General features: G+C 69.6%; 48 protein-coding genes, 1 tRNA gene and 3 pseudogenes (2 of these 52 only partly in view). 20 read left to right on the top strand and 32 right to left on the bottom strand.

Annotated features, from left to right (window positions below; all coding sequences use genetic code 11):
• Window positions 1-846 carry the 3' portion of a PA14 domain-containing protein gene (locus tag ACFZDJ_RS09430; protein ID WP_391057372.1) on the top strand. 879 nt of this gene lie to the left of the window's left edge, so 846 of the gene's 1,725 nt are visible here — the last part of the coding sequence; the start codon falls outside the window, past its left edge; the stop codon is at window positions 844-846.
• 57 nt (window positions 847-903) lie between these two features.
• Here the strand turns inward: ACFZDJ_RS09430 and ACFZDJ_RS09425 are convergent, their stop codons facing one another.
• The 5 genes from ACFZDJ_RS09425 to ACFZDJ_RS09405 all read right to left on the bottom strand — a co-directional run bounded on the left by ACFZDJ_RS09425 (window position 904) and on the right by ACFZDJ_RS09405 (window position 6,257).
• Window positions 904-1,356, bottom strand: a complete 453-nt coding sequence (locus ACFZDJ_RS09425) for a heat shock protein transcriptional repressor HspR (RefSeq protein ID WP_030617286.1) — start codon at window positions 1,354-1,356, stop codon at window positions 904-906.
• A 4-nt stretch (window positions 1,357-1,360) separates the two neighbouring features.
• Window positions 1,361-2,545, bottom strand: a complete 1,185-nt coding sequence (gene dnaJ, locus ACFZDJ_RS09420) for a molecular chaperone DnaJ (protein WP_054231330.1) — start codon at window positions 2,543-2,545, stop codon at window positions 1,361-1,363.
• Window positions 2,546-2,578: 33 nt separating this feature from the next.
• Window positions 2,579-3,247 (bottom strand): nucleotide exchange factor GrpE, encoded by a 669-nt coding sequence (gene grpE, locus ACFZDJ_RS09415; RefSeq protein ID WP_168509825.1) that lies wholly within the window; start codon window positions 3,245-3,247, stop codon window positions 2,579-2,581.
• Window positions 3,244-5,094 (bottom strand): molecular chaperone DnaK, encoded by a 1,851-nt coding sequence (gene dnaK / locus ACFZDJ_RS09410; RefSeq protein ID WP_384908731.1) that lies wholly within the window; start codon window positions 5,092-5,094, stop codon window positions 3,244-3,246. Before dnaK ends, grpE begins: the two co-directional genes overlap by 4 nt.
• A 95-nt stretch (window positions 5,095-5,189) precedes the next feature.
• The gene (locus tag ACFZDJ_RS09405) at window positions 5,190-6,257 is read right to left on the bottom strand and encodes an MraY family glycosyltransferase (protein WP_390933020.1); all 1,068 of its coding nucleotides are present in this window, start codon (window positions 6,255-6,257) and stop codon (window positions 5,190-5,192) included.
• A gap of 279 nt (window positions 6,258-6,536) precedes the next feature.
• Between ACFZDJ_RS09405 and ACFZDJ_RS09400 the strand changes: the two genes are divergently transcribed.
• Window positions 6,537-8,804 (top strand): (Fe-S)-binding protein, encoded by a 2,268-nt coding sequence (locus ACFZDJ_RS09400; RefSeq protein ID WP_168493942.1) that lies wholly within the window; start codon window positions 6,537-6,539, stop codon window positions 8,802-8,804.
• Window positions 8,805-9,543: 739 nt separating this feature from the next.
• On the opposite strand, the gene ACFZDJ_RS09395 is transcribed toward ACFZDJ_RS09400, so the two are convergent.
• A complete protein-coding gene (locus ACFZDJ_RS09395) occupies window positions 9,544-11,163 on the bottom strand; it encodes a subtype B tannase (RefSeq protein WP_391057855.1) in 1,620 nt (539 codons plus the stop codon).
• A 340-nt stretch (window positions 11,164-11,503) separates the two neighbouring features.
• Here ACFZDJ_RS09395 and ACFZDJ_RS09390 point away from each other — a divergent pair, with 340 nt between their 5' ends.
• Window positions 11,504-12,775: an FG-GAP-like repeat-containing protein gene (locus tag ACFZDJ_RS09390; RefSeq protein ID WP_391057853.1), complete on the top strand. Its 1,272-nt coding sequence runs from the start codon at window positions 11,504-11,506 to the stop codon at window positions 12,773-12,775.
• On the opposite strand, the pseudogene ACFZDJ_RS09385 reads toward ACFZDJ_RS09390, so the two are convergent.
• A pseudogene (locus ACFZDJ_RS09385) lies at window positions 12,772-14,041 on the bottom strand (RNA-guided endonuclease InsQ/TnpB family protein). The gene ACFZDJ_RS09390 and the pseudogene ACFZDJ_RS09385 sit on opposite strands and share 4 nt — an antisense overlap.
• A gap of 367 nt (window positions 14,042-14,408) precedes the next feature.
• On the opposite strand from ACFZDJ_RS09385, the gene ACFZDJ_RS09380 reads away from it, so the two are divergent.
• Both ACFZDJ_RS09380 and ACFZDJ_RS09375 read left to right on the top strand, forming a co-directional pair.
• Complete coding sequence (locus ACFZDJ_RS09380) at window positions 14,409-15,911, top strand: FG-GAP-like repeat-containing protein (protein ID WP_391057368.1); 1,503 nt, start codon at window positions 14,409-14,411, stop codon at window positions 15,909-15,911.
• Between the two features lie 103 nt (window positions 15,912-16,014).
• Entirely contained in the window at window positions 16,015-17,025 is a 1,011-nt protein-coding gene (locus ACFZDJ_RS09375) for a Yip1 family protein (RefSeq protein WP_384908724.1), read from the top strand.
• 100 nt (window positions 17,026-17,125) lie between these two features.
• Here ACFZDJ_RS09375 and ACFZDJ_RS09370 read toward each other — a convergent pair whose 3' ends face one another.
• Together ACFZDJ_RS09370 and dcd are read right to left on the bottom strand one after the other, a co-directional pair.
• Window positions 17,126-17,641 (bottom strand): phosphoribosyltransferase family protein, encoded by a 516-nt coding sequence (locus ACFZDJ_RS09370; RefSeq protein WP_390933018.1) that lies wholly within the window; start codon window positions 17,639-17,641, stop codon window positions 17,126-17,128.
• A 23-nt stretch (window positions 17,642-17,664) separates the two neighbouring features.
• Window positions 17,665-18,240 (bottom strand): dCTP deaminase, encoded by a 576-nt coding sequence (gene dcd / locus ACFZDJ_RS09365; RefSeq protein ID WP_261688281.1) that lies wholly within the window; start codon window positions 18,238-18,240, stop codon window positions 17,665-17,667.
• A 488-nt stretch (window positions 18,241-18,728) separates the two neighbouring features.
• Between dcd and ACFZDJ_RS09360 the strand changes: the two genes are divergently transcribed.
• Window positions 18,729-18,802 (top strand) — tRNA-Gly (locus tag ACFZDJ_RS09360).
• A 52-nt stretch (window positions 18,803-18,854) separates the two neighbouring features.
• Here the strand turns inward: ACFZDJ_RS09360 and ACFZDJ_RS09355 are convergent.
• Window positions 18,855-19,052, bottom strand: a pseudogene (locus ACFZDJ_RS09355) (site-specific integrase); the annotation flags it as partial.
• A gap of 205 nt (window positions 19,053-19,257) precedes the next feature.
• Between ACFZDJ_RS09355 and ACFZDJ_RS09350 the strand changes: the two are divergent.
• Window positions 19,258-20,229 carry a TolB family protein gene (locus ACFZDJ_RS09350; protein ID WP_391057365.1) on the top strand — a complete coding sequence of 324 codons (972 nt, stop codon included), beginning with the start codon at window positions 19,258-19,260 and terminating at the stop codon, window positions 20,227-20,229.
• Here ACFZDJ_RS09350 and ACFZDJ_RS09345 read toward each other — a convergent pair.
• The 3 genes from ACFZDJ_RS09345 to ACFZDJ_RS09335 form a co-directional block, all read right to left on the bottom strand.
• Window positions 20,217-20,804: a hypothetical protein gene (locus ACFZDJ_RS09345; protein ID WP_168509811.1), complete on the bottom strand. Its 588-nt coding sequence runs from the start codon at window positions 20,802-20,804 to the stop codon at window positions 20,217-20,219. The genes ACFZDJ_RS09350 and ACFZDJ_RS09345 overlap by 13 nt on opposite strands.
• Before the next feature lie 134 nt (window positions 20,805-20,938).
• Window positions 20,939-21,706 carry a GtrA family protein gene (locus ACFZDJ_RS09340; RefSeq protein ID WP_391057362.1) on the bottom strand — a complete coding sequence of 256 codons (768 nt, stop codon included), beginning with the start codon at window positions 21,704-21,706 and terminating at the stop codon, window positions 20,939-20,941.
• Between the two features lie 223 nt (window positions 21,707-21,929).
• Window positions 21,930-22,565 carry a hypothetical protein gene (locus tag ACFZDJ_RS09335; protein ID WP_391057358.1) on the bottom strand — a complete coding sequence of 212 codons (636 nt, stop codon included), beginning with the start codon at window positions 22,563-22,565 and terminating at the stop codon, window positions 21,930-21,932.
• 136 nt (window positions 22,566-22,701) lie between these two features.
• Here ACFZDJ_RS09335 and ACFZDJ_RS09330 point away from each other — a divergent pair, with 136 nt between their 5' ends.
• The 3 genes and pseudogenes from ACFZDJ_RS09330 to ACFZDJ_RS09320 all read left to right on the top strand — a co-directional run.
• Entirely contained in the window at window positions 22,702-23,379 is a 678-nt protein-coding gene (locus ACFZDJ_RS09330) for a response regulator transcription factor (protein ID WP_168493900.1), read from the top strand.
• A 61-nt stretch (window positions 23,380-23,440) separates the two neighbouring features.
• Window positions 23,441-24,811 carry an ATP-binding protein gene (locus tag ACFZDJ_RS09325; RefSeq protein ID WP_390933102.1) on the top strand — a complete coding sequence of 457 codons (1,371 nt, stop codon included), beginning with the start codon at window positions 23,441-23,443 and terminating at the stop codon, window positions 24,809-24,811.
• 263 nt (window positions 24,812-25,074) lie between these two features.
• Window positions 25,075-25,404, top strand: a pseudogene (locus ACFZDJ_RS09320) (carboxymuconolactone decarboxylase family protein); the annotation flags it as partial.
• 407 nt (window positions 25,405-25,811) lie between these two features.
• Here ACFZDJ_RS09320 and crcB (ACFZDJ_RS09315) read toward each other — a convergent pair.
• The 4 genes from crcB (ACFZDJ_RS09315) to ACFZDJ_RS09300 form a co-directional block, all read right to left on the bottom strand.
• On the bottom strand, window positions 25,812-26,180 hold the full coding sequence (crcB, locus tag ACFZDJ_RS09315; RefSeq protein ID WP_099921533.1) for a fluoride efflux transporter CrcB: 369 nt from the start codon (window positions 26,178-26,180) through the stop codon (window positions 25,812-25,814).
• On the bottom strand, window positions 26,180-26,518 hold the full coding sequence (locus ACFZDJ_RS09310) for a DUF190 domain-containing protein (protein ID WP_390933002.1): 339 nt from the start codon (window positions 26,516-26,518) through the stop codon (window positions 26,180-26,182). Before ACFZDJ_RS09310 ends, crcB (ACFZDJ_RS09315) begins: the two co-directional genes overlap by 1 nt.
• Before the next feature lie 86 nt (window positions 26,519-26,604).
• On the bottom strand, window positions 26,605-27,237 hold the full coding sequence (gene crcB / locus ACFZDJ_RS09305; protein ID WP_390933001.1) for a fluoride efflux transporter CrcB: 633 nt from the start codon (window positions 27,235-27,237) through the stop codon (window positions 26,605-26,607).
• 502 nt (window positions 27,238-27,739) lie between these two features.
• Complete coding sequence (locus ACFZDJ_RS09300; RefSeq protein WP_390933000.1) at window positions 27,740-27,988, bottom strand: hypothetical protein; 249 nt, start codon at window positions 27,986-27,988, stop codon at window positions 27,740-27,742.
• A gap of 289 nt (window positions 27,989-28,277) precedes the next feature.
• On the opposite strand from ACFZDJ_RS09300, the gene ACFZDJ_RS09295 reads away from it, so the two are divergent.
• The gene (locus ACFZDJ_RS09295; protein WP_390932999.1) at window positions 28,278-28,691 is read left to right on the top strand and encodes a hypothetical protein; all 414 of its coding nucleotides are present in this window, start codon (window positions 28,278-28,280) and stop codon (window positions 28,689-28,691) included.
• Between the two features lie 505 nt (window positions 28,692-29,196).
• Here ACFZDJ_RS09295 and ACFZDJ_RS09290 read toward each other — a convergent pair.
• The 5 genes from ACFZDJ_RS09290 to ACFZDJ_RS09270 all read right to left on the bottom strand — a co-directional run bounded on the left by ACFZDJ_RS09290 (window position 29,197) and on the right by ACFZDJ_RS09270 (window position 36,158).
• On the bottom strand, window positions 29,197-29,406 hold the full coding sequence (locus tag ACFZDJ_RS09290; protein ID WP_384908799.1) for a hypothetical protein: 210 nt from the start codon (window positions 29,404-29,406) through the stop codon (window positions 29,197-29,199).
• Window positions 29,407-29,965: 559 nt separating this feature from the next.
• Window positions 29,966-32,287, bottom strand: a complete 2,322-nt coding sequence (locus tag ACFZDJ_RS09285; protein ID WP_391057355.1) for an N-acetylmuramoyl-L-alanine amidase — start codon at window positions 32,285-32,287, stop codon at window positions 29,966-29,968.
• 177 nt (window positions 32,288-32,464) lie between these two features.
• Window positions 32,465-34,672: a transglycosylase domain-containing protein gene (locus ACFZDJ_RS09280; protein ID WP_390932997.1), complete on the bottom strand. Its 2,208-nt coding sequence runs from the start codon at window positions 34,670-34,672 to the stop codon at window positions 32,465-32,467.
• 301 nt (window positions 34,673-34,973) lie between these two features.
• A complete protein-coding gene (locus ACFZDJ_RS09275; RefSeq protein WP_391057353.1) occupies window positions 34,974-35,435 on the bottom strand; it encodes a hypothetical protein in 462 nt (153 codons plus the stop codon).
• A 228-nt stretch (window positions 35,436-35,663) separates the two neighbouring features.
• The gene (locus ACFZDJ_RS09270) at window positions 35,664-36,158 is read right to left on the bottom strand and encodes a DUF1877 family protein (protein WP_384908688.1); all 495 of its coding nucleotides are present in this window, start codon (window positions 36,156-36,158) and stop codon (window positions 35,664-35,666) included.
• 89 nt (window positions 36,159-36,247) lie between these two features.
• Between ACFZDJ_RS09270 and ACFZDJ_RS09265 the strand changes: the two genes are divergently transcribed.
• From ACFZDJ_RS09265 to ACFZDJ_RS09255, 3 genes are all read left to right on the top strand, one after another.
• A complete protein-coding gene (locus tag ACFZDJ_RS09265) occupies window positions 36,248-36,661 on the top strand; it encodes a hypothetical protein (RefSeq protein WP_391057350.1) in 414 nt (137 codons plus the stop codon).
• A gap of 291 nt (window positions 36,662-36,952) precedes the next feature.
• Entirely contained in the window at window positions 36,953-37,585 is a 633-nt protein-coding gene (locus ACFZDJ_RS09260) for a sigma-70 family RNA polymerase sigma factor (RefSeq protein WP_390932995.1), read from the top strand.
• A gap of 87 nt (window positions 37,586-37,672) precedes the next feature.
• On the top strand, window positions 37,673-38,434 hold the full coding sequence (locus ACFZDJ_RS09255) for a hypothetical protein (RefSeq protein WP_391057347.1): 762 nt from the start codon (window positions 37,673-37,675) through the stop codon (window positions 38,432-38,434).
• 58 nt (window positions 38,435-38,492) lie between these two features.
• Here ACFZDJ_RS09255 and ACFZDJ_RS09250 read toward each other — a convergent pair whose 3' ends face one another.
• On the bottom strand, window positions 38,493-39,923 hold the full coding sequence (locus tag ACFZDJ_RS09250) for a helix-turn-helix domain-containing protein (RefSeq protein WP_391057345.1): 1,431 nt from the start codon (window positions 39,921-39,923) through the stop codon (window positions 38,493-38,495).
• Between the two features lie 186 nt (window positions 39,924-40,109).
• Between ACFZDJ_RS09250 and ACFZDJ_RS09245 the strand changes: the two genes are divergently transcribed.
• Complete coding sequence (locus ACFZDJ_RS09245) at window positions 40,110-40,778, top strand: DUF4232 domain-containing protein (protein ID WP_391057343.1); 669 nt, start codon at window positions 40,110-40,112, stop codon at window positions 40,776-40,778.
• 114 nt (window positions 40,779-40,892) lie between these two features.
• Complete coding sequence (locus tag ACFZDJ_RS09240; protein ID WP_390933101.1) at window positions 40,893-41,612, top strand: alpha/beta fold hydrolase; 720 nt, start codon at window positions 40,893-40,895, stop codon at window positions 41,610-41,612.
• Window positions 41,613-41,629: 17 nt separating this feature from the next.
• On the opposite strand, the gene ACFZDJ_RS09235 is transcribed toward ACFZDJ_RS09240, so the two are convergent.
• Together ACFZDJ_RS09235 and ACFZDJ_RS09230 are read right to left on the bottom strand one after the other, a co-directional pair.
• Complete coding sequence (locus ACFZDJ_RS09235; protein ID WP_391057340.1) at window positions 41,630-42,997, bottom strand: MFS transporter; 1,368 nt, start codon at window positions 42,995-42,997, stop codon at window positions 41,630-41,632.
• Between the two features lie 37 nt (window positions 42,998-43,034).
• Window positions 43,035-44,960, bottom strand: a complete 1,926-nt coding sequence (locus ACFZDJ_RS09230) for a glycoside hydrolase family 15 protein (protein ID WP_391057337.1) — start codon at window positions 44,958-44,960, stop codon at window positions 43,035-43,037.
• Window positions 44,961-45,257: 297 nt separating this feature from the next.
• Here ACFZDJ_RS09230 and ACFZDJ_RS09225 point away from each other — a divergent pair, with 297 nt between their 5' ends.
• From ACFZDJ_RS09225 to ACFZDJ_RS09215, 3 genes are all read left to right on the top strand, one after another.
• Entirely contained in the window at window positions 45,258-46,262 is a 1,005-nt protein-coding gene (locus tag ACFZDJ_RS09225; protein ID WP_390932989.1) for a PPK2 family polyphosphate kinase, read from the top strand.
• Between the two features lie 65 nt (window positions 46,263-46,327).
• Window positions 46,328-49,048, top strand: a complete 2,721-nt coding sequence (locus tag ACFZDJ_RS09220) for an HAD-IC family P-type ATPase (RefSeq protein WP_391057335.1) — start codon at window positions 46,328-46,330, stop codon at window positions 49,046-49,048.
• Between the two features lie 131 nt (window positions 49,049-49,179).
• Window positions 49,180-49,866, top strand: coding sequence for an HAD-IA family hydrolase (locus tag ACFZDJ_RS09215; protein ID WP_391057332.1), 687 nt, complete (start codon window positions 49,180-49,182; stop codon window positions 49,864-49,866).
• Between the two features lie 187 nt (window positions 49,867-50,053).
• On the opposite strand, the gene ACFZDJ_RS09210 is transcribed toward ACFZDJ_RS09215, so the two are convergent.
• From ACFZDJ_RS09210 to ACFZDJ_RS09180, 7 genes are all read right to left on the bottom strand, one after another.
• Window positions 50,054-51,070, bottom strand: a complete 1,017-nt coding sequence (locus ACFZDJ_RS09210) for an MASE1 domain-containing protein (RefSeq protein WP_391057329.1) — start codon at window positions 51,068-51,070, stop codon at window positions 50,054-50,056.
• A gap of 70 nt (window positions 51,071-51,140) precedes the next feature.
• Complete coding sequence (locus ACFZDJ_RS09205; protein WP_391057327.1) at window positions 51,141-51,983, bottom strand: SpoIIE family protein phosphatase; 843 nt, start codon at window positions 51,981-51,983, stop codon at window positions 51,141-51,143.
• Window positions 51,984-52,219: 236 nt separating this feature from the next.
• Window positions 52,220-53,482, bottom strand: coding sequence for a serine hydrolase (locus tag ACFZDJ_RS09200; RefSeq protein WP_391057325.1), 1,263 nt, complete (start codon window positions 53,480-53,482; stop codon window positions 52,220-52,222).
• 302 nt (window positions 53,483-53,784) lie between these two features.
• Window positions 53,785-54,534, bottom strand: coding sequence for an SDR family oxidoreductase (locus ACFZDJ_RS09195; protein WP_168493852.1), 750 nt, complete (start codon window positions 54,532-54,534; stop codon window positions 53,785-53,787).
• A gap of 48 nt (window positions 54,535-54,582) precedes the next feature.
• Complete coding sequence (locus ACFZDJ_RS09190; protein ID WP_391057322.1) at window positions 54,583-55,056, bottom strand: VOC family protein; 474 nt, start codon at window positions 55,054-55,056, stop codon at window positions 54,583-54,585.
• A gap of 59 nt (window positions 55,057-55,115) precedes the next feature.
• A complete protein-coding gene (locus ACFZDJ_RS09185; protein WP_390932982.1) occupies window positions 55,116-55,277 on the bottom strand; it encodes a hypothetical protein in 162 nt (53 codons plus the stop codon).
• Between the two features lie 111 nt (window positions 55,278-55,388).
• Window positions 55,389-55,985, bottom strand: a complete 597-nt coding sequence (locus tag ACFZDJ_RS09180; RefSeq protein ID WP_391057319.1) for a TetR/AcrR family transcriptional regulator — start codon at window positions 55,983-55,985, stop codon at window positions 55,389-55,391.
• Between the two features lie 240 nt (window positions 55,986-56,225).
• On the opposite strand from ACFZDJ_RS09180, the gene ACFZDJ_RS09175 reads away from it, so the two are divergent.
• A protein-coding gene (locus ACFZDJ_RS09175; protein WP_391057316.1) for an ATP-binding protein crosses the window boundary here: on the top strand, window positions 56,226-56,741 show its 5' portion. Its footprint extends 78 nt past the window's final position; 516 of the gene's 594 nt are visible here — the first part of the coding sequence; the start codon lies at window positions 56,226-56,228; its stop codon lies off the right edge, out of view.

Below are 56,741 nucleotides of genomic sequence, written 5' to 3'. Positions count from 1 at the left end.
GCGGTGTCCTACCGCGTCTACCGGGCGACGAGCGAGAACGGCGTGTACACCCGGGTGGGCAGTACGGACAAGCTCTCGTACCTGGACACCTCGGCCGTCGAGAGCGTCACCTACTACTACCGGGTGACCGTTCTCGACGCGGCGGGCAACGAGTCCGCGCGTTCCGTGGCCGCCGCCGGGGAGCGCGAGGACCTCACCCCGCCGCCCGCCGTCACCGGGCTGACGGTCACCCCGACCGAGTACGGCTTCGAGCTGGAGTGGGACAAGAACCCGGCCGCCGACCTCGGGAGGTACACCGTCTACCGGGGTGAACTCTGGGGCGACGAGGGCGACGAGCAGGTGTGCGCCGGAACGCTGACGGAGTACCTGTCGGCCGACACCACCTCGTACTCGTACACCACCCGACCGGACGGCGACCGCGTCTGCTTCTTCGTCGACGCCATCGACACGTCCTGGAACTCCTCCTTCAAGTGGACCCGGACGGCCGAGGCCGTGGTCGCGACCGAACTCGACACGACGCCGAGCGTGGCGACGCCCGAGGGCTCGCCGCTCCGTCTGGAGGCGTCCGCGGCGGAGGGCGACGAGGGCAACCAGCTGATCTGGTCCGGGCTCGGAGCGGGCGAAGAGGAGTCCCCCGAGCCCGCGCAGGGCTTTCGCATCTACCGGTGGAACCCCGCCACCGCCACGTACGAGAAGATCCACGAGGCCTCGGCCGGAGCGTTCGTGTACTTCGACACCGGCGCGAAGCGCGGCACCACGTCCTACTACTGGGTGACCGGTGTGAAGGCCGACGGCACCGAGACCCTGCCCGCCGGCGACTGGACGGTCACCGCGCCCGCCAAGTGACGCGCGGGGGCCCGGAGGCTCAGCCTCCGGGCCCCTGCGACAGATGGGCGTCGGACGTCAGTCCGAGGACTGCTGCCGCTTCGGACGCCAGACCACCAGCGCGCTCGTCTGCTGGACCTCCTGGTACGGGACCAGGTCACGGCGGTACGAGGCGTGCACCGCGGCCTCGCGCTGCTGCATCGCGGCAGCGGCGCCGTCCAGGGCCGATTCCAGTTCCGCGACTCGGGACTGGAGGGCGGCGACCTGGTTCTCCAGCTCGATGATGCGCTTGATGCCGGCCAGGTTGATGCCCTCGTCCTGGGACAGCGCCTGCACCGTGCGGAGCAGTTCGATGTCGCGGGCCGAGTAGCGCCGGCCGCGCCCGGCGGTGCGGTCCGGGGAGACCAGGCCGAGGCGGTCGTACTGGCGCAGAGTCTGCGGGTGCAGGCCGGAGAGCTGGGCCGCCACCGAGATGACGTAGACCGGGGTCTCCTCGGTCAGTTCATAGGGGTTCCGACGACGGCCGTCCATCTGCTCATGCTCCCTTCGCGGCCTGGAACAGCTCCGCCCGTGGGTCCTCGCCCGCGGTTGCCTCGCGATACGCCTCCAGGGCGTCGCGAGCCTTGCCCGACACGTCTGTGGGAACCGCGACCTCGACGGTGACGAGGAGGTCGCCGCGCGTACCGTCCTTGCGGACGGCACCCTTGCCGCGGGCCCGCATCGTACGGCCGTTGGGCGTGCCCGGGGGCAGTTTCAGGGTGACCGGAGGGCCGCCCAGCGTCGGTACACGCACCTCGCCGCCGAGCGCCGCCTCCGCGAAGGTGACGGGCACGGTGACCGTGAGGTTGTCGCCCTTGCGGCCGAAGACCGGGTGGGCGTCCACGTGGACCGTGACGTACAGATCGCCCGCCGGGCCGCCCCGTTCGCCGGGTGCGCCCTTGCCGCGCAGGCGGATGCGCTGGCTGTCGCTCACTCCCGCCGGGATGCGGACCTGCATCGTGCGCGAGGACTTGGCGCGGCCGCTGCCGTGGCAGATCTCGCAGGGGTTCTCCGCGATCAGACCGCGGCCCTTGCAGTCCGGGCAGGGGTCCGTGAGCGAGAAGCCGCCGCCGGAGCCGCGCGCGACCTGGCCGGTGCCCACGCACGTCGGGCACACGCGCGGTGTGCCGTTCGCGTCGCCGGTGCCCGAACAGGCCTTGCAGGGCGCCTGGGACGTCATCCGCAGCGGGACCGTCGCGCCGTCCACCGCCTCGGTGAAGCTGAGCGTCACCTCGGTGTCGATGTCCTGGCCGCGCCGGGGCTGGGTCCGCGTACCGGTTCCCGCGCCGCCTCGGTTGAACAGGCCCCCGAAGACGTCTCCGATGCCGCCGCCGAAGCCGCCGGCACCGCCCGCTCCGCCCTGGGCGCCGCCTCCGAAGAGGTCGCCCAGGTCGAAGTTGAAGTTGCCGCCGCCCGCGCCGGGACCCGGACGGAAGCCACCGTTGCCGAAGAGGGCGCGTGCCTCGTCGTACTCCTTGCGCTTCTTGGGGTCTCCGAGCACGTCGTTCGCCTCGGAGATCTCCTTGAAGCGCTCCTCGGCCTTGGCGTTGCCCTTGTTGGCGTCCGGGTGGAACTCGCGGGCGAGCTTCCGGTACGCCTTCTTGATCTCTGCCTCGGTGGCGTCCTTGGGGACGCCGAGGACCTTGTAGAAGTCCTTCTCGATGAAGTCCTTGGTGCTCATCCTCGACGCCCCTCCTCTCTCATGCGTTCAACGTCAGCCCTCGTCCGGGCCACCGCTCTCCTTGTCGTCGGCCGCCTCGGCGGAATCCTGGGAGTCCGCCTTGCCGGTCTGCGCCCCCGGCTGGGGTTCGGCGACCGCCACCCGCGCGGGGCGGATGGTGCGCTCGCCGATGCGATACCCCGGCTGCAGAATCGCCACGCACGTCGTCTCCGTGACGTCCGGCGCGTACGAGTGCATCAGGGCCTCGTGGATCATCGGGTCGAAGGGCTCGCCCTCCTTGCCGAACTGCTGGAGGCCCATCTTCGCCGCGACGGTCTCCAGCGACTCGGCCACCGACTTGAAGCCGCCGACCAGTTCGCCGTGGTCCCGCGCGCGGGCGATGTTGTCGAGCACGGGCAGGAGTTCGGTCAGGAGGTTCGCGATGGCGATCTCCTTGACCGCGATCCGGTCGCGCTCGACCCGGCGGCGGTAGTTCTGGTACTCGGCCTGGAGCCGCTGGAGGTCCATCGTGCGCTCGCCGAGCGCCGTACGGACCTGGTCCAGCTGTGCCGTCAGACCGGCCGTCTGTGCTGCTGATGCGTCCCCGGCCGGGGCCGCCGCCTCCTCGGTGGAGGGGGTGGCGGCCTTCGGCTCGGCGTCGTCAGGGGTGGCGCCGGAGGGGACGTCAGGCTTCTCTTCGAAGCCCGGGGTCTCCTCCGTCACGCGGCACCGTCCTTACGGTCCTCGTCGACGATCTCGGCGTCGACGACGTCGTCATCGGCCTTGGCCTGCTCGGCGCCGGGGGCACCCTCGGCGCCACCGGCGGCCTGCGCGGCCTGCGCGTCGGCGTACATGGCCTGGCCGAGCTTCTGCGAGACCGCGGCGACCTTCTCCGTGGCGGTGCGGATCTCGGCGGTGTCCTCGCCCTTGAGCTTCTCCTTCAGCTCGGCGATGGAGACCTCGACCTCGGTCTTGACGTCAGCCGGGACCTTGTCCTCGTTGTCCTTGAGGAACTTCTCGGTCTGGTAGACGAGCTGCTCGCCCTGGTTGCGGGTCTCGGCGGCCTCGCGGCGCTTGTGGTCCTCGTCCGCGTACTGCTCGGCCTCCTGGCGCATCCGGTCGACCTCGTCCTTCGGCAGCGAGGAGCCGCCGGTGACGGTCATCTTCTGCTCCTTGCCCGTGCCCAGGTCCTTCGCGGTCACGTGCATGATGCCGTTGGCGTCGATGTCGAAGGCGACCTCGATCTGCGGGACACCGCGCGGGGCCGGCGGCAGACCGGTCAGCTCGAACATCCCGAGCTTCTTGTTGTACGCCGCGATCTCGCGCTCGCCCTGGTAGACCTGGATCTGGACGGACGGCTGGTTGTCCTCGGCGGTGGTGAAGATCTCGGACCGCTTGGTCGGGATCGTCGTGTTCCGCTCGATGAGCTTCGTCATGATGCCGCCCTTGGTCTCGATGCCGAGGGACAGCGGGGTGACGTCGAGGAGCAGGACGTCCTTGACCTCACCCTTGAGGACACCGGCCTGCAGGGCGGCGCCGATGGCGACGACCTCGTCCGGGTTGACGCCCTTGTTGGCGTCCTGGCCGCCGGTCAGCTCCTTGACGAGCTCGGCGACGGCGGGCATGCGGGTGGAGCCACCGACGAGAACGACGTGGTCGATCTCGGAGAGGTTGATGCCCGCGTCCTTGATGACGTTGTGGAACGGCGTCTTGCAGCGCTCCAGAAGGTCGGCGGTGAGCTGCTGGAACTGGGCGCGCGTGAGCTTCTCGTCCAGGTGCAGCGGGCCCTCGGCGGAGGCCGTGATGTAGGGCAGGTTGATCGAGGTCTCGGTGGACGAGGACAGCTCGATCTTCGCCTTCTCGGCGGCTTCGCGCAGACGCTGGAGCGCCATCTTGTCCTTGGCGAGGTCCACACCGTGGCCGGAGCGGAACTGCTGCACCAGGTAGTCGACGACACGCTGGTCCCAGTCGTCACCACCGAGGTGGTTGTCGCCGTTGGTGGCCTTCACCTCGACGACGCCGTCACCGATCTCCAGGAGGGACACGTCGAAGGTGCCGCCACCGAGGTCGAAGACGAGGATCGTCTGGTCGTCCTTGTCCAGGCCGTACGCGAGGGCGGCGGCCGTGGGCTCGTTCACGATGCGCAGGACGTTCAGGCCCGCGATCTCGCCGGCCTCCTTCGTCGCCTGGCGCTCGGAGTCGTTGAAGTACGCCGGGACGGTGATGACCGCGTCCGTGACCTTCTCGCCCAGGTAGGCCTCGGCGTCGCGCTTCAGCTTCTGCAGGATGAAGGCGCTCATCTGCTGCGGGTTGAAGTTCTTCCCGTCGAGCTCGATCTTCCAGTCCGTGCCCATGTGACGCTTCACGGAGCGGATGGTCCGGTCCACGTTCGTGACCGCCTGGCGCTTGGCGACCTCGCCGACGAGCACCTCACCGTTCTTGGCGAAGGCGACGACGGACGGCGTGGTCCTGGCGCCCTCGGCGTTGGTGATGACGGTGGGCTCGCCGCCCTCCAGAACGCTGACGACGGAGTTAGTCGTGCCCAGGTCGATGCCGACCGCACGTGCCATTTCAATTCCTCCAGCAATGACTTGAGTGGAACGGACTCAAGTGTGCACGACACTCACTGCTGGGTCAACAGACATGAGTCGCGGGGGCTCAAGTCTTATCTCTTGCTTACACGCAGGTGTGCTTGCAGACGTGGTCCGACCTGCGGCTTCTCGGCCAACTGACTTCCGGACGCGGGGACATGCCGTCCCCCGTAGGTGGGGATCCGAAGCAGCGCGAGTACGCCGACACAGGCGCCGCCCGCCACCCACAACGCCGCCGTCGCGCTCACCCATCCCATGTCGATCAGCATCCCGACGAGTGCACCCGCGAAGCCGGTGACCCCCACGACGATCGCGGCACCCCGAGGCGTGACACCGAGGCGCCGCAGCCGGTGGACCAGATGATCGGGGGCGCCGCGCAGCAGCGGACGCCCGGCCCGCCGCCGCGACACCAGCACCAGTACGGCGTCGGCGGTCGCCACGGCCGTCAGCGCGAACGCGGCGCCCACGCTCGACCCGGCCGCCCGCCCGGCGTGGACCAGTACCGCCGCCGAGGTCAGCACGAACCCGACGAACAGCGCGCCGCAGCGCCCCGGCACGATCCGGGCGGGGGGCCAGTTGTGCATCAGGAACCCGGTCAGCGCGGCGGACAGCACGCTCAGCAGCGCCGCGAGCCCGTCCATGACCTCGGCGGCCGCGCAGCCGCTCAGCGCGAAGGCGGTCACCACCGCGACCGTCCCCATCACTCCGTCGGCGTGATCGAGCGAGGTGAAGGCATGGGTGGCGAGGGCGATCCAGCCGACGGCCACCGCCCCGGCCACCGGGCCGAGCTCGTCGTAGGGCACGGTCAGCGCGGCGGCGCCGGTCACGACGGCCGCCTGGAGCGGAACCCGCAGAAGAGCCGGCGGGGGCCACAGGTCGGCGACGAGCCCGAGGGCACCGACCCCGATCCCGGCGGCCAGCAGCCTCGCGGCCGTCGGCCCCAGCGGGGCCACGTCCGTCCAGTCCCCGACCCCGGCGACGAACGCCGTGACCGCCACCACCGCCACCCCGCCGAGCAGCGGCACCGCGCGCGCCCGCCGCCGTTCGACCACGCCGAGGCGCAGAGCGAGGAGCCGCAGCAGGGCGGCGAGCACGGCGGCGAGGAGCAGGGCGGAGGTGGCGGCGACGATTCCGTACAGCACGCCGCCAATTTAGTGTTAAATGTCGGAAATACACCGCAGATAACACGATCGGGTTTACGTGTCGGCCGGTGACCCCGCGACTGCGGGTCGGTGACTTCCGCGACTGCCGGTCGGTGACTTCGGCGACTCAGGTGGACCTCAGCGACGCAGATCACCGCACCGCTGGCTACAGTGCGGCGGAAGATATGGGTAGTCTCAGACGGACTGCATAAGTTACCGCTTAGTAATCAGCTGAAGGTCGGCCTTCAGCTCCCCCCTCGCAGGCCCGAGGAGCCCCCAATGCAACTCGCCGCGATCATTGTGTCGCTGACGCTGACCGTGGTCGGCGTTGCGCTCATCGCACGAGCCGTCGCACAGATCTACCGGTTCATCAAGCTGGGCCAGCCGGTCCCGGCCGGTTCCCGAACCGACGACTGGAAGGCCCGCAGTATCACGCTGGCCAAGGAGTTCGTCGGCCACACCCGGATGAACCGGTGGGGGATCATCGGCGTCGCGCACTGGTTCGTCGCCGTCGGCTTCCTGACTCTCGGCCTGACGATCGTCACGGCGTACGGTCAGCTGTTCAAGGCCGACTGGACGCTGCCGATCCTGGGCGGCTGGCTGCCCTACGAGCTGTACACCGAGTTCATCGCGCTGTTCACGACGCTCGGCATCCTCGTACTGATCGCGATCCGGCAGCTGAACCGGCCTTCGAAGCCGGGCCGCAAGTCGCGCTTCGCGGGCTCCAAGACGGGCCAGGCGTACTTCGTCGAGGCCGTGATCCTCGTCATCGGCCTCGCGATCATGACCCTGCGCGGCCTTGAGGGCGCGATCCACGGCGTGCACCACTACGAGGCCGCGTACTGGGCCTCGTACCCCCTGGTCGCCGCCTTCAAGGGCCTGAGCCTCGGCACACTGCAGAACCTGGTCTACCTGACCGCCATGATCAAGCTCGGCGTCACCATGGGCTGGGCGATCACGGTCGGTCTCAACACCAACATGGGTGTCGCCTGGCACCGCTTCCTCGCCTTCCCGAACATCTGGTTCAAGCGGAACGCGAAGGGTGAGACCGCTCTCGGCGGGCTGCTCCCGATGACCAGCGGCGGCAAGGCCATCGACTTCACCGACCCCGGCGAGGACGACGTCTTCGGTGTCTCCCAGGTCGAGCAGTTCTCCTGGAAGGGCCTGCTGGACTTCTCCACGTGCACCGAGTGCGGCCGCTGCCAGTCGCAGTGCCCCGCCTGGAACACGGGCAAGCCGCTCTCCCCCAAGCTCCTCATCATGTCGCTGCGCGACCACGCGCACGCCAAGGCGCCCTACCTGCTCGCGGGCGGCGGCAAGAACATGGAGGGCGAGGAGAAGGCGTCGGCGGAGCAGCTGGCCGACGTGCCCGCCGCCGCGCTCGCCGAGGCCGAGCGCCCCCTCATCGGCACGTTCGAGGAGAACGGCGTCATCGACCCCGACGTGCTGTGGTCCTGCACCACGTGCGGCGCGTGCGTCGAGCAGTGCCCGGTCGACATCGAGCACATCGACCACATCGTCGACATGCGCCGCTACCAGGTGATGATCGAGAGCGCGTTCCCGTCCGAGGCGGGCACGATGCTCAAGAACCTGGAGAAGAAGGGCAACCCCTGGGGTCTGGCCAAGAAGCAGCGCCTCGAGTGGACGAAGGAAGTCGACTTCGAGATCCCGGTCGTCGGACGCGACATCGAGGACCTGTCCGAGGTCGAGTACCTGTACTGGGTCGGCTGCGCAGGCGCCCTGGAGGACCGCGCCAAGAAGACCACGAAGGCCTTCGCGGAGCTCCTGCACATGGCGGGCGTCAAGTTCGCCATCATGGGCGGCGACGAGAAGTGCACCGGTGACTCCGCGCGCCGTCTCGGCAACGAGCCCCTGTTCCAGGAGCTCGGCATGGAGAACGTCGCGGCGCTGAACATGGCATTCGGTGAGGATGACGAGGACGAGTCGACGAAGAAGCCGAAGTCGGCGAAGAAGATCGTCGCGACCTGCCCGCACTGCCTCAACACGATCGGCAACGAGTACCCGCAGCTCGGCGGCGACTACGAGGTCATCCACCACACCCAGCTGCTCCAGCACCTCATCGACGAGGGCAAGCTGCTGCCGGTCACCCCGGTGGACGGCCTCATCACCTACCACGACCCTTGCTACCTGGGCCGCCACAACAAGATCTACACGCCGCCGCGCGAGATCATGTCGGCCGTCCCGGGCCTGCGTCAGCAGGAGATGCACCGTCACAAGGAGCGTGGCTTCTGCTGCGGTGCCGGTGGTGCGCGGATGTGGATGGAGGAGCGGATCGGCAAGCGCATCAACAACGAGCGCGTCGACGAGGCTCTTTCTCTGAACCCGGACATCGTGTCCACGGCCTGCCCGTTCTGCCTCGTGATGCTGACCGACTCGGTCAACGGCAAGAAGAACGACGGCCAGGCCAAGGAGTCCGTCCAGGTCGTGGACGTGGCCCAGCTCCTCCTCGACTCCGTCAGGACGCCGGTCGATCCGGCGGGGGCGGCGGAGGCGGAGAGCGAGCCGGAGCCTGAGCCGGTGAAGTAACCAGCGTGATCGTCCGGACGCCGGTGGGCCGAGATTCTCGCCCACCGGCGTCCGCGTTTCCTCGCCCCCGCCGCCCCTACCCGACCCATCCCCGGGGCTACGCCCCGGACCCCGCGTGGGCCCCACGCCTGCGGGCGGATGCCCCGCGCCCCTGGGTCCGCTTCGCGGGGACACCCCGCCGGCCCGGAGTGTCTCGCCTGCGGGACGGTGGGGGTTGATCGCGCAGTTCCCCGCGCCCCCAAAGCCTCCGGGCGTCCGACGTTCGGAGGCGCGGCCCACGTCCCGGCCGCCCCCATACAGCCCGTCCGCCGTATGAAGACGAGGCCGAAGGCCGTTGCCCCGCCCGTACCCCTCAGTCCCTCCACAGCCCGTTCAGACCGTCCACCGTTTGAGGACAAGGCCGGGGGCGGATTCCCGCCCACCCCGGCCCGCACCACCCACCCCACCCGGCGATGGAGGACAAGCCCGAAGGCCGATCCCCGCCCACCCCATCAACCCACCCACCCCGACCCGCATCCCCCAGCCAGCCCGGCGATTGAGGACGAGGCCGTTCAGGCCGGGGGGTCCGGGGGCGCAGCCCCTGGTGGGGGTCCGGGGGCGCAGCCTCGTCGGGGGCCGGGGTTGAAGGGGCGGAGCCCCTGGGGATGGGTCGGGTAGGGGCGGCGGGGGCGAGGAACGCTTCGGACAGCGCGACGCCGAGCCCGATGACGTACGGGCTCGGCGTCGCGGTGGGACGGCGCTACTTCGCGGAGCGGCGCCGCTTCGAGTCGCCCGTCACCTTCGCGATCCACGTGAGGAAGTCGCCGGGGTCGACGTTCGAACCGTGGCCCTCGTCCCAGTAGTAGAGGTGATTGACGTCGTCGCCCAGGTTGTCCAGCGCCGCGGCGAGGTTGGCGGAGACCGTCAGCGAGGTGTCGGAGTCCTTGGTACCGAGACGGATCCACCAGTGCCTCGACCGGCCGGGGTTCTCCTCCCCGATGTGGTGCATCGGGTTCATCAGGTCGAGCTTCTCGGGGATGTCGCTCGCGACCCGCTTGGTGCTGAGCCCGGCGGTGTCGTTCTTCGCGCCGTACGCCGTGAAGTGCCGCGCCTCGGTGGTGCCGACGCCGAACTCGTTGTTCTCGCCCGCGGACAGGTCGAACGCGTCGAAGGCCGGCGTCGTCTTCTTCCGCGCGCCGACGTGGGTCAGGAAGTCGGCCCAGGTGAAGGTCGCCCTGCCGCCGGACCACGTGATGAACGTGTTCGCGGCCAGGTACGTCGCACGGTCGGCCTCCGACAGCGCCGCCAGGTACTTCGTGGCGGACGGCTGGAGGTAGGTCTCCACCAGGTAGTCGTCGTAGTTGCGGGCCGTGAGCGGGCCGAAGCCGTTCAGGCCCCGAAGCCTGAGGGAGGCCTGGTACTCCGCGAACTGGGCCCGTAGCGCCTTCGACACCGTCTGGTCGACGACCTTGCCGGTGCTCGCCGTGACGTTGGTGCCCCAGTTGAACTCGTACGCGCCGTCGGCGTGTTCGAGGTCGGTGATGGGGCACCAGGCGCCGGTGGCGAAGATCGCGTCGGACGCGTCGGCGGCGCCGAGCTCCTTGAGGTACTTGTCGTAGATCGGGCTGTCGCCGGACGCGCCGAGCAGGGAGGACAGGGCGCCACCCGCACTCGTACCGGTGGAGACGATCCGGTCGGTGTCGCCCGGGATGACGCCCTTGTTGGCGCGTACGTAGCGGACCGCGGCCTTCAGGTCGACGATGGCGGCCGGGGCGGTGCCGTAGTACGTGCCGGCGGAGTCGGTGAGGGTCCGGCCGCGCGCGCCCGGCTCCACGACGACGTAACCCGCCGCGAGGCCCAGCTTCCCGAGGTTGACCATCGCGCCCTGGGCGTTCACCATCGCGTTGCCGCCGGACCGCACCTCGCCCGTGCCGCCGCTGCTGGAGGCCGAGGGGCTGGGGGACGCGCTGCCACCGGCGCCGCCCGTGGGCATGCCGCCGGTCATCTCGGCGCCGCCCACGCCGGTGGCGTCCGCCACGGACGACGGCATGTACCCGCCCACCGAGTTGGCGAAGACGATCGGAGCGTTCGTCGCGTCCGCGGCCTTGCCGTCGATCTTGACGGGGACACTGACGTTCAGGCTTTGGTACTTCGCGTCCACCGGACTGGCGACATAGGTGATGGCCTTCCAGAAGTGGTACACCACCGTGTGGTCGGTGCCGTCGGCGTCCGTGATGGTCGTCGTCAGCTCGGTGTAGGCGTCCTTGTCGAAGACCAGGGAATCCGACGCACCCGAGGACTTCGAGCCCGTGCCCGAGGCGTTCGCGCTCAAGGCGAAGCCACCGGCTACGGCGACTCCGGCGGTCGCGCCGATACCCATGACGACGGTCCTGCGCTTCACTGCCCTGTGCTTCACGGAAAGCCTTCTCCCTGTTCACGGCGGCCATACGGCGGCCGAAACGGCTGGTCAGGGGCGTTCGGACCATTCTTCGCGCCGGGCGCCGCCCCCGTTTGTCCGGTCCTTGCGAACGTAAATTGAGCCGCTCAATATTGTCAACAATTCTGTAAAACTCATCGCTGACACACAGCCCTTTCCGAGGTGGCGATACCGCTCCCACCGAAACCGGAGCATCATGGCGAGGTTGTTGTCAGTGGGGCGGATGAGGTGAACGGTGGGCGGGCGAAAAGCCGGTATACGGGCCGGAGCGATCAGCTGCGTACTGCTGCTCGGGGGATGCGCCGGCACCGGGAACACCGGTTCCGCGCGACACGAACCCGTGACCGTCGCCAAGGCCCCCGCCCAACTCCCCGTCCCCCGCGGCAAGGGCGGCAAGGCCGCCGACGACTTCAACGGCGACGGCCATCGCGACCTGGTCCTCAATGACCTCGTCAAGGGCCCCGACGACGCCCACGGCGACGACGCGGGCATCGGGATCGTCTACGGGACCGGAACCGCACATGGACTCGCGCCCGGCGCACGGCAGTTGCTGAACCCCGCGCGCCAGGCGGCCCGTACGAAGGGCCGGTCGCCCGCCGTCTTCGACGCGGAGGCGAGCTGCGACCTGGACAGGGACGGCTTCACCGATCTCGTGGTGTCGACGGACCCGCCGTACGACGGCCAGGGCCGGCCCCCCGTCCCCCTCCAGATCCTCTTCGGCTCCCCGGCCGGCCTCACCGGCAGGGCGGTCGAGCTGGTCATCCCGGAGGGGGCCCGCGCCGGCAACGACTGGCCCGACCAGCCCGTGTGCGGCGACTTCGACGGCGACGGCGCCGAGGACCTGGTCGTGCACGCCTCGGACGGCCGACTCAGCTATCTGCGCGGCCCGTTCACCAGGAAGGGCGCCCCGCGCGCGGCGGGCAAGCCCCTCCCCTCACCCGGCACCGTGCCCACCGGCCCCGCCCTCGACGTGAACCGCGACGGCTACGACGACCTCCTCGTCCGTACGGCGGAAGGCCCCGGCACGTCCGCGCTCGTCCTCGGGAGCCCGGCCGGCCCCACCCGTACCGGCACCGCCCTGCCGAGCGGCATCGACGTCGCCCTCGGCCGCTTCGGCAGGGGCCGCGCCCTCGACGCGGCGGTCGGCTCGATGGACGGAACGTATCTGCGCTACGACCTCCCCACCGCCGTACGTGACAGCATCAGCACCCCCGGTTCGGTGCTGGACGCCGGCGACTTCGACGGGGACGGCGTGAGCGAACTCGTCTCCAGCGGAGCGGAGTTGCGGATCCTGCGGGGCCGTACGACCGGACTGTCCGCGACGGGGATGGTGACCGTGCCGCCACCGGCCCGGGGCACCACCCGGGTCCTGACCGTCGCCGACTTCACGGGGGACGGGCGGGCTGACCTGGTCGTACGGACGTACGACGGGGAGACGAAGGACACGGTCGCGGTGTACGCGGGCAGCAAGGAGGCGCTGGTGACGGCGAAGCCGACGGTCACGTTCTCCACGTCCGAGTTCCTGGGAATGGGCTCGTCAACTACCCGTCGCTAAAGCGACAGGCTTGCACAACGGGCATCACTGGGTGTGATGCTGCGTTTGCGTCCAGCCCCATCCGGGTGCTTCCGGGGTGGGGCAGGGGCCGTTGACTGGGCCCCGCGTCGCCACAACTCCCATGCTCTGGCACGGATGTTGCGGGAGCCGTTCCGGTCCGCGTGATCAACGAATCCGCAGTTCCGGCACGCGAACCGGGCCTGGGAGACCCGGTTCGCCCTGTCGATGTGCCCGCACTCGGCGCAGGTGCGTGAGGTGTACGCCGGATCGACGTACACCACCGCCACCGCCGCCCGGCGGGCCTTGTATCCGATGAACACTCCCAGCTGGGAGAAGGCCCAGGAGGAGTGGGTGGCCCGTTGGGGCTTGCGAAGCCGTACCCGTTCGCGGATGCCCGTCAGGTCTTCCAGGGCGATTCCGCGACCGGTGCTCCCCCACTGCCTAAAGGGCGTGGGAGGTACCCCCAGCCTCGGCCACCACATGCTTCGCGATCTTGTGGTTGATGTCCCGTGCCCGCCTCGCCTCCTTGCGCCGCCGTTTCTTCAGGCGCCGTTTGGCGGACGGGGTGTTCTTCCTCTGCAGCTTGGCCCGCAGGCCGCGCTCGCGCAGGCGGATGCGGTTCAGCTCGCGTCCGGCCATGATCTCGCCGTCACTGGTGGTGGCGATGTTCACGATCCCCAGGTCGATCCCGAGGAAGTCCACCGGATCGGTGTTGAGCGGCGCTTCGGGGACCTCACAGGTGGCGTTCAAAAACCACATGCCGTCCCGCTCCAGCAGGTCCGACTCGCCCCTGCGGTACAGGGCCAGCGTGGCCAGCTGCTCCGGTGAGGCGGTGAACGTCACGTTCTTGACCCGGCCGCTGGTGGTCCAGATGGACACCGTGCGCTCGACGATCTGCCAGGACAGCATGCGGTCGTCGTAGGGCTGCGCGCCCTGCGGGCGGAAGGCGATCGGCTTCTCGGTGGCCCGGCGGTAGCGGCGTGAGCCGGGCCTGCCGAGGTTCCCGGCCTTCAGGTGCGCCTTCAGCGTGGCGTACGCGTCACACGTCTTCTTGATGACGTGCTGGGCGGCCTGCGCGCCCAGGCTCCAGCGGGACTTGACCTCGCCGTAGACCTGCTTGCGCAGGGCGAAGTTCTTGAACTCCCCGCGCTCGAAGGCGGTCTCGCTCACCCAGGTCGCGGCCTCGTTACAGGCACGCAGGGTCACCTCAAGCGCCGCCGCCTGCCGCGGTGTCGGCTCCAGCTTGACCTGCACGACCAGCTTCACGATCACCGATCGTAGGCACCCGTGCGAGACGCCACTACACGTGCGAGTCCGTTCATCACATTGAGCGAACCGACCGGCCATGCGCTCGCACCACCCGGCTCCGCCGGAGAAGGCATCCGGGCGTAAACGCCCGGGGTTCCTCGCAAGAATTCGCTGAACCACGAGTCACCTCACCAACAGCTGCACTCGCCACCGGCGTTACGGGAATTGATCAAACTCACGTACAACCCTTGCCCCCCTTTCAAGGTCTTCTGTTCGCCGACCAGCCTCCGAACCCCGGGACAACTTCCGGTGAACGCGGGCGGTCCGCACCCCATTGACTGGGAATGCCCGCCAGGCGTCCCCGCATGCCGCAGGAGACCCCCGCATGCACAAGCAGTACCCGCAGCACCGCACGCACGCCTTCAGACTCGCCCTCGCGACGGCCACCGCGGCCGCGCTGACGGGCGGTCTCCTCACCTTCTCGGCCGTGACGGCGACGGCCGCGGACTCCACGAAGGTCCCGCAGGCCGACTTCAACGGCGACGGAATCGGCGATGTCGCCTTCTCCGCCTCCGACGCCTACGTGAGCGGCCACAAGGCCGCCGGCCAGCTCGTCGTCCTCTACGGCACCCACAGCGGCGTGTCCGGCGCCAAGCGCTCCACGCTCAGCCAGAACACCGCCGGTGTCCCCGGCACCGCCGAGGCCGGGGACATCTTCGGCTCCGACACGGCGTACGCGGACTTCAACGGCGACGGTTACGACGACCTCGCCGTGTCCTCTGCGCACGAGAAGTTCGGCAACGACACCGACGCCGGTGCCCTCGCGGTCCTGTGGGGCTCCCCGAGCGGCCTCACCGGCAAGGGTGTGGCCATCGCCGACCCGGCCGGCTCCTCGCACGACTACTGGGGCAAGACCATCGCCGCGGGCGACTTCGACGGCGACGGCAAGGCCGACCTGGCCGTCGGCAACTCCTCCAGCACGATCTACGTCTATCGCGGCGGTATCACCTCCACCGGCGCGGCCGGCCTCGCCCGTACCACGATCAAGCCCCCGATCCAGTCCGGCGGCAACGCCCTCGGCCCACGGAACCTCACCGCCGGTGACATCAACGGAGACGGCCGCACCGACCTGGTGGTCGACGGCTTCGAGACCAGGACCGACTACGGCTGGAACACAAACTACTACGTGCCCGGCACCGCGAACGGCCTGAACGTCTCCGCCGCCAAGGCCCTCAAGCCCGGCATCATCACCGCCATCGGCGACATCAACAACGACGGCTTCGGCGACATCGTCAGCGGCGCGTACTGGGACAACAAGACCGATGACGGCACGACCATCCCGGACTCCGCGCTCGGCGGGAAGGTGAACATCACCTACGGCTCCGCGTCCGGCCCCGCCGGTACCACCGGAATCACCCAGAACTCCGGCAGCGTGCCCGGCAGCTCGGAGAAGGCCGACAGCTTCGGCTACGAGCTCGACCTCGGCGACATCAACGGCGACGGCTACCAGGACCTGGTCGTCAGCGCCGCGTACGAGGACCTGAACGGCGTCGCGGACACCGGCATGGTCACCGTCCTGTACGGCTCCGCACACGGCGTCAACACCTCCTCTGGCGCCCAGGCCTTCGCCCAGAGCACACCGGGCGTCCCCGGCAACGACGAGAAGTCCGACCTCTTCGGCCTGGACACGAAGCTCGACGACGTCAACGGCGACGGCAAGGCCGACCTCCTCGTGGGCTCCTACGAGAACGGTGGCGACGGCAGCGTCACCTACCTGCCCTCCAACGGGTCCAAGATCACCACGACCGGCTCCCGCGCCATCTGGCCGGCCGACGCGGGCGTCTCGACGACGGGCACTCCGGCGTTCGGCGCCAACTTCGCGGACTGAGTCCAGCTGTCCTTCAGCCGGGCCCGCACCCACGGGCCCGGCTTCCGCCCTCTTACGGAGCCTGGGAGCCCGTAAGGGACACCCGCGCTCCTCCCCTTAGGGGATGTCACAGCTCGGACCCAAACCCCCCTCCAATGGCCCGCTCCCGGCACGCCACTGTGCGGGACCAGGTACGTTCGATTACGTGGCTGGATTCAGGATCGGACGCGGCCGGGACGACCGGGCCCCGCAAGCGCGACCGCAACAACACCGACCGTCGTACGGACAGCAGGCTCCGCAGGGAGGCCGGCAGCCGTACGGCTACCCGCCCGCGCCCTCGCAGCAGCAGCCGTACGGGGGTCAGCAGTACGGCGGCGGACAGCAGGGCGGGCAGCCGGGCTGGCCCCAGGCGAACGGCGGCGGCGCCGGCGGTCACGGCGAGCCGGAGTACTTCGGCGACGGTCACCCGCAGCAGGGTGCCGACCCGTACGCGGCGAACAGCCCCGGTCACACCCAGGCCTTCTCGGTCGGCGAGGACCCCTACACCCAGGGCGGGACCTACCGTGCCGGCCAGGCGGCGGCCCCGCCGATCGGCCCCCGTCTGCACTGGAAGGACCTGCTGAGGGGCATCGTCACGGCCCCCAACCAGACCTTCCTGCAGATGCGCGACTACACGATGTGGGCCCCGGCCCTGATCGTGACGTTCCTCTACGGCCTGCTGGCCGTCTTCGGCTTCGACGGCGCCCGCAAGGACGCCATAAACGCCACCCTCTCCAACGCCGTCCCGATCGTCCTGACGACGGCCGTGGCCATCGTCATCAGCACGTTCATCCTGGGCGTGGTCACCCACACCCTGGCCCGCCAGCTCGGCGGCGACGGCGCCTGGCAGCCCACGGTCGGGCTCTCCATGCTGATCATGTCCATCACGGACACCCCCCGCCTGATCGTCGCCATGTTCTTCGGCGGCAACGCGTCCTTCGTACAGCTCCTCGGCTGGGCGACCTGGGTCGCTGCGGGCGCCCTGCTGACCCTCATGGTCGGCAAGTCCCACGACCTCCCGTGGCCGAAGGCACTGGCAGCGTCGGCGATCCAACTGATCGCGATCCTGTCGATCATCAAGCTGGGCACGTTCTAGCAAGGACGCGCGGTACGCCGCGTAACGTCGAGTACGTACGAGAGGGCCCCCGGCACTGAACCACTGCCGGGGGCCTTCTCCATCCCTTGCCCGGGCCAGGTCAGAGCGCTTCCTTCGACGGGGTGACCGGCTCTCCGGACTTACGCACCGGAGGCAACACACTCCAGGGGAAGTTGATCCAGTCGTCGGTCCGCTTCCATACGTACTCGCACTTCACCAGCGAGTGGGGCTTCTCATAGATCACGGCGCTGCGGACCTCGGCGACGGTGTCGACGCAGAAGTCGTGCACGAGCTTGAGCGTCTTGCCGGTGTCGGCGACGTCGTCGGTGATCAGGATCTTCTTGTCGGAGAAGTCGATGGCGTTCGGAACGGGAGCGAGCATGACGGGCATGTCGAGCGTCGTACCGACGCCGGTGTAGAACTCGACGTTGACCAGGTGGATGTTCTTGCAGTCGAGGGCGTACGCCAGTCCACCCGCGACGAAGACACCCCCGCGGGCGATGCTGAGCACTATGTCGGGCTGGTAGCCGTCGTCGGCGATGGTCTGGGCGAGCTCACGGACCGCGGTCCCGAACCGCTCGTAGGTGAGGTTCTCCCGCGCGTCGGACAAGCTCATGTCCTCGCTCTCCCCGCTCCCGCTCACACCTGGGTCCGATGGAAGTTGAGGAAGGACCGGGAGGCGGTCGGCCCGCGCTGGCCCTGGTAGCGGGAGCCGTACCGGTCGCTGCCGTACGGGAACTCGGCCGGCGAGCTCAGCCGGAACATGCACAGCTGCCCGATCTTCATGCCCGGCCAGAGCTTGATCGGAAGCGTCGCGAGATTGGACAGCTCCAGGGTCACGTGCCCGGAGAAGCCGGGGTCGATGAACCCGGCGGTGGAGTGCGTCACGAGCCCCAGCCGTCCGAGCGAACTCTTGCCCTCCAACCGCGAGGCAAGATCCACGGGAAGCGAGATCACCTCGTACGTGCTCGCGAGCACGAACTCCCCGGGGTGCAGGATGAACGGCTCGTCCCCCTCGGGCTCGACGAGCCGAGTCAGATCGGCCTGCTCGACGGAGGGGTCGATGTGTGGATAACGGTGATTCTCGAACACCCGGAAGTAGCGGTCGAGCCGCACGTCGATGCTCGAGGGCTGCACCATGAATTCGTCGTACGGGTCGATACGGACCCGGCCGGCGTCGATCTCGGCCCGGATGTCCTTGTCTGAGAGAAGCACGCCCCGAGGATACGCGGGGACTGTCAGCATTTCGCACAGTCCCCGCGCCCCAGGTCCTACCGCTGAGTCCTACCGCTTCTCGAGCGTGACCGGAACGACGCTCCGGAGCCGCGCACACCGCGGACACCGGACCAATCGACCGGGGCCGAGTCGCTCGGCCTGCTGCATCGGGAACGAAGCGGTGCTGAACACGTGCCCCTCGGCACAACGGACGACGGTGCGCTCCATCAAGTCCTCAGAGTCCCTTCCCCAAGAGCCGCGTCTGACTGACGACGTAAGCCACATTACGGGACGAAAGGAACGGCCCTCCAGGCGGCACTCCGGTCCCGCCCAGACCCTCTTCCACCCCTCCACCGTACGCCCCAACTCCGGTCCCCCGCACCCGTGTCCACCCCCCGAAACGCGCACCGGCCCCACGGCGTCAGCGCCAGGGACCGGGCATGAGGTAGAGTGAGCGAGCATTCGACACCGGGTGACCGGCGTCTTACGCGGGTGTAGTTTAGTGGTAGAACATCAGCTTCCCAAGCTGAGAGTGCGAGTTCGATTCTCGTCACCCGCTCCATGTGAAACCCCCAGGTCGATGACCCGGGGGTTCTTTGTTGTCCAGACCGGTGGGCGGGGCGCGCGTGCCGTTCCTCGTCGGAGTGCTGATAGATCAGCGCGGCCTTCTCGGAGGACTGACCGGCCCGGACCATCGTGTCCTTGAGCGTGGCGCCCGAACGAGTCGAGAGCGTGTGTCCGGTGTGACGAAGGTCGTGGAAACGGAAGCCGTCCGGGAGGCCCACGGCTGCACGGGCCCGGCGCCACTTCGGCGCCCGTTCCTGACGTTTCCTCATCTCATTTGACCCGCTATTGCACAGCTGTGACAGCGAGCGCACAGCCCTGTCACCCCCTGTCGGAAGACTTCTCTCATCGCGAAGGGCAGCAGGCCGACGGACCGGTTCAGGTCCCGGGGACGGCAGGCGGTTCCCGCGAAACTCTCATCGCAGCGTCATTCACATCCCTGGGGGAACCTCGATGTCCGCTCGTAGCCGTCGGAACACCGCAGCCGTCACCACCGCAGGTGCCGCCGCACTGCTCACCCTGTGCGGCACGGCCGCAACCGCGATGGCCGCTTCCTCCGGCGGCGACGCCAAGGGCAGCGCCGCGATGGTCGCCGCAGCCGCGTCCGCCCACACGGTCACCGTGCCCAGGGGACTCACCATCAGCGACGGCACCCGCCACGTCGTGGTCAACGGTAAGTCGATCGACTTCGGCACGACGGTCCGTGACCTGGCCTGGAACCCCAGCGGCAGCAAGGCCGCCTTCATCGACGGGCACGGCGACCTCGTCGTCTCCAACCCCGACGGCAGCCACCGCGTCACCGTCGCCGCCAACCCGGGCGGGCAGACCTGGTCCCACCCCACCTGGCAGGTGACCGCCGCCGACCGGACGAACCAGATCCCCGCGAAGAACAACCTCATCTTCTCGGCCAAGATCCACGGCAGCACCGTCCTGGAGGGCGTCAAGGCCACCAGCAACCACGGCAAGCCGGCCAAGATCAGCCTGAACGGCGACCCGGGAGACGGCAACGTCCCCCAGACCAACAACACCTGGCCGAATGTCGGCGGCAGCTACGGCTCGGCCGTCTACGAGAACACCCACACCGGCGAGGTCTACATCCGCGACGACTACCTGCGGCAGCAGGGCGGCGCGCTGACCAAGGGTTCCGAGCCCGCTCTCTCCCCCGACAACGAGGAGGTCGTCTTCGTCCGCTCCGTCCACGGGCACGACCACCTCTTCGTCGAGGACTTCGGCTCCACCAATGTCGTCAAGGACGTCACCCCCAACGCCACCGCCGACTACACCGAGCCCACCTGGTCGCCCAACGGCAAGACCCTTGCCTTCCGCGCCCCGACCGGTACGTACACCATCACGAAGACCGCCCACGGCTTCGGCAAGCCCGTCAAGGTCTCCAAGCACACCGGCCTGCCCGCCTACCGCGGCTGACCGCCACCCAACCGGCCGCCGGAGCGGGCGAGTTCAGCCTGGAGTTCGGGCAGGTGCTGGTCGGCCGTGTCATGCGGCAGGTACTCGACCACATCGAGAAAACGGAACAGAACCTGGGTCTTGGTGACGGCGAACTCGTAGTCGCCGTACCCCACCACGGCACCCATATCGCCACGAACAGCGCCCCGGACGACATGCGCGGTCATGTCGTCCGGGCTTTGTGCCGTCAGCCCCCGCCGCGCGTTGGGGCGCGCCAGATACGGGCAGACCATCGAGGCGTAGAGCATGCACGCGCGGTGCCCCGGCGCCTCCAGGGTCGCCGCCATGTTGCGGTACGGCCGCCCGGCAGCAAGCGCCTCGCGGATCGCGGAACCCTCCGCGGCGCCGACCACCCGCCACACCGGACCCTTGGGTATCAGGGTGTTGCAGACGGAACACAGACGCTGTCGTGCGCACTCGGCGCTGCGCCCGTAGTCGGTGAGCGCGAACTGGGGCTCGTCGCCCTCCCACGGGGTGATGGCGGGTACGGGATAGCCGCGGCTGTCACGAGGTCTGGCCTCGACGGTCGCCGGCATGGGAACGGAATCGAATCGCACACCCCATGGTGAACCAGATGGCCTCGCCACCGCGACGGTTGTCAGGCATGTACGAGCTCCGTGTCCACCTCGCACCAGATGAAGGACCCGTCCGTACCGGTGCTGTCGGCGACCTACGACGACCTCTGCTTCGCCAACCACCACTGCCGCCTGCCCGCGCCGGGTCGCGACACCGGAGTGGAGTGATGGCGCACGGCCACGCCGGACGACCTGGGAAACCCGGCGGGGGAGACCAGTCCAGCCTGCGTTCGCGGGCCCGCCGCATGGGCATGCGCCGGACTCAGGTCCCGGGCGTGCGCGGCTGATGCCCGCAGGCGAAGATCACGACCTGCGCACGGTCCCGTAGCGTGCGTCTTCGCGGTGGCCTCGGTGAGGAACAGGCGGATCCCTGGTGCGGCCCGGCCGGTACGACGTCCTTGATCCGGCGCCGCGATCCGGGTCCCGTCATGGGCGGAATCGGCGAAGACGAACAGCCGCAGCACCAGGAAACGTCCGGTTCCGGCAAGCCCGGCGGCGCTGAGGTAGACGGCCTGCTCGGAAAAGATCCCCGGCGACGGCCGCACCGTGTGCAGAACGGCCATCGCGGCGCAGGTCACCGCGTAGGCGGCAGCGGCCGACCCCGCGGACTGCCAGTGCCGGCGCCATCCGGCGCGCTGCCCGGCCCCGAAGGTGAAGCGTGCGTGGAGCTCCGTACAGAGGACGGTGGAGGTGGCGGTCATCAGCGCGTTCGCCACCATCCACGGCATCAGAGCGGCGCACAGTGATACAGCGGCACTGGAGGCGACCCCGACACCGCCGCCACACAGGACGAAACGGGCGAAGGCAGTGGTGGGACCGGGAACGACCGGGATCCACCGTGCGTCGTTCCGGTCGGTCGCCATCCGCACCGTACGTGGCGTGACCCGTGTGCCACACCGTGTTTCGCGCGCCGTCTCCGGCTTCGACGCGAGCGGCGACTTCATGGGTTTCCTTCCGGACGAGGTAGCTGTGAACCTCTGGGGCGGGCTGGGTCGGACCATGCCGCTGCCCGCTCACGGCGCCGAGGCGGTGCACCCCCGAGCCGAGGGTGAGCCGCGCCGCACCCTCGGCTCGGGGGCTGGGCCGTCAGTTCGTCGTGTCCGAGGTGGCCGGCGCGACGGTGTTGCCGGTCACGGTGCCAGCGGCACCGTCGATGGTGACCAGGTGCCGGACGCCGTCGGTGCCCAGCACCTCGACCTCCCACGCGCTTCCGCCACCCTGCTCGGCGACCACGCGCAGCGCCTCCGTCTTGCCCTCGGGAACCGCCTTGCCGGCCGCCTCGATCGCCGCCGCGGCCGAAACCGCCGGAAGCGGCGCGGGCGCGAGGGTCCCTGCAGCGCTCTGACCGTCCTGACCGCTCTGACCGCTCTGGCTGTTCTGGGTGCCCTGGCTGTTGCCGCCGAGCCTGGATTCGTCGTTCTGGCCGCCGCGACCGCCTCGTGCCTGCCCGTATGCGCCCTGCCGGTCGTCGCGGCCGTCCGCCCGCCTGTGCTCTGCCGCGAACCGGCCGTGGTCGCCCTTTCCATCGTGGTCGTGGTGGACGACCGCAACGGCGCCGGCCGCGGCCGCCAGGAGAACCGCGGCGCCGAGGACGGTCCCACGGCGACGGCTCACCCGGGGGAGGCGCGCCCGGAAGGTCTTGGCCGACTTGGTTGGCTTCGGCAGCGCAACCGGTGAGTCCGGCGTCGACTCGGGCTGCTGCGGCGGTTCGGGTTGGGACATGCTCGGGCTCCTGATCGCCTCGACCGGCCCGGTGCCGGCGGCTGCGATCAGCTTGGAATGCCGTTGCTGAAGCCAGGCTGAAGGTGGCTGAAGGCGTCTTCAGCCACCGTCGCTCCGGCGTGCGAGGCTGTATGCCGTGCGCGTACTGGTGGTCGAGGACGAGAAGCGGCTGGCCGCCGCTCTGCAGCGAGGGCTCAGGGCCGAGGGGTTCACCGTCGATGTCGCCCACGACGGGAACCAGGGACTGTGGCTCGCCCTGGAGCACAGCTACGACGTGGTCGTGCTCGACATCATGCTGCCCGGCCTCAACGGCTACCGGGTCTGCGCCAGGCTGCGCTCGGCCGGGAGCGTCACACCGATCCTGATGCTCACTGCCAAGGACGGGGAGTACGACGAGGCCGAGGCGCTGGACACCGGTGCCGACGACTTCCTGTCCAAGCCGTTCTCCTACGTCGTCCTGGTCGCCCGGCTCCGCGCGCTCCACCGTCGTACGGGCCACCGGCTCCCTCCGGCATTCCGGCTCGGTGACCTGGTGATCGATCCGGCCGGCCACACATGTGTCCGTGGCGGCACCGAAGTCCGGCTCACCGCACGGGAGTTCGCCATTCTGGAGTACCTGGCCCGCCGGGCCGGCGAGGTGGTGTCCAAGCGCGAGATCCTCGAACACGTCTGGGACTCGGCCTTCGAGGCGGACCCCAATCTCGTCGAGGTCCACGTCAGCGCCGTACGCCGCAAGATCGACACCGCCTTCGGGCGCTGCGCCCTGGAGACCATCCGCGGCGCCGGCTACCGGCTGGCGGCCGACGGTGGCTAGACGAGTCGCCCCCCGCGCCGGCGAGATACCGGCAGCGATCCGGCGCCTGCGCTTCGCCGCCGTGAGGCTCGTACGACATCCGTGGCCGGGATCGGTGCGGGCCCGGGCGACGCTCGGGGCGACCGCGGTCGTCGCCCTCGCACTGACCGCGGCCTCCTTCGCGCTGTTCGCCATGCTGCACGCCGACCTCCAGCGCAATGCCAACGACGCGGCCACCGCGCAGGCGGACACCGTCGGTCAGCTGGCCGCCGAGGGCAAACTGCCCGACCTGCTGCCTCTCACCCACGGCGCCGACTTCATCCAGGTCGTCGACAGCGGTGGGCGCGTGGTGGCCGCCAGCCAGAACCTCGTCGGCCGTCCGGCCGTCGCCGACCTGCGCCCCCATGAGGGCAGGCTGCGCGCCACCTGGTCCGGCGAACCATTCGGCGAAGGGCACCGCCAGCGGATCGTCGCCGTCACCGCCCAGACCCCCGGCGGCGCTGTCACCGTGTACGCGGGCACGTCGCTGCGGGACGCGGACGCGGCCGACGAGATCACCAAGGTCGCGCTGGGCATCGGCACACCGCTGCTGCTGGCCACGGTCGCCCTGGTCACCTGGTGGGTGACCGGCCGGGCCCTGCGTCCGGTGGAAGCCATCCGCTCCGAGGTCGCCGAGATCACCGGACGCGCTCTGCACCGCCGCGTCCCGGTACCGGCCGCCCAGGACGAAGTCGCCCGCCTCGCCCGCACCATGAACGCCACCCTCGACCGCCTGGAGGACGCCGTCGTCCGCCAGCGCCGATTCATCGCCGACGCCTCGCACGAACTGCGCAGCCCCATCACCGTCCTGCGCACCCAGTTGGAGGTCGCTCTCGCCCATCCGGACCCGGCCCTGTGGCCCGACCTGGTCAGTGACGCCCTGGAGGACACCGTCCGGCTCCAGGACCTCGCCTCCGACCTGCTGCTCCTCGCGCGCCTGGATGCGGCCGAGCCGGTCAGCCGCATCCCTCTGGACATGGCCGAACTCTGCCGTACGACCGTTGCCGCGCGTCACGGCGACCGGCTCCCCATCGACACAAGGCTGCAACCCGGCCTCACCGTGGAGGGCAACCGCGGCTGGCTGGTCAGACTCCTCACCAACCTCCTCGACAACGCCCAACGGCATGCCGATCACCGCATCGAACTGACGCTGCACACCGACCAGGACGCCCGCCTGGCCGTACTGGAGGTGACCGACGACGGACCCGGCATTCCCGATGCCGACCGTGAGCGGATCTTCGAGCGCTTCACCCGCCTGGACGACGCCCGCAGCCGGGACCTGGGCGGAGCCGGCCTCGGGCTGGCCATCGCCCGCGACATCGCCCATCAGCACCAGGGCACTCTCCGCGTCGAACCCCGCCCGTACGGTGCCGGCATCGTCGCCCGCCTCCCGCTGTCGCCATCCGGGCCCTGAAGCGGACGCTCGGGTCCGACGGCGATCGCCGCGTCCGCCCCGCGACTTCGAGCGCATCGCCGCCGTGACCGGACAGGCGCTCCAGTGGTCTTCGCTCCTCGTGCCCAGAGCGTGCCCTCAGGCCCGGTCGACCACGGTCAAGAGCAGCACGTTCCTGCACCTACGGACGCCGCGCCAGTGCACACAGTCCCAGGTCAGGAGCTATTCAACTGACCAAGCGCCGTCGCTTCCCGAGCCGAGAGCGCGAGTTCGATTCTCGTCAGGCGCAGAACGAGAACCTGGACCTGACCAAGGCGAGCCAGGTACCGCGCTGGCGGATGTCGGAGGTGTTCTCGCCGCTTGAGCGGGATGTGATGGAGTACGCCGAGGCCATGACGAACACGCCGCCCACTGTCACCGACGAGCTCTACGCGAGCCTGCTCGACCGGCTCGGCTCCACGGCGATGATCGAGCTCACCGCGTACATCGCCTACGTCAACCTGGCGACCAGGGCCAACGTGGCGAACGGCGTCACATCACAAGGCTTCTCCGACGCCTGCGCGATCCCGCTGGCCACGCGCCCTGAGACGTCCGATGCGGCCTCGACAGCATGACCGAGGCGCCCAGTCACCTATTCGGTTCAGGGCGGCCGTTGACAACCGCCTCGGCAAGCTGAACGCGCCCTAGCGGCGTAAGTCTGTTCACCGAGTGAACGGCCAGGATGTTCACTCGGTGAATGCTCCTCTCGCGATACGGCGCCGGCCCTCGGCTTGGGTGCCTTTTCGGTGGTCGCCGCCCGAGCCTTCCGGACGGTGGCGTCGAGGCCCGCGGCGACCTCTTCTTGAAGGCGGTACGCCTTGGCAGTGATCGTCTTGGCTCCGGTCACTCGCAGCCGTTCGGCCCGCCACTCACACACACGGGGTGCGGTGATCTCGTCCAAGTCCGAGTCCGCGAACGCAGTCAGGTGCGGCCTCGACGCCCTGAGCCTGTACCCCGGACCGTGAAATGTCCTCGGAGCGGGTCACAGCCAGGTCAGGAGGGCGTAGCCGGCGGCTGCGGCGGCGAGGCCGAGCAGGAGGCTGCCCAGGGCGTTGAGTCCGGCTTCGGCGAGGGAACCGTCCTCAAGGAGACGGACGGTCTCGAAGGAGAAAGTGCTGAAGGTGGTCAGTCCGCCGCACAGGCCGGTGCCGAGCAGCAGCATCACGGACGATGGCAGACCGTGGGCTGCCGCAGCTCCGGCCAGTGCGCCGAGGATGAACGAGCCGACCACGTTGACGGTAAGCGTGCCGAGGGGGAAGACGCTGTCGTGGCGAGCCTGGACGGCCTTGTCGGTGAGATACCGCAGAGGGGCGCCGATCATGCCGCCCAGGAAGACCATGAGGACAGGCATCAGCTCATCTCCCCCTCGGCGAGCGGACGAGGCACGCCGGTGAGGTGGGCGACCACCTGCACCGGGTCCAGGGTCACCAGCGCATGGGGGACGACGTCGCGGACTTCCGAGAGGAAGGCACGCACACGGTCCTCCTCGTCGATGATCACGACGGTCAGGGGGAGGTCTTCGGCGAGGTCGAGCAGGCGGGTGGTGTGCACGAGCGAGGAGATGCCAAAGCCCTCGAAGCCACGGAAGACGCTGGCGCCGGCGAGCCCGGCGCGGTGCGCGCGGTGGACTATCTCGGTGTAGGCCGGCTTGTGGTGGTACTGGTCCCACTCACCGAGGTAGACGGTCATGCGCAGGCCCGGGCCTTTGAGGGGCGCGCGTGGCGCGCGAGAGGGAAGGCCGTCATCCACCTGGTGGCGCCGAGGAAAGTGCGGGTTCATCGCGAACTTCCTTTACGGGGCGGATCGCCGGGTGAGGCGGGTAGCCGTGCCGGCGGGGGCGCGGAGGGTGTCTGGTCGCGGCGGCTGGGTCCGCGTCGCACTGGTAGCCCGGCGGCCCGGCGGGCCACCGCGATGCCTGTCCAGACCGCTACGAGTCCAACGACAAGGCTGGTCAGGGCGTAGGCGTCGGCCATCGACCAGTGGGTGGTGGCGAGCAGGTGGCGCATCTCCACGGTGAAGGTGGAGAAGGTCGTGTAGCCGCCGAGGACGCCGACACCCAGGAACGGGCGCACGTAGCGGGAGGGCGGCCACACCTCCAGGACGTAGACCATGAGGAGTCCCAGCGCGAGACTTCCGGAGATGTTGGTGACGAACGTCGCCCAGGGAAATCCCCGGTTCGGGGTCGGCCAGGCGTGGGCGATGCCGTAGCGTGCGACGCTGCCCAGTCCGCCGCCCAGCGCGATGACTGCCAGGACGTCCGCCTGCCGTGGCCGCCGGGTCCCGGGGGAAGGCTCCTGGGGTGGCGCCTGCGGTTCGGCGCTCACGGCGATGTCGGGGTCGACCGGCAGTGTCTCAGCTGGGGGCAGGTCGTCGCGGGGCTGGGCCTCGGGGCCCTCTCCGCCGGACATGCGGCACTTCCTTGTGCGGGCTGGGCTAGGGGTCCCACGGTGGCCCGCGCGACGCAGCGGGCCGCCCTCGTGGGTTGCACCGGCCGCAGGGGTGGCCGCAGCTCCGTGCGGGCTCCCGGTATTACGTCCCTGTTGCGGCGGGGGGCTGAATGGCCGGGGCATGATCTTCTCCTACCTGTGGAGATGCCTGCGTGGCAGGTATCAGGTAGGGACTGTTGTCGACCCAGTCGTAGCGGTCGCGGTTTCGGCGAGCCCCACCGCCCTCTTGTTGCACTTCCCAGCGTACGACGCACATCAGCCGATATACGGCATGGAACCCTTGGATCCCCACCAGCCACGTCCGCGCGCGGCGCCTGTGGCGGCGCACTTCCCGGATCGGAGCTGTGCGCGGCGCCGACAGCCGAGGACCGCCGGATGCCCCGGGCACGCGGGAGCGCAAACACGGGCCGACGAACCGCGCCCGCCGGCCGCCCGCCGGATCAGGGACTGGACAGGCGGCTGTTCACCACGCCTGGCTACCGCGGCCGGCCCCGGCGGGGCTATCGACGACCTCGACGGGCTGGAGAGTCGCCAGAAATACCCCCTGCATACGGTCGAGCCGGGTCACGAACGCCTGCGGGACGACCAGGTCGTCGACGAGGACGATCTCGGCCGGAAGATGCTGAACGTCCTTCCCTTCGGCAGGGCGGGAACCCCTGTGGCTCGCGGCGCGGTAAATGCCCCACTCCCAGGGTGCACCGGGTACGTCCACGTCCAGCGTCCCTCGGGTCGCGAAGAACCCAGCGCGTCCCTCGGGCCGCGAAGAACCACCAGGCCAGCCACACCGTCGGGCTTCTGTTTGTGGTGCGCGGGGTCGTCGTCGTGGTGCTTCGCCCGCTCGGCACGAACCATGTCATCGATCCCGATCACTCGCCCCATGGCAGCTCCAGCCCAAGGTCTCGGAGCCGGCCTCTCGCCGTCGTCGCCCTCGGATCGCGGATGTCGACTGCAGAGACGGAACTCGATTGCGGTTCCTCCCATGCCTCCGGTGATACTCGGCCATGAGCAGATTCGCCGAGGTCATCGTGCTGGCCAGCAGCGCAGAAGAGATCATGGAACCGCTGACACAGCCGGACCCCAACCGAAAGTGGCGTGGCCAATTCGCGGATATCGGGCATGGCATGTTCGGCGGCTGGGCCATTGAGTTCATACGACGGAGCAGCTGGGTCGGACTCCTGGAGCACCTGGAGTCTCAGCCCTGGCCATCCCCGCACTCCGTACAGGTGCTGATCCACGACGAGGAAGATGACTGCTTCGGCTTGTGGATGATGCACGACGGCCGGCTTGTGGAAGTGCCGCTGCCGCGCACCAGTCGCTACTTCTGGCGAAACCACTACACGGGCGAAGTCGATCCGGACTGCCCCGGAATTCTGATGCGCACGGACAAGTCCGGTGGCTCGCCCGAAGGGGACTGAGTGCCGCTTTCGCATTCACAAGGCCCCGATGCCACAGGGTGGCGACATGCCGAGCGCTCATGATCGCGCAAGTGCCGGTCTATGGAACCGGCATGTACCGCGTCGCCTCCATCCTGATGTTGATCACCGGCGGGGTGACGCTTGTCGGCACGGCCCTCGATCGCATCCGTCCCCGGCCGAAACGTCGCGGAGCGCGCGAGCGATGCCGGGCACTTGCGTGCCGACGGGCATCAGGTCTGAGGACCCACAGTTCACCGGCCTCACATGACGGCGGGGAACGATGCCAGAGCGTGTTCGACGGGGCCGTCCCTGGGCCTTCAAGGCCGCTCGGCAGTGGCCAAGGGCGACCGATGACGACCACTCATGTATGTAGAGGCAGCCTCTGACGATCAAGCCCCCTGCCGGCGAAGAACCGCGGGCAGGGGGCTTGTCGCTGTGGACGCCGATCGGGGGTCAGACTGCCGGCATCGGCGATCCCGCGATCAGGAAGTCCCCGATCTGACGATCAGAAGGAGACAGTGGCGCCGACCTGGTGGTACTGGCCGACGGTGTCCAGGACCTCGTCCTTGACCGCGCCGAACTGGCCCGCGAGGTCCGAGCTGGTGATCGCCGTGGGGCCGGCGGCGATGCCGGCCTGCGGGCTCAGGCCGCCGGAGACGGTGTCGAGCTCGGCGTCAGAGATTTCAAGGGTCTGAACCTGGGGAGCGGAGTTCATGATGAAACTGCCCTTCGTATGGATGTTCCACAAGGGGGAGCGGCCAAGCTGGGGATGGGCCGCGACCGCAGGCGCGTGCCATCCGTTTCCGGACGTCTTGGCGCGATCCCGTCGGCGCGAAGGATCAAATCACGGAGCGTGCCCGGCATCCAGTCGGTCGCTGCTCCCGGCAGGGCAGTTGAAACAGTCGGCTTCTCATCCATGCGCGCATGCACACGAATTGAGGGCAGCTTCTCTACACGTAGCCCCGCACAGGAAAGCGACAGCTATTGCCACGGCGGCTCGGAGCAGGACAACTCTCCACCAACAGACCCAACAGGACGCTCCCGTGACGCAGTTGCGCATTCGCTGTGCAGATTCAGTCACATCTGTATCCGCGCGTCCTTCGGCACCTCGTCCACCGCGTTCCACCACAGGGTTTCCGGGTCCGCGCGTAGTTCGGACCCCAGCACGAAATCGGCCTTCACGACCGCGTACACCGGATCGTGAAGGCCGTTTTCGTGCTGGGGGACCGCATGCGCCGGTCGGCGTGGCGCGCCCCGTCTTCGCTGGGCTTGGGCTACTTGATGTAGACGAGGCTGTCGGTGGTGACGGTGGGACGGCCGCTGGTGCCGACCACGACGATCTTGATGGTGTGCTTGGCGCTGCTGGACCAGGTCTTGGTCCAGATCGCCTGCCGGTACAGGGTGGTGGAAGACTTCAGGTCGACGGTGGAGACCTTGGTGCCGTCTACGTAGATGTACGCCTGGCCGGAGCTGGCTGCGCGGGAGACGACCCAGGCGGCGGAGCGGCCGGTGAAGGTCCAGGTGAGGCTGGCGCCCTTGGAACCGCTGGAGTAGGACTGCCCGCCGAGGTAGCTGGTGGAGGAGCGGGTGGTCCAGCTGCCGGACTTCGTGGCGGCGGTCTCCTGCAGGATCACCGGGGTGTACGAGGGCGAGGACGTGCGGTAGTTACCGGCGTAGTCGTAGGCCCGCATCGACCAGATGGTGGCGGCACCGGACTTGGCGGTGCGGTTGGAGGTGGTGGTGGTGGTCGGGCCGAAGGTGGCGGTGGTGGGGGACAGCAGCTTCACCTCGCGCAGGGCCTTGTCGTCGGTGGCCTTCCAGCCGAGAGTGACCGGGACGGCGCTGGTGCTGACGGTGCCGGAGCGCAGGGAGAGCTTCGGGTTGGTGCTGAAGGTCGGTGCGGTCGTCTCCGCGACGACGCTCAGCGCGGCACTGGTCGCGGTCTTGCCGGACTGGTGCACGGCCCGCACGGCGACGGTGTGGCTGCCCAGCGGCAGGGTGGCGCCGACGGAGGTGGCGGTGCCGGAGGTGGTGGCGACGCTCTTGCCGTCGACCAGCAGCTCGAACTTGGAGATCAACGACGCCGGTGTGGTGGCCGTCCAGCGGACGGTGATGCCGCCCTTGGTGTAGTACGTCGAGCCCGAAAGGGCCGCGCCGTCGACCGAGCTGACCTTCAGGCCCTGCACCGGGCCGGATGCCCAGGTGCGGATGGTCGGCAGTTGGTCGTAGAGCAGGCCGCCGGGGCACTGTGTGTTGTAGCCGTCCCGGTGGCCGGAGATCCGCTGGAAGGTGTATTTGCTGCCCGCGGTGAAGTCGGTGCTGAAGTAGTTGTGCTGGCTCGCGCCCGCGGTCAGCTGGGTGGTTCCGGCGGGATCGGCGCCGTACTGGCCGAGCTTCCAGGCCGCCAGGCGGGCGACTGATGCCAGCGTGGCGTTGGTGGCGCTGGTGGTGGTGTAGTCACCGAGCACCGCGACGCCTGCGGCCTCCCGGTTCCAGCCGTAGGTGTGTGCGCCGAACACCGGGAGGTCGACGCCGCCCTTGCGGCCCTCGAAGATGGTGCCGCATTTGTCGACGAGGAAGTTGTAGCCGATGTCCTTCCAGCCGCTGACCTGGACGTGGTACGCGTAGATGCTCCGGATGATCGACGGCGAGTCGGCGCAGGAGTAGTCGTTGGCCCCGTCGGTGTGGTGGACGAAGATCGCCTTCACGTCCGCGGTGTACTCCGGCGCCTCGGGGCTGATCGACTCGTCGGCACCCCAGTCGGCGCGCGAGACGATCGGCGGTTCGGGCACGGTGGACGGCGGCGCCGAGGGCGGCGCGCTGGAGGACGTGCTCGGCGACGGCGACACGGAGTCCGTGGGGGACGCCGAGTCGGAGGGCGACACGGAGTCCGTGGGGGACGCCGACGCGGAGGGCGGGACGGAGTCCGTGGCCGCCGGCGTGGTGTCCGTCGCAGCCGGGGATGTGGTGGTCTGGCCGTCCGTCGGCGCGACGGTGGTGCCGTCGCTGGGCGCGGCGGAGTCGGTGGGCGCGGATGCCGTGGCGCCGGGACTCTCATCGGCGACGAACGCGGCAGGCTCGGCCGCGGTGCCGCCGGCCTTGGTCTCGGCGTCGGTCACCACCCCCGGGTCGACCAGGTTGACCTCAAGGCCCTTGGGCAGAGCGGAGCTGCTGGTGCCGTTCTTGCGGATGACCTGCACCTGCATGCCGTCGGAGGGGCCGACCCACAACGGCTCGGACGCTCCGCGCACTCCGACGCCGGGGTTCTCGAGCGGGTCGACGTTCAGTTCGAGGTCCCGCCAGGCGCTCCACTGGCCGGTGTCGAGGCTGCGGGTGCGTACCTGCGCCGTGCCGTCGAGCCGCTTGGCCGCCCCCGTCCAGGAGACGCCGAGCATCGAGAACTGCTCGGTGTCCGTGCGCGGCAGCTCCCGCTTGTCGCCTGTGCCGCCCTTCAGTGCGAGGTCGTACACCTTCGCCGGCCGCTTGGCCCGGCCGGCCGCGCCGGGATCGGAGGACGGACTGGCGACGGCGTAGGTCACCACGCCCCCGCCTCCGAGGACCACCGCACCGAGCGTCAGCCACGCCCGTCGTTTCATGTTCAGCGGTCTGTACACATGCGACGTACGACGACCCACCACGTACTCCACCCCTAGAAGGCCCGAAAAGGCCACAGAAAAAAGTCACATGAGGCACACCTGTCACACAGGTGGCCGCCCTCTACAGCGCGCCGCGTCCGCCGAACATCACGGGGCGACAGACCTCGGTGATGTAGATCACTGCGAACGGCACTTGTGGCGGTGGCACTTGGAACCGGTTGCTGGGGCGCCCGGTGTGGGGGCGGCAGTGGTGGTCGTCCTCTTGCCGCTCTTGCCGCCCCGCTTGGCGGGGGCCGCGGACGGGGAGGGCGTGGGAGCGCCGGGCTCGTCGGTGCCGCGGCCGAGGGGGGCGGGCGCGGGGAAGGGGGCGTCGGGCAGGCCGGCGAGGGCGTCGCGCATGTACTGGGTCCAGATCTCGGTGGGGATGTCGCCGCCGAACACCTTCTGGAGGCCACCGACGCCTGCCAGGGACTGCAACTGTGGGTGGTTCGAGTCCTCTCGGAAGAGGACGACAGAGGTGGCGAGTTGCGGGGTGTAGCCGATGAACCAGGCGGAACGGTAGTCGTCGGTGGTTCCGGTCTTGCCCGCCGCGGTCCTGCCGAGAGCCTGGGCCTTGGTGCCGGTGCCCCGGGCGATGACGCCCCGGAGCACGTCGGTCACGTTGCCGGCGACCGCCGCCGGCAGGGCTCGCACGGGGGCGGGGGCGGAGAAGCCGGCCAGTGCCGCGCCGTTGTGGGTGACCTTCGTCACCGAGTACGGGGTGGCCTGCATCCCGTCGGCAGCAAACGTCGCGTACACGCCTGCCATGCGAATGGCGCTCGGTGTGGAGGTGCCGATGTAGAAGCCGGCGCTGGGAGCGGCGAGGCTGCCCGGGCGCAGGCCGAGGGATTCGGCCGTCCTCGCCACGTTTCCGTAGCCGACGTCCTCTCCCAGTTGCACGTACGGCGTGTTGACCGACTGCTCCATGGCCTTGCGCAGCGGGATGTAGCCCCAGCGCTGGGGGGTGTCGTTGTGCTGGTGGAGGAGCCCGGTGGGGTCCTTGGGGTCGGCGACGTAGTTGCCCTGCTGGTCCTTGATCTTGATGCCGTCGTCACCGTTGAACTTGCCGGCCGGGGTGATCGGCTCCGGTGACTTGCCGGGCTGCAGTACCGCTCCGTGCTGGAGTGCGGCGGCGAGGACGATGGGCTTGAAGGTCGATCCCACCGGGACGCCGGAGGTGTCGGCGTTGTCCGAGTAGTGGGCGTGGTCGAAGCCGGGACCGCCGTAGACGGCGAGGATCCTGCCGGTCGTGGGTTCCACCGAGGCGGCTCCGACCTGGACGTCCCGGTCGACGGGCCGGTGGGCGGGGTCGAGGCGTTGCCCCCGCACCGTGGCGACAGCCCTCGTCAGTTCCGCCGTCTTCTTCCTGTCGAAGGTGGTGTGGATCTGGTAGCCGCCCCTGCTCAGGCCGCTGTCGGTGATGGTCGGGTCGTGTGTCTCGGCATACGACCTGGCGAGTTGGACCAGGTAGCCGGTCTCGCCCGTGAGCCCTGAACCGCGGGTCCACTTCCTGGGCGTGGGGAAACCGGCGGCCGCGTACCGTGCCCGCTGCCCGGGTGTCAGCTTGCCGGTCTTCACCATCCGGTCGAGCACCCAGGACCAGCGTGCTTGCGCCTTTGCCCTGGCCGCGGGATCGGAGTCCGCGTACTGGAAGAGACTCGGCTCGTTGACCGCCGCGGCGAGGAAGGCTCCCTGGCTCGCGTCGAGCCTCTCCACCGGGAGGCCGTAGTACATACGCGCCGCGGCCTGGATGCCGTTGGCCTGACGACCGAAGAAGCAGGTGTTCAGATACCCCTGGAGGATCTGCTCCTTGGTCATCCCGGCGCCGATCTTGGTGGAGATCAGCAGTTCCTTGAACTTGCGTGAGACCGTCTGCGACTGGTCCAGGTAGGTGTTCTTGACGAACTGCTGGGTGATCGTCGAGCCGGACTGGACGGAGCCGCCCGCGGCCATGTGAACGACGGCGCGGAGGATTCCCTGCGGGTCGATGCCCGGGTCGGTGTAGAAGGAGGCGTTCTCCGCGGCGATGAAGTCCCACCGCACGTCGGCGGGTACCTGTGAGAGCGACACGTTCTGCCGGTTGACGCTGCCGTCGGTCGCCAGGACCGTGCCGTCCGACCAGTAGTAGATGTTGTTCTGCAGCAGTGTCGTGGGATTGGGGTCGGGGATGGTGACCGTGGCGTAGGCATAGCCGACGACCGCTGCCGTGCCGCCGAAGAAGAGCAGGAAGAGCGCCAGCAGTTGGCGCACCGACGGCAGCCAGCGGCGCGGGCCCGTCCTGCCTCGGCGCGGGTAGTCGATCCGGCGTTTCTTCTGCGGCGTCCTTCTTCGGGCACGGCGTGGCATGTCCTGTCGGGGGGCCTGGTCACGATGTGCGGCCCGGTGGCCCGTGGCGCGGTCTCCTTCGGCACGCGTGCCGCCGACGGAGCGCTGCGGCGGTCGGCGCCGGTGTCCGCTCATGGGCTCTGATCACTGTCCTCTCAGTACAACTGCGGTGTCTTGGACGGTCCGGGCTGCCGGAAACCGGGGTAGGGGGAGGGCTGTGGGAGGCCGTCGTACAGTGCCGACCGCCGGAGGGGGGTCGTACGGCGCCGACTGCGGGCAGGAGCGTTGCGGCGTCGGCGATCGGTCACATCAGGGCCTTGGATCACTTCACGGGATGGTGGGACGAGCCGTTGGCACGCCGGCGTCGCCCCGAGGAGTCGACGAAGACGGGCCGCACCGACTCGTTCGCCGGAGTCTGCGGTTCCGGTACGGGGGCGCCGGCGTCGAACTCCGGGGGCGGCACGGTGAGGACGTCACCGTGGGGAGAGTCCCATGCCGTCGTGGCCAGGTCCGGTCCGGCCACGTAGGGATGCGTTCCGGTGGCGTGGGGGTCCGTCCCCGTCGCATGGGTGCTGTACTCCGAGTGCGTCCACTGCGCGAGTTCCACCGAGTCCCAGGACATCGTGCCCGTGTCCGTGCCGACGCCGGCGCCGTACTCGTAGCCGTAGGCATACGCGTGCCCGGCATGGCCGTACGGATCCTCGCCGCAGGCCCCGCCGCTTTCGTCCATCCGCCGCACGAGTCGTGCCCCTCTGTCCTGGCCGACCGCCGCGGTCGTCCGCATGGAAAGAGCGCACTCGGCCGGAAGTGTTACACCTCGGCCTCGCCGTACGTACCTGCTCGACCGGGGGAACGAGCCGGACGAAAGGTGAGCGATCATGACGATGGCTCGCCCGGGGCCCGCGTGCGGGAGAATGGCCGGCGGGGAGCAAGCGTGCCGTTCGCCCTCGGCGAGGCGGACACGCGGCGCCTCTGTCGACCGAGGATTCCTGACCCGCGCCCTACGCGCGCCTCAGGTCGGCAGCCACTTCACCACCGCGTCCCCGCACTCGGCCGTCTGTGCGTAGAACGCCCTCAACTCCTGGTGCGCCACCGCGAACGCACGCCACGTCTCGGGCTCCGCGGTCACGCCGCCGTAGCGCGGCAGCAGTTCGGCGCGGGCGAAATCCCACAGCGCGTCGAAGTCGGCCATCGCCAGGAACCTGGCCACCCGGCGGGCCTGGGCCGCCGTCAGCACCAGGAACGGCGACTTGTGCCGGTCGGCGCGGAACACCGGCCGACCACCGAGCACCACCTGGGTCTGGGGCCGGTCTTCGGCACGGTGCGGGGGAGCGCCGGCGTAGATGCGTTCCTGGTCCAGATAGCGCTTGTCCAGCTCCTCTTCACGGTGCCGGCCGACCCGGCGCCGGACGGTCTCCGAGTCGTCCTCGAAGAGCCGTTCGAGCCAGGTCGTGCTGTTGCGCAGTGCGGGGGGCGGCACCGCTCGCAGACGGAGGTACGTACTCATGCCAGAGGGAGCGCACAAGGACCCCGAAGCATTACGCGGCCCGCCGGAACCGCGTAACGGATCGACCGCCGACCTCGCTCTCTTCGTATGTGACGACAGATCAGGAGACGAGACCCCATGCGGCGGCCAGGCCCGTGCGGTGGGCGGCGGACACGGTGGCGACGATGCGGGAGGGGGCACGGCTGCGCCTCGACTACTCGGCATCCAGCCTGTGGCGCGTCGACCGGATGATCGACGACCTGCGGCGGGAGGACACACCCTTCGCCGCCGTGGAGAGCGTGCTGCGCGGCTTCGGGGCGTATGCGGGTGAGGTGATCGTCCGCCAAACGGGCGCCGAGTGGTGGGAGGCGGACGGCCACCACAGGATCCGCACGGCCGAGGGACGGCCGTGGGATCCCATCGACGAGGCCCGCCGCTGCTTCGCCGGACACGGCTCACTGCGGCTGCTGTGCCGCGACGCGACGGCGGGCGAACCCGAACCCCGGGACCGGCGGCCGCGGTGAGGTCCGTGATCCGCGCCGGACCGCCCGCCACCGGTCCGATACGTGCGTGGGGCGGCCGGAACCCCGTGCAGTGGGCGGGGTCCCGGCGCGGCGCGGCTCTCGGGAGCTCCCCGCGCCCGCCCTCGCGTCCTCGGCGGCTGGGTGGCGGGCACCGGCGACGACGTGAAGGGGCGCCCATGCGTTGTGACACTTCTGTGAGGACCGACGCTGATCACCATGGGGCCGTCGATGCGACCGGAGCACGGCGGACGGCACGCACTCGCCATGAACCCGGTACGAACGAGGACAGTCTTGGGCCAGGTACGGCAACCCCGGCGTGTACAGGCGTACGACGGGGAATTGGGCGCGGCGGTCGCGCGGGCCCAGGACGGCGACGAGGCGGCTTTCGCGTTCGCGTACCGGATCGTGCAGCCGGGCCTGCTCGGCTATCTGCGCGGCCTGGTCGGCGACGACGCGGAGGACGTGGCCTCCGACGCCTGGCTGGAGATCGCCCGTGACCTCGGTCGTTTCAAGGGGGACGGGGCCGGGTTCCGCGGCTGGACCTCGACCATCGCCCGGCACCGGGCGCTGGACCATCTGCGCCGCCAGCGCGTACGGCCCCGGGCAGGAGGGACCGAACAGGACGTACTGGACCTGCCCAGCCGGCACAGCACCCATGAAGAGGCCCTGGAGTCCCTGTCCACCGAGCGGGCGCTCGAACTGGTCCGCGGGCTGCCGCGGGACCAGGCCGAGGCCGTGCTTCTGCGGGTCGTCGTCGGCCTGGACGGTCCCGCCGCCGCGCGCGTCCTCGGCAAGCGCCCGGGAGCGGTGCGCACTGCCGCCCACCGGGGCCTGAAACGCCTCGCCCGCCAGCTGGGCGTCGCCGGTGAATCGGACAAGGGTGTGACGAATGAGGCTTCCCCAACGCTGGGGGAGTCGAAATGAACGACGCCGGCAACAGTGACCGACTGACAGGCATCAGACTCGGAACACCGAACGAATCGAACCGGTCGAACAGGAACGGAAGCGGACATGGGTGAACGGCTGGGCGGCGACCGAGTTCCGGGCCGTCGACGTGTGCACCCTGGCGGCGCCGCGTCCGACCCGTGGGAGGTGCGTGACGCCGCCACGCTGGAAACGGAGCTGGGCGCCGTCCTACGCCGAGGCCACCTCGACCCCGAGGCCGAGCAGCGGGCCCTGACCGCCTTCCGGGCCGCCCGTGACGCGGGCACGCACCGGGCGCGTACCCGGCGCCGGGACGACTGGCGGCTGCCCGCGGAGCGGCGTGCCGGGCGTCCTGTGAAGATGACGCTCGGCGTGGTGTTCGCCAGCCTCACGCTGGGTGGAGTCGCGGTCGCGGCCATCGGTTCCGTCGGCTCGTCCACGGACGGGGACGGTGCCGGGCAGGGTACCGCGCACCCGTCGGCGGTCGCCCCGGACCAGCCGGGCGGTGAGGCCTCGTCGGCGCCCTCCCGCGTCCCCGGACCGACGGACCGCCCGGCCACCGCCCAGGACACCGAAGCCCACTGCCACGCCTACGAGCAGGTCAAGGATCGCGGCAAAGCGCTCGACGCGCGGGCCTGGCAGCGGCTCGTCACGGCCGCCGGCGGGAAGGACAAGGTCGCCGCGTACTGCTCCGAGCAGCTGGCGCGGGCGACAGCCGCGCCGAGCAGGACCGCCGGCAACGGCAAGGCGGGGAGCGCCGGCGCCTCCGGCAACAACTCCGGCGGCACGGGCAACGCGGCCGGAAACGGCCAGGGAAGCGGCGCGAAGGGCAACGGGAAGCACAAGTAGCCCCCCTGTCCAGTCCGCCTCGGCCCAGAACATGTCCTCGGTGTCGGGACCCCGGAGATCAGTTCTCCGCCACGCTGTACCACTCGGTGCCGCCGAGCAGGTACTCGTAGACGGGACGACCCCGACTGCCGCTGGTGCGGAACGGTATTCCGTGGTCGTCGATCCGTGTGGTTCCCTGACGGCCGCCGCTGGACCACTGCAGCTCCACGTACCAGTTCACATCGTGGGCACTGGCGTGGGCGGTGATGTACAGCACCTCGGGATCGGACTGGCTGACCTTGTAGGGGAGACCGCGCTGGCCGGCCTTCGGCACGATGGTGGGGTGACCGGCGTCGAGGTCCGTGTCGAACGACCTCGTCTCCACGCCTCCGCCGCAGCCCGACGACCCCAGGTATGCGTTCCAGGCCGGGGGCGTGCTCGAGTTGACCACGCGGACGTGCATGGACTCGATGACGACGGTTTCGTCCCCGGTGCCCTGGACGGTCAGCGCCACCCGTTGCCCGTCGGCGGCGATGGCGCCGTGCGCCTTCACCCAGCCCGGCACGTCCTGCCCCATCACCGGTGGCGAGACTTCGCCGGGCGGCCGGTTGATCAGGTACTTCCCCTCGCACTGCGGGTCGTCCCAGGCATAGGTGCGGGTGCTCACCGTGAGCGGGACCTCATCACTGTCCTGGGCGCGGCCCGTGTCGGTGCTGTGCCCCGACGGCTTGGCGTCGGGCGTTGCGGGGGTTGGGGCCGTGGAGCGGCCCGGACGCGCGGAGGGGGACATGGACGCCGATGGGTGCAGCGTGGAGGCGGCGGAGGCCGACTGTCCGAAGGAGGTCACGGTGCCGGCCGGCCGGCCGTTCTCCGCCAGGTCCGTCCCCCCGCCCTTCAGGTCGACCGTGAGCGCGGTGGACACGGCGACAACGACGGCGGTGCTCGCCGCGATCAGGGCCCACCGCCTGCGGGCGGTGCGGATGAGCGTCGGCGTGCGGCGAGCGAGGACAGCCGCCTGCGGCGACGGTTCGTCGACGGACCCGGGAGGGTCCCCCGGCTCGCTCATGGATGTGGACGCAGTTGCGGACGCGGTCGGCTGCGGGGGCGGGTGCGGGGGCGGAACGTCTGACACGGCCTCCGGCTGGGGCTGGTCCGTGCGTTCCCGCGCGGAGCATGGCTCCTGGCCCGAGCCGGACGTGGACGCTCCGGCCCGGTCCGCGGACTCCGGTTCCGATTCCGCTGCGGCCCGCCGGGCGCGTTCGCGCGCCGCGTCCGCCAGGACCCAGCGCCGGTGCAACTCGACCAGTTCCTCGGGAGTCGCCTTGCACACCCGGGCGAAGCGGGCGACGGCCGCGTTGTCGGCCGGCACTCCTTCCCCCTTGCAGTACCGGTGCAGCGTCGTGGTGCTCATGTGCGCCCGCTTCGCCAGAGCCTCGTAACTCAGCCCGGATCGCTGCTTCAACTCGCGCAGCAGCGCCGCGAAATCAGCAATCTCCTCAGCCGCCCCCACCAGTCCCCCATTCCGTTCGGCTTCCCAGGAAGGTCACTTTTCCCCAGTTCAGAGCCGGTTCGCGCATCCCAGCGTCCCGAAATTCCCGAGGGAATGGCGGAGGGGACGCCGCATGGCACAGGCTTGGGCCATCCAAGCACGACGCCTCGCCGGACACGGTGATCGGCCCCGCTCAACTCCGCTTCCATGACCCGCACTTCCGGCGCGCCCACCCGCACCCCACGCAGCACGACCAGGACAAGACCGACCGACACAGTTCACAACTGGAAGATCATCTTCCTGATGTTCAGAGAAAGCAGCCCCTTCATGCGTAGCACTACTCGTTCCGTCTCCCGCACGGCCGCCTCCTCCATGGTCGTCGCCGCCGCCCTCGCGCTCGTCGGATTCCAGGCCGCCGGGCAGACCGCCTCCGCCGCCACCACGAAGGCGTCCTCGGTCGTCACCTGCACGACGGCGAACACCAAGCTGACCGTCAGCGAGGTTTCCCGCCCGATCAACCACCTGCTGCTCAAGGCCACCAACACCGGCACCAAGCCCTGCTATGCCTACAGCGCCCCCTTCCTGAGGGCCGGCGCCGACGCCCAGGCCCCGCTGCCGTGGGCTGACGAGACCACTCCGCAGGCCGTGCTGGTGCTCAAGCCCGGCCAGTCCGCGTACGCGGGCATCACGACGTACTCCCCCGACGGCGAAGGGGGCAGCAAGGAGAAGACCCTGGGCGTGATCTTCACCAACAGGCAGGGCAATGCGACCAACACGGAGAAGACCCTGAAGCTGCCGCACGGCGGTGTCTTCTTCAACAGCGCTGCCACCGTCACCTACTGGCAGGACAACGCGGCGGACGCCCTCTCCTGGTAGCCGCCCCGGCGTCCCACGACACAGCAGCCGTCCGGCCACACCGTCGACCTGTCCGGCGGACTGTCCGTCACCATCCAGGAGTACGGCGAGAACACCGAGGGCACCGGCGTGCTGATGCTGCACGGCGGTGCCGGCCCGCGCACGGTGGCCGGGATCTCCTCCGCACTGTCCGAGCACGTGTACGTCGTCACGCCGACCCACCCCGGCTTCGACGGCACCCCCCGCCCGGAGCGGTTCGACACCGTCGCCGACCTGGCCGTCGCGTACCTGGATCTGCTCGACACCCTGGACCTGAAGGGCGTCATGGTGGTCGGCAACTCCATCGGCGGCTGGATCGCCGCCGAGATGGCCCTGCGCGACAACCACGGCCGGATCGGCGCGCTGACCCTGCTGAACGCGGTGGGCATCCACGCCCACATGAAGGAGAACCGGGTCGTCGACCCGCGCACCCTGGCCCCGGCCGACGTGAGCCAACTGTCCTTCGCCAACGCGCGGTTCCGCCCCGACTTCGCCTCGTTCAGCGATGCGCAGCGGGCCGCGGCCGCCGCCAACCAGAAGACCCTCGCCGTCTACGGGGGCGAGGGGTTCACGTACGACCCGAAGCTGCGCGGCCGACTGCACCGGGTGACCGTGCCGGTGCTGGTCGTCTGGGGCGAGGAGGACGGCATAGCGCCCCTGAAGTACGGGCGCGGCTACGCCGACTCGTTCCCGGGCGGCCACTTCGCCCCGATCCCCGACGCCGGGCACTTCCCGCAGATCGAGCAGATGGGACGCACCCTCGAAGCCATCGGGGACTTCGTCAGCACGATCGTCAAGCCCGACGCGTCGGCCTGACCGCGTCGTACGGAGGGTCAACCGGCTCGCGTCCGAGGGGTGCGCGTGGTGCTGGTTCCCGTTTGCCGGGGGAGGAACGCCGCCGCGGCCAGGCCGCCGAGGCCGAAGACCGCCAGGGTGATCATCGCGGCGGCGTAGGCGCCCTTGGTGAGGCCGGCGACGAGGATGGTGCCGGCGATGGCCGTGCCGAAGGACGAGCCGAGATTCGACACGCTTCGGGACAGGCCCGAGATCTCTCCCTGCTGTTCTTCGGGGAAGCTCGACTGTACGACGTTGACGGACGGGGTCAGCATGACGCCCAGTCCGAGTCCGATGAGGAGGAGACCGGGGACGAAGGCCCAGGCGGTGGAGAAACTCCCGGCCAGGGCGACGAGCGCGACCACGCCGACGACGGACACGGCGAAACCGTTCATGACGAGGGTGCGTTGAGAGTGCCGGCCGGCCAGGCGCTCGGCAGACAGGGACGTGACCAGCAGGCCCAGTGTGGCCGCCGTGAAGATGACTCCGGTCTGGATGGCGTCGTAGCCGCGTACCACTTGCAGATAGGCCGCCACCGTGAACGACGTCCCCATGAGCAGCAGCCACTGGATGTTCTGGGTGATGAGTCCGAGGTTGGAGGTGTGGTTGTGGAAGAGGCGGAGGGACAGCAGCGGTTCCCGGCCGGATGCTTCCCTGGCGCGCACCGAGTGGAAGAACCACCAGAGCACGAGTGCGCCCAGGACCAGCAGGGCGACCATGAGCCAGATGTTGTTGTCCGCGGCCAGGATGCCCATGACGACGAGGACGAGGCCGACGGCTGAGAGCACCGCCCCGGCGACGTCGAAGGAACGGGTGGGATCCGGGGGCAGCGGGTCCTCGATGCGACGGCTGAGCACGACGATCACCGCGATCACCAGGGCCTGGAACACGAAGGCCGCGCGCCAGCTGATCGCGGTGGTGATGAGTCCGCCGATCAGTGGCCCCGCGGCGGCCCCGACCCCGCCCAGCGCCATGACGACGCCGAACGCGCGGGCGCGCGAGGTGACGTCCGGGTAGAGGAGGGTCGTGAGGATGTAGACGGGTGGGATGAGCAGTGCGGTGCCGATGCCTTCGAGGATCGAGTTGCCGAGAATCAGAACGCCGAGTCCCGGGGCGGCCGCGCTCAGCAGGGCACCGATCGCGTAGACGACGAGGCCGGTCAGGAAACAGCGCTTGCGGCCGTAGCGGTCGGTCAGCTTGCCGCCGGGGATCATCAGCGCCGCCATCACCAGCAGGAAGATCGTGATCGCCACCTGGACGCCTTGGACGGTGGTGTCCAGGTCCTCGCTGATGTCGTTGATCATCACGTTCATGTTGGAGCCGGCGAAGCTGCAGATGAACTGGGCGAGGGCGAGGGCGGCAAGCACACGTCTGTGTCCTGTCGGCTGTGCGGACCCGGCCGTCTCAACCACCTGTATCGCCCCCGCCCCTGTCCTCGTCGGGCGCCGTGAGGCCATGGGTCGCCGGATGCCCGTGGTCGCCGTATCGCGGTCCGGTCCGCGCCTTCTGCAGCTCTTCGTCGAGCGCCATGGCCGCGGTGACCAGGGCGAGGTGGGTGAATGCCTGGGGGAAGTTGCCGAGTTGCTCGCCCGAGGGGCCGATCTCCTCGGCGAAGAGGCCGACGTGGTTGGCGTAGGTGAGCATCTTGTCGAAGGCGTGGCGGGCCTGGTTGAGCCTGCCGCTGCGGGCGAGCGCCTCGACGTAGAAGAAGCTGCACAGGTTGAAGGTGCCCTCCGAGCCGCGCAGGCCGTCGGGGGATGCCTTCGGGTCGTACCGGTAGACGAGGCTGTCACTGACCAGTTCCTCGTCCATGGCGTCCAGGGTGCTGATCCAGTCCGGATCGTGGGGCGAGACGAAGCCGACCCTCGGCATGAGCAGGAGTGAGGCGTCCAGGACATCGGTGTCGTAGTGCTGCACGAATGCCCCCCGCTTGTCGTGCCAGCCGCGTTCGACGATCTGGCGGAAGACCGCGTCCCGCGCGCCTGTCCAGCGAGCGATGTCGGCGGGGCGGGAGAAGTCGGTCGCCGCGCGGACACCGCGGTCGAACGCCACCCACGTCATCAGCCGGCTGTAGGTGAAGTTCTGACGGCCGCCACGGGTCTCCCAGATGCCTTCGTCCGGCTGGTCCCAGTTGTCGGAGAGCCAGTCCAGGACGTCACTCAGCGCCTTCCATCCGCGGATCGCACCGATGTCACCGCCCACGATCAGCGCGTCCAACGCCTCGCCGTAGATGTCGAGTTGCAGCTGGTCGGCCGCCGCGTTGCCCGCCCGCACCGGACGGGAGCCGAGGTAGCCCTCCAGGTGGTCGAGGGTCTCTTCGGTCAGGTGGGGATCGCCGTCGACGCGGTACATGATCTGCAGGGGGTCCGCCGAGGCGTCGCCTCCGCCCTCGATGCGCTCGCGCAGCCAGCGGCGGAAGGCGTGCGCCTCCTCCTGGAAGCCCAGATCGATCAACGCCCTGACGGACAGCGCCGCGTCACGGATCCACGTGTAGCGGTAGTCCCAGTTGCGCTCACCTCCGACCTGCTCGAGCAGTCCCATGGTGGCAGCGGCGATGGGTGCCCCGGTGGGAGCGTACGTGAGCAGCTTGAGCGTGATCGCCGAGCGGTTCACGATGTCCTGCCAGCGGCCTCGGTAGGCGCAGGAACGCAGCCACGACAGCCAGAAGGCGCGGCACGTCTCGAATGCGTCGGCGACCCCTTCCAGGGAAGGGCGCTGCGGGGCGGGATCGCCGCTTGCCGTGCTGGTCAGCACCACCGCGGCCGTCTGGCCTGCGGACAGGGTGAAGCGGGCGGTGATGTCGTCGCCGTCCGCGCGGAGCGCGACGCCGGTGGTGGACTGCAGATGCAGGTCCCTCCCCGGGCCGTGGAACAGCGCAGAGTGATCGTCGTTCTGCGAGAGCGTGTGCGAGGCACGGCCGTAGTCGAAACGCGGGCGACAGGTGAGGGCGAAGGGCAGGCTCCCCCGGACGACCCGTGCGACCCTCACCAGACGGTGCACGTCCGTCGGCGCCGAGGAGTCGACGGGCACCATGAAGTCGGCCACTTCACCGACTCCGCCGGGTGCCATGAACCGGGTGACCAGGATCGCGGTGTCGGACAGGTACAGCTGTCGGACCGTCATGCCGTCGCCGTCGCCGTCCGGGTCCGGGGACTGCGCGGCGAGACGGCAATGCCCTCCGCGTTCGCTGTCCAGGAGTGAGGCGAAGAGGCTGGGCGAGTCGAAGCGGGGCGTGCACCACCAGTCGATGGTTCCGCCGGACGACACCAGGGCGGCGGTCTGGAGATCGCCGACCATGCCGTGTTCCGCGATGGGCGGGTACCGGTTCACAAGACCTCCCTGCTCGGTCCGACGCACTCCCGCAGCTCGGGCAGGCACACGTCAGCGACCCGTCCACGCCAAGCGTTCGGCAGTGCTGTGGCCTTCGCCTCACCCGCGGCGGGTGAACCCGGCACCGGGCGCACGAGGTGTACTCGGCCTCAGGGGGCGATCTTGTCCGGGCGCACAGACAATGAGCGCGAGGGAATCCGGACTTTGTGCCCGCGAGGGAGTCCGGAACATGGTGGCGCGGCCGAGGGCCGCCCGCCCCTCGGTCGAACGCCGGTCCCGGAAAAGGACTGATAGGTGATGTCGGACGAGAGAGCCGAACGCATCGCGGATTTCATCGGGCCACTGATCGGGTCACTACGGGTGGAACCGGGGTCGAAGGTGCGCCTGGACCGGGACTTCGATCCTCGCTACCAGGCCGGTCTGAAGAAGCGGGACGGGGCCGAGCTGCTGCGGACCGGGGTGTCGTTGCTCGCCGAGTACCAGGAGCGGCTGGCCGCCCAGGACACGTACGGCGTACTGCTCTGTCTCCAGGCACTCGACGCCGGAGGCAAGGACGGGACGATCCGCCACGTGATGAGCGGAGTCAATCCCCAGGGCGTACGGGTCAGCAGCTTCAAGGTGCCCTCCACCGAGGAACTCGACCACGACTACCTGTGGCGTTACGCCCGGCGGCTGCCCGAACGCGGCGAGATCGCCATCTTCAATCGCTCGCACTACGAGGAGGTTCTCGTCGTACGAGTCCACCCCGAGAACCTTCTCCGGCAGAAGCTGCCGGAGGACGCACGTGGGCCGGGCCTGTGGGACCGGCGCTACCGGGAGATCAACCACTGGGAGCGCTATCTCACGGACAACGGGTTCAAAGTGGTGAAGATCTTCTTGAACCTGTCCAAGGAGGAGCAGCGCACCCGCTTCCTGAAGCGGATCGACCTGCCGGAGAAGAACTGGAAGTTCTCCGCGGCCGACGTCCGGGAGCGGCGCCGGTGGGACGACTACCAGGACGCGTTCTCCGAGATGCTCTCGGCCACGAGTACGAAGTGGGCGCCGTGGTACGTAGTGCCGGCGGACCGGAAGTGGTTCGCGCGGATCTGCGCGGCGGCGGTCCTCGCGCACGCCCTGATGGACATCGATCCTCAGTACCCCGACGTGGGGGAAGAGGCGCGGAAGGATCTGCTCGCCACCAAACGGGAGCTGGAGCAGGAAGCCCCCGCCGGAGCCCCGGCCGATCCGTACGCCTCCCGTCATCCGTCGGCCGCTCGAACCTCTGGCCCAAGAGACAGGCCGACGAAGAAGAAGCGCGGCTAGGGCCTGTCCACAGCGGCGGGTGACCGGCCCGGACGCATCCGGGGCCACGGATCGGAGGCAGAACGATGACGGTGCGGTCGGATTCCGTGGGAGAACAGCCTCGGGCTTCGAAGGACGGCTGGTGCACGCGCGCTCCCGAGGAGGTCGTAGCCGCGTTCGGCGTCGATCCGGCGGTCGGCCTCTCCGCGGCACGGGCCGCGCAGCTCCTGACCGCGCACGGCCCGAACTCGCTGCCCGAGGAGAAGCGAACTCCGGCCTGGCGCCGGTTCCTCGAGCAGTACCGCAGTTACATGCAGATCGTCCTCGTGGCCGCGGCGATCGTCTCGCTGCTCATCAAGCAGTGGACCACCGGGGTCCTGCTGATCGTCCTGACCCTGCTGAACGCGGTCGTGGGCCTGCGTCAGGAGGGCAAGGCCGAGAGCGCGATGAACGCGCTGCAGTCGATGATGAAGGCGACGGCGCGGGTGCGCAGGGACGGGACGGAGGCCGAGATCCCCGCCGAACAGCTCGTCGTCGGCGACATCGTGCTCATCGCCGCGGGGGACCAGGTGGCGGCGGACGGACGCATCATCGAGGCCAGTGCCCTGCAGATCGACGAGTCGGCGCTCACCGGCGAGAGCGTTCCCGCCTCGAAGGACGCCCGCGCGCTGCCTGGCGCCCGGCCGGCACCCGGCGACCAGACGAACATGGCGTTCATGAACACCCCGGTGACTCACGGCAGCGGCGTACTCGTCGTCACCGCGACCGGCGTCGGAACCGAAGTCGGCAAGATCTCCGGGATGCTGTCGGCCACCGAGAAGGAGGTACCGCCGCTCACCAAGGAACTCGACACCCTGACGCTGTGGATCACGGGGGCGGCGGGCCTGACCATGGTCGTGATGTTCGCCCTCGGGCGGCAACGCGACCAGGCCTGGGACGTCCTGTTCGTCAGCGCGGTCTCGCTGGCCATCGCCGCCATCCCCGAGGCCCTGCCGACCGTGACCCAGGCGATCCTGTCCGTCGGCAGCCTCAACCTGGCGAAGTGGAACGCGATCGTCAAGGAGCTGCCGTCGGTCGAGACCCTGGCGTTCACGTCGGCGATCAACTCGGACAAGACCGGCACCCTGACGATGAACCAGATGACCGCCGTCGAGGTCGTGAGTCCCACCGACCGGTACACCGTCTCGGGCACGGGCTACGGGCTCGACGGGAAGATCCACCATGCGGCAGGCTCCTCCACGGGCATCGAGGACGCGATCCTGCCGTACGTGGTGGCCGGCGACGCGAAGCTGGTGGACGGCAAGGTGGTGGGCGATCCCACCGAGGGCGCGCTGCTGGTGCTCGCGCACAAGGCCGGGCTGGACATCGACGCCACCAGGGAGAGTCTTCCCCGGCTCGCCACACTGCCGTTCGACCCGGGCTACAAGCTGATGGCCACTTTCAACTCAGCGGTCGACACCGCCGGGCGGCAGGTCGTCCGATGCTTCGTCAAAGGCGCGGTCCCGGCGGTGGTGGCGCGGGCCGCCACCGCGCTCGCGGCGGGCGAGACCATCCCGTGGGACGCCGAACTGGCCGCGCGTGCCGAGGCACAGACCGAGCGGATGGGCGGCGAGGGGCGCAGGGTGATGGCCGCGGCCACCCGAGACCTGGACCCGGCCGGCTTCGATCCGGACGCAGACCTGCTCGCGTACGTCACCGAGCTGCGGATGACCAGTCTCGTCGGCATGGTCGATCCGCCCCGCGAGGACGCCAAGACCGCCGTGGCCGGCGCCCAGGCCGGGCACATCCGGGTCCGCATGGTGACCGGTGACGACGTCACCACCGGTGCGGCGATCGCCCGGCAGCTCGGCATCCCCGGCGAGGCGGTCCTCGGCGCCGATTTCGCCGCCATGAGCGAGGACGAGCAACTCGCCCGTATCGACGGCATCGGTGTGGTGGGGCGCGTCGCGCCGGAGCACAAGGTGCTGCTCGCCGAGACGCTCAAGAAGAAGGGCGAGGTCGTGGCGATGACCGGGGACGGCGTGAACGACGCACCCGCCATCAAGGCCGCCGACATCGGTATCGCCATGGGCAGCGGCACGGATGTGGCGAAGAACGCCGGACGCATGATCCTCTCCGACGACAAGTTCGCCACCATCGTCTACGCCGTGGAGCAGGGCCGGAGAATCTACGACAACCTCACCAAGTACATCCGGTTCGTTCTTCTCCTGCTGGTCACCTTCGTGCTGACCTTTCTCGGGGCCACCGTCTTCAACATCGCCGCCGGTGAGCCCTTCACCCCGCCGCAGGTGCTGTGGATCCACTTCGTGGTCAACGCCTCCTTCGGCTTCGCGCTGGGCTTCGACCGGGAGAGCCCCGGGCTCATGCGACGCAGGCCGCGTCCGCGAGGGGAGTCGGTGCTCACCCGGCCCGTACTGGTCACGGTCGGAATCGGCGGGCTGGCGATCACCGTCGTCCTGCTCGGACTGATCAAGCTCGGTCAGGCCCACTTCGACAGCGTCGAGACCGGTCGGTCGATCGCGTTCACCGCCTTCGCCCTCTGTCTGATCGTGGCCGCGTTCGAGTGCCGCAGCGAGACGGATTCGGTGCTGACGACGTCCACCTTCGACAGCAAGCAGATGAACTGGGTGGCACTGGCCCAGTTCGTGCTCGCGGTGCTGGTGACCCAGATGGACGGCCTCCGCCGCATCCTCGGGACGACCCAGATCGACGCGCGGCAGTTCGGCTGGGCGCTGCTGGCCGCTCTCGCGCTCCTGCTCCTGTGGGAACTGGGCAAGCTCCTGGCCCGCCGGTCGAGAGGCACCTGATGCGTCGACACGGAGTTCGACACGGAGTTGGGGTCCTCCGAGTCGGATGGAGCCGCGTGGCCGCAGCACAGGTGTGCAAACTGCCTGCTCGGGGGCCTGATGGCACGATCAGGACATGACATGATCAGGACATGATTGGTGAACCTGCTCGGCCCGGAGCCAGGAAGTACGTCCTGTTTGACGTCGATGGCACGTTGATCGATGCCGTGGACAACCAGCGCCGGGTTTGGGGGGTGTGGGCGGAGCGCTATGGACTCGACCCCGACGAGGTCTACCAAGTGGCCTTGCGGACAAGACCGTTGGAGACCTTCGCGCAGGTCGTTCCGGACTGTGAGCCGCAGGAGTGCCTGGCCGCGCTGCATGAACTCGAGGACGAGGACGTCCGGTCCGGCACGTATGCGGCCTTCGACGGTGCGTCCGAGCTGCTGGACGCTCTGCCGCCGGAGGCTTGGGCACTGGTGACGTCGAATTACGAGCACCGGGTGCGCGGCCGCTTCGCCCGGACCGGCTTGCCGGTCCCGAGCCTCATCATCGATGCCGCCTCCGTCGAGGAGGGCAAGCCCTCGCCCGTCCCCTATCTACTGGCTGCCGAGCGGCTCGGTGCCGAGCCGCGGGACTGTCTGGTCATCGAGGACGCACCCTCCGGTGTGCGGTCCGGGCTGCGTGCCGGGATGACGGTGTGGGGGGTCAACGCACCCGTTGCGGTGGACGGCGTGCACCGTCACTTCGGGAGCCTGCGCGAAGCGATCAACGACATCCTCGCCGTCGCTTCCGGAACCCGTCCTCACGAGCCGAGGGGATCAGCGGCAGCGCGATGATCTCGCTGTGCCCGACGTGATCACGGCGTAAAGCCGCATCCAGGCGCGCAGAGCGCTCGTACGCTTCGAGCCGTTGATCCTCTTACACGGTCGACTCCTGCTGATCGTGGCCGGTTGGCGGTGCTGGCGACCGCTCCGGCTCTGTTGGCCCGAGAGGCCGACTCCAGCAGCCAAAACCCTGCGCGTTTCAAGGGCGATGCCACTTCTGGCGATCCGGCCTTTCCGGGCGGGAAGACGGCCAGTGGTCGAGTGTCTCGTCCGGCGCGAGTCGGGACAGCGCCTCCTTCAGGCGCTCGCAGGCCCCTTCGATCTCCCGGAGGGTGCGGTTCTGCTCGGTGACGACCGCCGAGAGCAGAAGGGCCGTCAGTGACACGGTGCCGTTGAAGGCCTGCAGGATGACCATCTTGGCGAGGAGATCGTGACCGGAGAACGGACCCGCCCCGGCGGCACCCGCGTCGATCGCGATCACGGAAGCGATCAGCGCACAGGGCGCGGCGCCCACCAGCTGGAAGCGGAAGGCCGCCCAGATCAGGAAGGGGACGACGAGAAAGAGAAGGTCGACCGAGCTGTGAGTGGCCACCACGCCGACCGCGGCCGTGCCGCCCAGCAGGGCCACCGCCTCCACCCAGCGCAGGACAGGTACGCCGCGTGGCCATCGGACGGTGCGCACGGCCAGCAGGAACGGCGCGATGACCAGGACCCCCATCGCGTCGCCCGTCCACCACACCGACCAGGTCGGCCAGAAGTCATGGACCGCCAGCGCGCCGGAGGCCACCAGGACTGTGGTACCGAGCGTCGCGCTGATCAGCATCCCGCCCAAGGCCCCGAGGAAGACCAGAGCCAGAGCGTCCTGCAGCCGGTCGAGTGCGGCATGGAATCCCACACGCCGCAGGAGGAGGTAGGCGCAGACCGGGGCGAGCGTGTTGCCCACCGCGATGGCGAGCACGGGGAGGATCGACGGTCCGAGCATCACGTTCACCACGAACGCCCCGAGAGCGATTCCTGGCCACATGCGAAGACCCCAGAGCAGCAGGACGACGACAGCGACGCCGGTGGGCGGCCACATCGGCGTGACCTGCCCTCTCACCAGTTGCTGCTGCAACCCGATCTTGGCACTGACGTAGTAGGCGGCTGCGACGGCAGCCAGCTGAAGGCCCTGGACGGTGTACCGCCGGAGCCGCTCATCGCGCGCCGCATTGCTCATGCTCGCCCACCCCGGCGGTCACACCGGGCGAGCCGTACCCCGCAGGGGTCGCCGACGCCTCGCATGCCGCTCATCTTTCGTCCTGCCGCTGTTCCTGGAGCCCTCCGTAACGAAGGACAAGGACCGCGGCGTCGTCGCTGTGGCCGGTGAGATCCGCCACCTTGATCACCAGTGCGGCCAGCTCTTCGGGGTCGGTGCGACAGGCTCCGACGAGCAGGTCGGCCACCTGCTTGAGCCCTTCCTCGATCGGATAGCTGGGACCTTCCACCACACCGTCGGTGAGCAGCACGAACGCGCCCACGCCAGAGAGCTGTCGGCGGGTCGACCGGTAGCTCTCGCCGGCTTGTATGCCCAGCGGCAGACCGCCGTCGTTCAGGACGATGTCGCAGCAGCCGTCGGCCGTGGCCCAGACGGCGGGGATGTGCCCGGCGCGGGCGTCGGTGAGCTCGCTCGTGGCCGGGTCGAAGCGCAGGAACGAACAGGTCACGAACAGCCCGCAGTCCATGGCGACGAGCAGATCGTTGGTGCGCCGGAGCACCTCCGCCGGGTCCGTGGTGGCGGTGGCGACGGCGCGCAGGCAGGTGCGCACCTGCCCCATGAGAGCCGCGGCCTCGACATCGTGGCCCTGTACATCTCCGATCACGAATCCCACCGAGCCGTCCGGCATGAGGAAGCCGTCGTACCAGTCGCCGCCGATGTCCAGTCCGGCCCGCGCAGGTGCGTACCGTCCCGCCACCTGCAGGTAGGGCAGGACCGGCAGCTCGGCGGCGAGGACCTGGCGCTGCAGCGCTGCAGCGAGTTCCACGCGGGCCTGCTGGACCTTGATCAGGTCCAGCACCCGGCCGGTGAGATCACCGAGCGTGTTCAGCAGCTCTGCGGTCCCACTGGACGAATCGGTGCGGCGGCGAGGCATGGCATCACATTTCAGGTTTCTTCGCATTTGCGCCGTAGGTCACGAGTTCACGGTACCCCTGTTACAGGCAGCTCATCCTGCTGGCGCACACGGCGCCGTCACTGCTACGACCAGCGAAAACAGAACCTGAGGGCCTCCGTGCCGCGGGACCGGCGCGTACGCCGCGCGTGGCGCCGCCGAGGCTGATGAATCGCCGGAGGCGACCGGCCACACGGCCCTTCGGCGGTCGCACGGGGTCAGTTCGTGGCCGGGACCAAGGTGCCGAAGGAGGCGGCGGCCATCTGCTGGATGTAGCGCATCTCGGTGCCGTTGAGGTTGGTCGGGTTGACGGAGTAGACGACCTTGCGGGAGAGGTCGCGGGTGGCGAACACGCCGCTGGTGTAGCCGGGGCGGGAGCCGGTCTTGCCCCAGACCACGACTCCGTTGGAGGCCTTCACCCGCATGATGCCCATGGTCATGCAGGCACGGCCTGCGTCGGCCTCGGTGCGGCACTGGCTGCTGTGGAAGCTGGGGACGTCGGGGACGGTGAAGAGCTCGGCCTGCTGGGCCGGCGGGAGGAAACGGCCGCGGAAGAGAGCGGTCATGAAACGGTCGAGGTCGGCGGGGGTGGAGATCATTCCGCCCTCGGCCCAGGGCCAGGGGCTCTGTTCGGTGACGTCGACCGGGTGCGTGGTGCCGTCCGAGGACGTGACCGTCAGATAGCCGTGGGAGTGCGGGCCGGGCAGGCGCGAGTCGTCGGCGTCGGGGACGTAGGTGTCGTGCAGTCCGAGCGGCCGGGTGATCCGGGATCGCACCTCGTGGGCGAAGGTGTGCCCGGTGATCTTCTCGACCAGCAGGCCGGCGACGTAGTAGTTCATCCCGTTGTACTGCTGCGCGGTGCCCGGCGCGAACTCCATCGGCCGGCCTGCCATCAGGTCGACCACCTGCTGCGGGGTGAAGCTCTTGAGGCGGTTGGCGGCGAACCATTCGGGGCTGCCGTCGCCGAAGTCCGGGCTCGCGGCGCCGCGCGGCAGGCCGCTGGTGTGGTTGAGCAGCCGGCCGACCTCGACGGGCGGCAGGTCGGCGGGCAGGACGCCCGGAAGGTACTGCTGGACGGGCTTGTCCAGGTCGATCCGGTGCTCGGCGGCGAGCTGGAGGACGATGGTGGCGGTGAAGACCTTGGAGATGCTGCCGATCCGGATGTGCGCGTCGGTCGGGACGCCCTGACCTGTCTCCAGGTCGCCCACGCCCGAGGTGCCCGACCAGTGGCCCGCGCTGCCGGTGATCCGCAGCAGCGCTCCGGTGACGTCCGCGTTCGGCAGGCCACCGATGGCCGCCCGGAGCTCGGCCGGGTCGAGCCCTGGCAGCGGCGCGCCGGTCGCGGCGGCGGTGGCGGGCGCCGGTGCCGGTGCCGGGGTGACGGCAGAGGCGGGAGCGGCCATCCCCGCGGCCAGGGCGACCAGCACGGCGCCGGACGCGGTCACGGTGGTCCAACGGGTAAGGGCGGCAGAGTAGTTCACAGTGAGGTTCTCCGGAGTGGTGGCGGTCGGACCGGCGGTCGAACGGCCCGCCCACGAGTCTCTTGCGCCCGCCGGCCCAGCTGATCAGGGAACATCCCTGAGCAAACCCTGACCACACCCCGACACCTGACTGCGGGTCAGGAGAGGTCGTCGGCCACCTCGGCGGCGGTGGACGCGGCCGTGAAAGGGGTCGTGATCCGTGCGCTCACGGCCGCGCTCGCTTCACGGCACCGCCGCCACCTTGAACTTCACCGTCTCCTGAATCGACGCAGCGGCACCGGACAAGGAGGCCGTGGCGGTTCTCAGTGGGAGAGGAGTTGCTGGCCGCCGTCGATGTCGTACGTGGCGCCGGTGAGCGCGTCGTTGCACATGATGTGCACGGCGAGAGCGGCGACATCGGCCGGGCCGACCACCCGTCGGATGGGAAGCCTGGTGCGCAGTTCCTCGCGCCGGGCATCGACCTGATCCCCCAGCAGTGAGGCCGACAGGGGTGTGTCGACGAACCCGGCGGCGATGAGATTCACCCGGACCGGCGCCATTTCGAGCGCCAGGTTGGCGACGAGGGCGGGCAGAGCCGCGGTGGCTGCCGACGCGATGGCCAGGCCGACACCGGGGCGTCGGCCGCCGGTGCCGCCGATGAACAACAGGGTGCCGCCGGCGCGGATCTTGTCACGGCTGTAGAGGGCGACCCCGAGTGTCATGCCGAGGCGCTCGTCGAACGCGCGGCGGGCGTCGGCGAGGTCCATGCTCTCCAACGGCATGTAGTAGGGGCCGCCGGCTGTGACCAGTACATGGTCGACCGGTCCGGGCAGGTCCTGGAAGAACTGCCGGAGGCGGTCGGTGTCGGTGGCGTCGAACGCGGCTGTGGCGACGGGGTCCAGCTCCAGCGCGGCCTGCCGCAGCCGTTCGGGGTTGCGGCCGACCAGGACCACCCGGCCGCCGTCCGCACGTACCTGGCGGGCCGTCTCGAGTCCGATTCCCGCGCTGGCGCCGATGACCACGACCGTCCGGTCGGCGAGGCCGTGGCCGTGGTCGGGTTCGCTGCCCGTCATCTCTGCCTCCGGGTATCGGCCTGGTTCTCCTGTCATGGGCACGTGGTGTCAGCGGCCGGGGGCCCGCTTCCTCACCTCCTGGAGCACCCAGCCGTTGCCGTCCGGGTCGCTGAAGGTGGCGTAGGAGCCATAGTCGGCGCGGTCGGGGTGCGGGCCGGGCACCCGTTCCGCCTCCCCGCCCTGGTAGGTGACCCCCTGGGCGCCGTGGCCGTGCTGGAAGATCCCTCCGGCGTCGTGGAACACCTCGCTCATCTCGACGCCTCGGCCGCTGAGCTCCGCGTGGGCCTTCTCGATGTCCGGGACGATGAGGTACAGGCCTCGGACCGAGCCGGGCTCGGCGGAGGTCACCCCCTTGCCGAAGATGATGGCGCATTCGGAGCCGGGCGGCGTGAACTGCACCACCCGGTAGTCGTCATTGGCGGCGTGGTCGGCGTCCATCCGGAATCCCACCGCCTCGTAGAAACTTCTGGCCCGATCGACGTCGGAGACGGGCAAGACGATGACTTCGAGTTTCAGGTCCATGCGGAGGTCTTTCTTCTCGACGTCGACGCACCGCCCACTCCGGCGTGCGGAACGGGGACTCACTGGGTCTTTTTGGCGACCAACTGGAATGTTTCCGTGTGCTGTTGGGCGCTCGGCCGACCGTGCGGGGTCGATGTCGCGGCCGACACCGGCGGGGCGACGACGAGGGCGGCGGCCAGGCCCGCGACCGCGCTCAAGCAGCGCTGACTGATCCTGCGCATGGTGGGACTCCCACAGGGGGAGGAGATGCGCCCTTCATTCCCAACGTACCGGTTTGTATGTCCCCTCGCGCGACGTCCCCCACAGCGCCGCGCGCACCGGGGCGGCGTTCGCTACGTGGCTCGCCAGCCGGGTTCGAGGCGGTCGAGGAGGACGCGGAAGGCCGCGTCGGCCTCGTCCCAGTCGCCGTCGACCACGGGGCCGACGACCAGCCCGAAGGACGCGTCGACCAGGAGGACGGCCTCCGTGCGCGCTCGCGCCTCGGGCAGACCCATCTCACGGAAGACGGAGGTGCACAGGCCCTTCCACTCGGTGAGCGCGTCGCGCATGACGGGTCCGTACCGGTCGGGACGGAGCAGACCGGTGACCATGATCTCGAGATAGAGGGGGATCGCGGCGCGCAGGTCCGGGTCGCTGTACTGCTGCCAGACCTCCTCCATGAAACCGCGGAGCCCCGCCGGGTCCCTGGGAGCGCCGGCGGCGCCGAGCAGGCTCCGGGCGCGCAGGAGCGGTCGCCGCTCGTCCAGGGCGAGCGCCTCGGCGACCATGCGTTCCTTGGTGCCGAAGTAGTACAGGAGCATGCGGTCGCTGGTAGCCAGGGCCCGGGCCAGCGGGCGCAGGGACAGGTCCGTCAGGCCATTGCGGATCATGTACTCGCGGACCTGGTCCAGCAGGTCGCGTCGTTTGGCAGGGTCGGGCGGGCGCGGCATGGGGGCTCCCAGTGCGGTCGGGTCGGCGGTTGCCGTTGCGCGGGGCGGAGCGAGGCGGAATCGATATGTCTGATTTATTGCCTTCGCTGTGGTATTTACTGTAGCGCCCGCTACGCGTATATTTAATACGTAGCGAGTGCTACGCGAATGCGAGGCCCGGCATGCCCTGCCCGGTCAGCGGCGCACTTCCGCCGCCGCGGCAACCACGGCCGCCGACGCTTCAGAAGGGACTGATTCTCCATGGCCTTCCAGGCCATCGGCCTCACCGCGACCTCGCGCAGGGGATACGTTGCCCGGCTTTGCCGCCGCCGACAGGAAGAGTCGGGACGGAAGACCGCACTCACCTCATGGATCGCCCGGCACCAGGCTCTCTGGGCGCGCACGCTGGCACCCGTACGCCCCTTTGACGCGCCTCGCGGCCGCGCCACCGACTGGGACGCCTCCTGGCCCCTGCCGCGGGAGCTGACCTCGGTCCGCCGGGGCCGACGCCTGGTGATCGCGCAACTGGGCGACTGGGGTCTGCAGGACCTGACCGACACGGCCGAGCTCCTGGTCAGCGAACTGGTCACCAACGCCCTGTGCCACACGCGCGGCCCGCTGCGGCTCAACCTGCAGGTGCGCGACTCCCGCCTGCGGTGCGAGGTCGAGGACACCGACCCCACCGGGCCCGTACGGCGTGTCGTCGACACCGACGCGGAAAACGGGCGTGGCATCGACCTGCTCGATCTGCTCGCCGAGGCCTGGGGCAGCACCAGT

Source organism: Streptomyces sp. NPDC007896 (assembly GCF_042959425.1).
GTDB lineage: Bacteria > Actinomycetota > Actinomycetes > Streptomycetales > Streptomycetaceae > Streptomyces.
The sequence above is the reverse complement of the archived record's forward strand: the minus strand, read 5'-3'. Positions and strand labels throughout refer to the sequence as shown.

What these genes read in the sequence shown, in the direction of transcription:
- ACFZDJ_RS09425 (WP_030617286.1), bottom strand. Translation starts at nt 1,356, where the DNA reads ATGGACGGCCGTCGTCGGAACCCCTATGAACTGACCGAGGAGACCCCG.
- dnaJ (WP_054231330.1), bottom strand. Translation starts at nt 2,545, where the DNA reads ATGAGCACCAAGGACTTCATCGAGAAGGACTTCTACAAGGTCCTCGGC.
- dnaK (WP_384908731.1), bottom strand. Translation starts at nt 5,094, where the DNA reads ATGGCACGTGCGGTCGGCATCGACCTGGGCACGACTAACTCCGTCGTC.
- ACFZDJ_RS09400 (WP_168493942.1), top strand. Translation starts at nt 6,537, where the DNA reads ATGCAACTCGCCGCGATCATTGTGTCGCTGACGCTGACCGTGGTCGGC.
- ACFZDJ_RS09395 (WP_391057855.1), bottom strand. Translation starts at nt 11,163, where the DNA reads ATGGGTATCGGCGCGACCGCCGGAGTCGCCGTAGCCGGTGGCTTCGCC.
- ACFZDJ_RS09380 (WP_391057368.1), top strand. Translation starts at nt 14,409, where the DNA reads ATGCACAAGCAGTACCCGCAGCACCGCACGCACGCCTTCAGACTCGCC.
- ACFZDJ_RS09375 (WP_384908724.1), top strand. Translation starts at nt 16,015, where the DNA reads ATGTCACAGCTCGGACCCAAACCCCCCTCCAATGGCCCGCTCCCGGCA.
- ACFZDJ_RS09370 (WP_390933018.1), bottom strand. Translation starts at nt 17,641, where the DNA reads ATGAGCTTGTCCGACGCGCGGGAGAACCTCACCTACGAGCGGTTCGGG.
- ACFZDJ_RS09350 (WP_391057365.1), top strand. Translation starts at nt 19,258, where the DNA reads ATGTCCGCTCGTAGCCGTCGGAACACCGCAGCCGTCACCACCGCAGGT.
- ACFZDJ_RS09345 (WP_168509811.1), bottom strand. Translation starts at nt 20,804, where the DNA reads ATGCCGGCGACCGTCGAGGCCAGACCTCGTGACAGCCGCGGCTATCCC.
- ACFZDJ_RS09340 (WP_391057362.1), bottom strand. Translation starts at nt 21,706, where the DNA reads ATGGCGACCGACCGGAACGACGCACGGTGGATCCCGGTCGTTCCCGGT.
- ACFZDJ_RS09335 (WP_391057358.1), bottom strand. Translation starts at nt 22,565, where the DNA reads ATGTCCCAACCCGAACCGCCGCAGCAGCCCGAGTCGACGCCGGACTCA.
- crcB (WP_099921533.1), bottom strand. Translation starts at nt 26,180, where the DNA reads ATGCCTGTCCTCATGGTCTTCCTGGGCGGCATGATCGGCGCCCCTCTG.
- ACFZDJ_RS09310 (WP_390933002.1), bottom strand. Translation starts at nt 26,518, where the DNA reads ATGACCGTCTACCTCGGTGAGTGGGACCAGTACCACCACAAGCCGGCC.
- crcB (WP_390933001.1), bottom strand. Translation starts at nt 27,237, where the DNA reads ATGTCCGGCGGAGAGGGCCCCGAGGCCCAGCCCCGCGACGACCTGCCC.
- ACFZDJ_RS09295 (WP_390932999.1), top strand. Translation starts at nt 28,278, where the DNA reads ATGAGCAGATTCGCCGAGGTCATCGTGCTGGCCAGCAGCGCAGAAGAG.
- ACFZDJ_RS09290 (WP_384908799.1), bottom strand. Translation starts at nt 29,406, where the DNA reads ATGAACTCCGCTCCCCAGGTTCAGACCCTTGAAATCTCTGACGCCGAG.
- ACFZDJ_RS09285 (WP_391057355.1), bottom strand. Translation starts at nt 32,287, where the DNA reads ATGAAACGACGGGCGTGGCTGACGCTCGGTGCGGTGGTCCTCGGAGGC.
- ACFZDJ_RS09280 (WP_390932997.1), bottom strand. Translation starts at nt 34,672, where the DNA reads ATGCCACGCCGTGCCCGAAGAAGGACGCCGCAGAAGAAACGCCGGATC.
- ACFZDJ_RS09275 (WP_391057353.1), bottom strand. Translation starts at nt 35,435, where the DNA reads ATGCGGACGACCGCGGCGGTCGGCCAGGACAGAGGGGCACGACTCGTG.
- ACFZDJ_RS09270 (WP_384908688.1), bottom strand. Translation starts at nt 36,158, where the DNA reads ATGAGTACGTACCTCCGTCTGCGAGCGGTGCCGCCCCCCGCACTGCGC.
- ACFZDJ_RS09255 (WP_391057347.1), top strand. Translation starts at nt 37,673, where the DNA reads ATGGGTGAACGGCTGGGCGGCGACCGAGTTCCGGGCCGTCGACGTGTG.
- ACFZDJ_RS09245 (WP_391057343.1), top strand. Translation starts at nt 40,110, where the DNA reads ATGACCCGCACTTCCGGCGCGCCCACCCGCACCCCACGCAGCACGACC.
- ACFZDJ_RS09240 (WP_390933101.1), top strand. Translation starts at nt 40,893, where the DNA reads ATGCTGCACGGCGGTGCCGGCCCGCGCACGGTGGCCGGGATCTCCTCC.
- ACFZDJ_RS09225 (WP_390932989.1), top strand. Translation starts at nt 45,258, where the DNA reads ATGTCGGACGAGAGAGCCGAACGCATCGCGGATTTCATCGGGCCACTG.
- ACFZDJ_RS09220 (WP_391057335.1), top strand. Translation starts at nt 46,328, where the DNA reads ATGACGGTGCGGTCGGATTCCGTGGGAGAACAGCCTCGGGCTTCGAAG.
- ACFZDJ_RS09215 (WP_391057332.1), top strand. Translation starts at nt 49,180, where the DNA reads ATGATTGGTGAACCTGCTCGGCCCGGAGCCAGGAAGTACGTCCTGTTT.
- ACFZDJ_RS09210 (WP_391057329.1), bottom strand. Translation starts at nt 51,070, where the DNA reads ATGAGCAATGCGGCGCGCGATGAGCGGCTCCGGCGGTACACCGTCCAG.
- ACFZDJ_RS09205 (WP_391057327.1), bottom strand. Translation starts at nt 51,983, where the DNA reads ATGCCTCGCCGCCGCACCGATTCGTCCAGTGGGACCGCAGAGCTGCTG.
- ACFZDJ_RS09195 (WP_168493852.1), bottom strand. Translation starts at nt 54,534, where the DNA reads ATGACGGGCAGCGAACCCGACCACGGCCACGGCCTCGCCGACCGGACG.
- ACFZDJ_RS09190 (WP_391057322.1), bottom strand. Translation starts at nt 55,056, where the DNA reads ATGGACCTGAAACTCGAAGTCATCGTCTTGCCCGTCTCCGACGTCGAT.
- ACFZDJ_RS09185 (WP_390932982.1), bottom strand. Translation starts at nt 55,277, where the DNA reads ATGCGCAGGATCAGTCAGCGCTGCTTGAGCGCGGTCGCGGGCCTGGCC.
- ACFZDJ_RS09180 (WP_391057319.1), bottom strand. Translation starts at nt 55,985, where the DNA reads ATGCCGCGCCCGCCCGACCCTGCCAAACGACGCGACCTGCTGGACCAG.